Here is a 56,951-nt window from a genome sequence, read left to right as displayed (position 1 = left end):
GGGATGTCGACGGGCACCGTGCGACGTGCGCGCACGCGGCCCTGGCCCTGGCACGTGACGCACGGAGTGGCGATGATCGTGCCGTAGCCGCGGCAGGTGCCGCAGGGGCTCGACGTCATGACGTTGCCGAGCAGCGAGCGCACCGAGCGCTGGATCGAGCCGGTGCCGTGGCAGATGTCGCACGTGACCGGGGCCGTGCCGGGCTGGCAGCACGAGCCGTGGCACGTCTCGCACGTGACGGCCGTGTCGACCTCGATGTCGCGGTGCGTGCCGAAGATCACCTCGTCGAGGCCGACCTCGACGCGGATAAGGGCGTCCTGGCCGCGTTCGCGCCGCGAGCGGGGTCCGCGGCTCTGCTGCCCGGCACCGAAGAACGTCTCGAAGATGTCGCCGAATCCGCCGAAGCCCTGGTCGCCGCCGAAGCCGCCCCGGCCGCCCAGGTCGTACTGCTGGCGCTGCTTCGGGTCGGAGAGCACGTCGTACGCGTGCGTGACCTGCTTGAAGCGCTCGGATGCCTCGGCGCCGGGATTGACGTCGGGGTGGAGTTCGCGCGCGAGTCGACGGTAGGCCTTCTTGATCTCGTCGGGGGTGGCGTCGCGTGAGACGCCGAGGACCTCGTAGTGGTCTGCCACGGAGGGCGTGTCCTTTCGATTGCCGGATGCCGAGCGGGTGGGTCGGCAGCGGGAGTCAGCTCTCGCCGAGGGTGCGGGAGAGATAGCGGGCGACGGCTCGCACGGCCGCCATGCTGGTGGTGTAGTCCATGCGCGTGGGACCCACGACGCCGAGGCGCGACACGTCGCGGCCCGGGATCTCGAACGCGCTGGAGACGATCGAGGTCTCGCCGAGGCCGAACGAGGCGTTCTCACGGCCGATGCGCACGGCGACCGCGTGCTCGTCGCCCGACATCTCGCCGAAGAGCTTCAGCAGCACGACCTGTTCCTCGATCGCCTCGATGACGTCGAGGATCGACCCGGCGAAGTCCTGCTCGGTGCGCACGAGGTTGGCGGCGCCGGCGACGACGAGCCGGTCGCTGCGCTGCACTCGGGCCTGCTCGGCGAGGGTCGCGGCGAGGGTGTGCAGCACGAGCGTGTGACGCCGGTCGGCATCGGGGATCGCGCCCGAGAGCGCCACCGCGGCATCCGCCATCGTGTGCCCGCCGGCGATCTCGTTGAGCCGCACTCGCAGCCCTGCGAGGGTCTCCTCGTCGACGGGCTGCTCGAGCTCGACGAGCCGCTGCTCGACCTGGCCGGAATCGGCGATGAGGATGCACAGCACGCGTGCGGGCGCCAGCGAGACGAGCTCGACGTGCCGCACGCGGGCGCTGCCGAAGCTCGGGTACTGCACGACGGCGAGCTGCTTGGTGAGCGACGCGATCAGCCGCACCGTTCGGGCGAGGAGCTCGTCGAGGTCGCTCGACTCGCCGAGGAAGGTCTCGATCGCCTGGCGCTGCGCCCGGGTGAGCGGCCGAACATCGCTGAGCTGGTCGACGAAGACGCGGTAACCCTTGTCGGTCGGGATGCGACCCGACGAGGTGTGGGGTGCCGCGATGAGCTCCTCCTCCTCGAGGAGGGCCATGTCGTTGCGGATCGTCGCCGCGGAGACGCCGAACGCGTGTCGCTCCACGATGGTCTTCGAACCCACCGGCTCACGCGACGCGACGTAGTCCTGCACGATGGCGCGGAGCACCTCGAGACCGCGTTCGGAGACCATGTTCCTCGCTTCCCTCACCGCTTAGCACTCGTTCTTCCTGAGTGCCAATCCTATCGCGACATGCTGCGACCCGGCCGTTGCCGACCGTCGGGCGCGGCGATACCGTATGGGTACTCCGCGAGTCACCCCGGCTGCGATCCTCCCTGCTCGCAGCCCGCGGTTCACCCCTGAACCCCCGAAAGGCACGCAATGACGGACCCCAACGCGCAGTCTCCTGATCCGAACGTCCCGCCGCCTCCGCCCCAGCAGCCGGCTTCGGCCCCGTCGGGCGCCGCACCGCTCACCCCCGAGCAGGACGTCCAGTGGGGCTCGTTCGCCCACCTCGGCGGCGTCCTCGGCATCCTGCCGTCGCTCATCATCTGGCTGGTCTTCAAGGACCGCGGCTCCTTCACGAACACCGAGGCGAAGGAGGCGCTGAACTTCCAGATCACGCTCATCTTCGGCTACCTGATCTCGTGGATCCTCGTGATCGTGTTCATCGGCGCGATCCTCGTCTGGGCGGTGTGGATCGTGGGCGTCGTGTTCTCGATCATCGCCTTCCTGCAGGCGAAGGACGGCAAGCACTACCGCTACCCCTTCGCGATCCGCCTCATCAAGTAGCGCGCAGGCGTCGCAACGTTACGCCCGCCGCGGGAGTGCCTACTCCCGCGGCGGGCGTCGCTGTGCCAGCATGAGAATCGACAGAGTCTCGCTCAGAGGCCCCGAAGAAGGAGTCAGCGCATGTCCGACACGCCCCCGCCTCCCCCGCCGCCCCAGAGCCCACCGCCGCCGCCCCCGCCCTCGCAGGGGCCCCCGCCGCCGCCTCCCGGGCAGCCGCCGCAGGGTCCGCCTCCGCCGCAGGAGCCGTACGGGGGTCAGACTCCACAGCAGCTCAGCCCGGCAGACGAGAAGCTGTGGGCGACGCTCATCAACGTGGGCGGCATCTTCTTCTACTTCGTGCCCGCGCTCATCGGCTACCTCGTCCTCAAGGACAAGGGCCCGTTCGTGCGCCACCACACCGCGACCGCGCTCAACTTCCAGATCACGATCGCGATCGCGCTCGTGGTGAGCTACATCCTGATCTTCCTCTTCATCGGCATCCTGCTCGTGATCGCCATCGAGATCGTGAAGATCGTCTTCAGCATCATCGCGGCCATCAAGGCCAACCAGGGCCAGCTCTACACCTACCCGCTCTCGATCAAGTTCGTGAGCTGACGGCCGCCGGCGTCGGTCGCCGGTCTCCACCGCACGAAAGCCCGCCCACGGTGCGCACGCACCGTCGGGGCGGGCTTTCGCGTTGTCCGCGCGCGCCGTCGCCAGAGCGAGCGGATGCCGCGTGGCGGACGGGGTTCCCCAGTTCAATCCGATCCGCCGCGGTTCAATTCGATCCCGCCGCGGCGGCCGCCGTCGCTCCCATCACATCCGAATGCAGGAAGAACCCGTCCGTACGCGGCGCGGCGAGACTCGACACGCCGGCGGACTTCCGATTCTTCCTGCATGCGCCGCGAACGATGTCGGCTCCGGCCAGCAACGGGAGACCGCAGCATCCCGAACACTTGCACGTCAAGTACTGTGTCAGATACAGTACTCGTCATGACCAAGCAACCCGCCATGGGCGCCGACGACGCGTTCGCCGCCGACCTGCTGCGCGGGCACACCGACACGATCGTGCTCGGCGTGCTCCGCGGGCGCGACCGCTACGGCCTCGAGATCTACAAGACCATCCGCGACCAGACGGGCGGCCGCTACGAGATCAAGGAGGCCACGCTCTACGCCGTGTACCGGCGGCTCCTCAAGGAGGGGCTCGCCGAGGCGTACTGGGGCGACGAGAGCCAGGGCGGGCGCCGCAAGTACTACCGCATCACCGACGCTGGTCGCGCCGTCTACGACCGCAACCTCGCCGCGTGGGTCGCGACCCGCGACATCATCGACTCCCTCCTCGACCTGCGCGCCGATGCGCGCGGCACCTCCGAAAGGCACCCCTCATGACCACCGAACCGTTCCACCGAGCCGCCGGCGGCTCCGTCCACCGCCTCCTCGACGAGGCGTTCGCGGGCGTCAAGATGACGCCCGACCTGCAGGACCTCAAGGAGGAGATCCGCGCCAACCTCGCCGTCCGGGCCGACGAGCTCATGGTCGACGGCCGCTCCCCCGAACAGGCCGCGCGACAGGCGTTCGACGAGCTCGGCGACCTCGGCGCACTCATCGCCGAGACGCAGGGGGTCGACGCTCCCGAGACCGGCGCCCGCTCGCGCCTCGCGGAGCACCTCGCCCGCCGGGTCCGGCCGCGGCCCGCCTTCGTCGTGCGCACGGTGCTGCTCTGCCTCGTCGCACTCGCCGGCCTCGTCGTGCTCGTGCTCGACGGCTTCGGGGTGCTCACCGCCTCCCTCGGCCTGCTGGTCGCGGCCGTAGCCGCCGTGGCGCTGCCGCTCGGCTGGGTCACCGCCGACGCGCTGCGCCAGGAGACGACGTCGAGCTTCCCGCTGCCGGTGCGACGCGCGGTCGGGTTCGGCGTCGGGGTCGGCCTCATCCTCGCGGGCCTCGGCGTCGGCTGGCTCGTCGTGCAGGGCGTCGCCGTCGCCTGGCTGGTGCTTGCGGCGGCCGCGGTCGTCGGCGGCATCGCGCTGCTCTCCTACCTCGGCGCGACGAAGACGAACCGGCACAAGCCGTGGGTCCTGGCGCAATCCGCCGACTTCGAGGACCGGTTCAGCAGCGATCCCGCGGCCGCGGCCCGCTTCGGCATCTACACGGCCGTGCTCTGGACGGCCGCGTTCGCCCTCTTCATCGTGCTGAGCTTCACCGTCGGCTGGGCGTGGTCGTGGCTCGCGCTCGTCGTCGGGTTCCTCGTCATGCTCGTGATCCTCGCGCGCATGCTGTTCCCGCTGAAGGGCTGAGCTACGGCCTGTCGGTCGGCTTCGGCCGGCCTCAGGCGTCGAGCAGCCTCCGGACCACCGCGTCCGCCAGCAGCCGTCCTCGACGGGTGAGCGTCAGCCGCCCGCCGAGGGCGGCTCTCGCGTCGACGAGGTCGTCGGCGATGAGCCCGGCGACCGCGTGGCGCCCGCCGGCGTGCAGCGACGGGAGGTCGATGCCCTCGCGGATCCGCGTGAGCAGCAGCACCCGCTCGGTCTCGCGGGTCGGCTCGTCGAGCACCTCGCGCCCCACCGCCGGCGAGAGCCCGGCCGTCACGCGCTCCGCGTACGCGGCCGGATGCTTCGCGTTCCACCAGCGCACGCCGCCGACGTGGCTGTGCGCGCCGGGACCGACGCCCCACCAGTCGTCGCCGCGCCAGTACCCGAGGTTGTGGCGCGAGCGATGCTCGGGCGTCGTCGCCCAGTTGCTCACCTCGTACCACTCGTAGCCGGCCGCGCCGAGCACGTCGTCGACGAGCTCGTACATGTCGGCCTCGAGGTCGTCGTCGGGCTGGGCGAGCTCGCCGCGGCGGATCTGCCGCGCCAGCTTCGTGCCCTGCTCCACGATGAGGGCGTAGGCGCTGACATGGTCGGGCCGCTCGGCCACGACCGCCTCGACGCTCCGTCGCCAGTCCGCGAGCGACTCCCCCGGCGTGCCGTAGATGAGGTCGAGGCTCACGTCGAGCCCGGCGCCGCGGGCCCAGCCGACCACGAGGGGAATCCGCTCGGGATCGTGCGTGCGGTCGAGTGCCGCCAGCACGTGGGGCACCGCGGACTGCATGCCGAACGACACGCGGGTGAAGCCTCCGTCGGCGAGCCGGCGGAGGTCCTCGGGCCCCACCGAGTCGGGGTTCGCCTCGGTCGTGACCTCCGCATCCGCCTCGAGGCCGAACTCGTCACGGACCGCGTCCAGCATGCGCACGAGGTCGTCGGCCGGCAGCAGCGTGGGGGTGCCTCCGCCGAAGAAGACGGTCGAGGCGGCACGGGCAGGCACGCCGGATGCCTCGAGCACACGTCGTGACATCCGGACCTCGGCGATGGCGTGGTCGGCGTAGTCCGCCTGGCGCGCACCGCGCAGCTCGTCGGACGTGTACGTGTTGAAGTCGCAGTACCCGCAGCGGACCCGGCAGAACGGGACGTGCAGGTACACGCCGAACGCCCGGTCGGCGGCGCCGACGGCGGCCGACGCGGGCAGCAGCCCGTCGAGCGGGGCCGGCTCGCCGAGCGGAAGGGCCGAGCCCACGATCAGCTCGGGAACGCGGGATGCAGCGCGCGCAGTTCGCGCGTCGTGAGCTCGCGGCGCTTGCGCCGCTGGCGACCTGCGCCGAGCCGTCGCACGCCGCCGCGACCACCGAGGATCGATCGGATCGTGAGCCATACGCCGTCATCCTCGCGGTGCTCGAGGATGAACGACTCCTCGCCGCTCTCGGGGCCGTCGGCCGTCGTGCCGTAGGCGAAGCCGATGCGCTGCGGCTCGTCGATCACGTAGACCACGAGCACGGGAGTGTCGCGGTGCCCGATGCGGCCGCGGCGGCGCAGCGTGGCGGTCATGCCCGCCGTGATGTACGGCGTGCCGTCGGCGCCGAAGCGGTCCTCGGTGCGCGGCGCGGGCTGGTCGGCGAGCGGGGCGCCCTCGGCGTCGTACACGATGCCGGGGTACTGCGCGCCCGTGCCCTCGGAGATGTCGACCACCTCGAAGCCGGCACCGCGCTGGATGCCCCACGTCATGAGCGCCTCGGCGGCCCGCTCGAAGCGATCGGCGCCGCTGCCGAGCCGCACGGAGTCCTCAGCGGGACGGTAGCCGGTCGGCGGATACCGCAGGAGATCGGGCGCCAGGGTCGCGCCGATCGCGCCGTACGTGACCGACTGGTCGGTGAAGGTGCTGCGTCGGGTCATCCGTCGATTCTACGGAACTCGCCTGCGCTACTTCTTCTTGGCGTCCTTGGACTCGGTCTCGCCCGAGAGCGCGGCGATGAACGCCTCCTGGGGCACCTCGACGCGGCCGACCATCTTCATGCGCTTCTTGCCCTCCTTCTGCTTCTCGAGGAGCTTGCGCTTACGCGTGATGTCGCCGCCGTAGCACTTCGCGAGCACGTCCTTGCGCATCGCGCGGATGGACTCGCGGGCGATGATGCGCGCGCCGATCGCGGCCTGGATCGGGACCTCGAACTGCTGGCGCGGGATGAGCTCGCGAAGGCGACCGGTCATGAGCACGCCGTAGGCGTAGGCCTTGTCGCGGTGCACGATGGCGCTGAACGCGTCGACCTGCTCGCCCTGGAGCAGGATGTCGACCTTCACGAGGTCGGCGGCCTGCTCGCCCGAGGGCTCGTAGTCGAGGCTCGCGTAGCCGGCGGTCTTCGACTTCAGCTGGTCGAAGAAGTCGAACACGATCTCGCCGAGCGGCATGTTGTAGCGGATCTCGACGCGGTCCTCGCCGAGGTACTCCATGCCGAGCAGCGTGCCGCGGCGCGACTGGCAGAGCTCCATGATCGTGCCGACGTAGTCCTTCGGAGCGAGGATGGCCGCCTTCACCATGGGCTCGCGGACCTCGGCGATCTTGCCGCCCGTCGGGAACTCGCTCGGGTTGGTCACCGTGACGCTCTTCTTGTCCTCCGTCGTCACCTCGTAGACCACCGAGGGCGCCGTGTTGATGATGTCGAGCCCGAACTCGCGCCGCAGGCGCTCGGTCACGATCTCGAGGTGCAGGAGGCCGAGGAAGCCGGCGCGGAACCCGAAGCCGAGGGCGACCGAGGTCTCGGGCTCGTAGACGAGCGCGGCATCCGACAGCTTGAGCTTGTCGAGCGCCTCGCGGAGCTCGGGGTAGTCGCTGCCGTCGATCGGGTAGAGCCCCGAGAACACCATCGGCAGCGGCTCGGTGTAGCCGGAGAGCGGCTCGGTGGCGGACTTGACCGCCGTCGTCACGGTGTCGCCGACCTTCGACTGGCGCACGTCCTTCACGCCGGTGATGAGGTAGCCGACCTCGCCGACGCCGAGGCCCTTCGTGGGCGTGGGCTCGGGCGCGCTCACGCCGATCTCGAGGATCTCGTGGGTCGCCTTCGTCGACATCATCTGGATGCGCTCGCGCGGGTTGAGCTTGCCGTCGACCATGCGCACGTACGTGACGACGCCGCGGTAGCTGTCGTAGACGGAGTCGAAGATCATCGCGCGGGCCGGGGCGTCCGCGTTGCCGACCGGAGCCGGGATGCGCTCGACGACGCGGTCGAGCAGGTCCTCGACGCCCATGCCGGTCTTGCCCGAGACGCGCAGCACGTCGTCGGGCGACCCGCCGATGAGGTCGGCGAGCTCCCTCGCGTACTTCTCGGGCTCGGCGGCCGGGAGGTCGATCTTGTTGAGCACGGGGATGATCTCGAGGTCGTTCTCGAGCGCGAGGTAGAGGTTCGCGAGCGTCTGCGCCTCGATGCCCTGCGCCGCGTCGACGAGCAGGATCGCGCCCTCGCACGCCGCGAGCGACCGCGAGACCTCGTAGCTGAAGTCGACGTGCCCTGGGGTGTCGATCATGTTGAGCGCGTACGAGACGTCGGGTCCCTCAGCCTGTCGAAGGGCCCAGGGCATGCGCACGGCCTGGCTCTTGATGGTGATGCCGCGCTCGCGCTCGATGTCCATGCGGTCGAGGTACTGCGCGCGCATGTCGCGGTCGGACACGATGCCCGTGATCTGCAGCATGCGGTCCGCGAGCGTCGACTTGCCGTGGTCGATGTGCGCGATGATGCAGAAGTTGCGGATCAGCGCGGGATCGGTGGCGGCGGGCACCGGCGGGTCAGAGGCTCTCGGAGACATCCTGACGATTCTCCCATGACTCGCGGCACCGCTCTCCCGCACGGATGCCGCGGGGCTCCGTTCGCTCGCAGCGCGCGTTCACCCATGGCTTGCGGTCCCACTTTCGACGGATGCCGCCCGCAGGCGGCGGGATTACGCTCGAAGCACCATGACCGTGATCGACGTGCCCGACGCGCGCGTGGCGCCATCCGCCCTGCGCCCGGTGTTCCTGACGCTCCGGCTCGGCCTCCACGTGCTCGTCGCGGGCCTCACGCTGTTCGTGGTGGTCCGGGCGCTGCTCGACGACGCGCCCGCCGAGGTCCCCGTCACGGTCCTCGCGATCGCCTTCCTCGCCTGGTACGCCGCGGGCGTCGCCGCCGCCCACCGGCACTTCCCGATGTGGGCGCGCATCGCCTGGCTCATCGCCCTGCTCGGACTGTGGGTCGCCCTGTCGGCCCTGACCCCGGATGCCGCGTTCCTCGCGTTCCCCCTCTTCTTCATCGAGCTGCACGTGCTGCCGGCCGTCGTCGCCGTGCCGCTCGTCGTCGTCACGTTCGGCATCTCCGTCTGGGGCGCGGCGACCCACCTCGGACTCGCGGTCGGCACGATCCTCGGCCCCCTCATCAGCGCGGGGGTCGCGATCGTGATCGGCTTGGGCTACCGCGCCATGTCCCAGGAGACCCGCGACCGGCAGGCGCTCATCCTCGACCTGCTCGCCACCCGCGAGGAGCTCGCGGCCGCGAGCCGCGAGGCCGGCACGCTCGCCGAGCGCGAGCGCATCGCCCGCGAGATCCACGACACCGTCGCGCAGGGGCTCTCGAGCATCCAGATGCTGCTGCACGCCGCCGAGCGCGACGTCGACGACGAGCCGACGCGCGAGAAGCTGCGGCTCGCCCGCGAGACGGCGGCCGAGAACCTCGGCGAGACGCGCCGGTTCATCCGCGAGCTCACCCCGCCCTCGCTCGATGAGCAGACCCTGCCCGCCGCGCTCGGACGACTCACCGAGGCCGTGAACGAGCAGGCCGAGCAGTCGGGGTCGGCGACGCGCGTGAGCTTCCGCACGAGCGGCGAGCCCACGATGCTGCCCATGGCGGTGGACGCGACGCTGCTGCGCATCGCGCAGGGCGCGCTCGCCAACGTGCTCCGCCACGCGGACGCGACGCGCGCCGAGCTCACGCTGAGCTACCTCGGCGACGAAGTCGCGCTCGACGTCGTCGACGACGGCGTGGGCTTCGACGCCGCGGCCGCCCAGCGCGAGGAAGTCGACGGCGTCGCGTTCGGCCTGCGGGCGATGCGCCAGCGCGCCGAGCGCCAGGGCGGGTCGATCGAGCTCGAGTCGGCGCCAGGCGAAGGCACCGCGGTGTCCGTGCGCATCCCGGCAGGGCCGGCATGATCCGGCTGCTGCTGGGCGACGACCACCCCGTGGTCCGGGCGGGCATCCGGGCGATGCTCGAGTCCGAACCCGACCTCGAGGTGGTCGGCGAGGCGGCGACCGCTGAGGACGCGGTGCGGCTCGCCGCGGCATCCGACGTCGACCTCGTGCTCATGGACCTGCAGTTCCCCGGCGCGATGCAGGGCGCGGAGGCGACCCGGCGCATCCGCTCGCACGACGCCGCGCCCCGCGTGCTCGTGCTGACGAACTACGACACCGACGCCGACATCCTCGGCGCCATCGAGGCGGGCGCGAGCGGGTACCTGCTCAAGGATGCCCCGCCCGGCGAGCTCGTCGCGGCCGTCCGCGCGGCGGCGACCGGCGAGTCCGCGCTCGCGCCCGCCGTCTCGTCGCGACTGCGCGCCTCGCGCGAAGCCGCCGACAGCCTCACCGCACGCGAGGCGGAGGTGCTCACGCTCGTCGCGGAGGGCCGCTCCAACCGCGACATCGGCCGCACGCTCTTCCTCAGCGAGGCGACCGTGAAGTCGCACCTCGTGCACATCTTCACGAAGCTCGGCGTCGGCTCGCGCACGGCCGCGGTGGCCCGGGCCCGCGAGCTCGGGGCGATCAGGGCGGGCTGACGGATGCCGCGCGCCCACGTCGTGCTCGTGCACGGACTCCGCACCTCGGCGACGATGTGGCGCCGCCAGCTGGCGGCCCTCGAGCACCGCGGCATCGACGCGGTCGCGGTGGACCTGCCCGGGCACGGTACGCGGATGGACGAGCCGTTCTCGATCGAGGCCGCGATGCGGGTGATCGACGACGCGTTCCCCGCGGATGCCTCGGGCGAGGCCGACGCCGGCGACGGCGCGGGCCCTGGCGGGTCCGGCCGCACCCCGCGGCTCCTCGTGGGGCTCAGCCTCGGCGGCTACCTCGGCATCGAGTACGCGGCGACGCATCCGGGCCGGATCGACGGCCTCGTCGCCGCCTCGTGCGGCACAAGGCCGCGCGGTGCGGGGCTCGCGGGATACCGGCGGCTCGCGGACGCGATCGGCCGCCTGCCCGACCGCGGGCGGGCGCTCAACGACCTGATGGTGCGCGTCTTCCTGCCCCGCGAGAGCGTCGACGACGTGCTCGCGGGCGGCGTCGCGCTCGACGTGATGGCGCCCGCACTCGGCGCGGTCGGCACGCTCGACCCCGAGGACGCACTCGCCCGTATCGACGTTCCCGTGTGGCTCGTGAACGGCCGCTTCGACCACTTCCGCATCGAGGAGCGGCGGATGCTGCGCGCCACCCGCGACGGGCGCCTCGTCGTGGTGCCCGGTGCGACCCACCTCGTGAGCCTCGCCCGGCCCGAGGACTTCACCGCCGCGGTGCTCGGGGCCGTCGCCGAGCTCGAACGGCGCGCGTCGGTGGCGCGCCGGCGCACCGCGACGGCCGGGTAGGCCCTCCGCGACGCCCGCCAACCCCTTGCGGTCGGGCATCAGTTCGACGAGGGTCGTGCACGACGAGGTGATCCGATGCACGAGACGAGGACGTATCCCGAGGGCGTACCCTCATGGATCGATATCGAGCAACCCGATCTCCCGGCGGCCATGGCGTTCTACGGGGGCCTCTTCGGCTGGAGCTTCGAGTCCGCCGAGGGTCCGCATGGCGACGCGGCCTACGTGGTGGCGCGGCACGACGGCCGGGAGGCTGCGGGGCTCGCGGCGCACGACGCGTCGCCTGATGCGCCGCCGACGTGGAACACGTACGTCGCCGTCACCGACGCCGAGGCCGCCGCGCAGCGGATCGTCGACGCCGGCGGGACGGTCCGGACGGGGCCGGTCGAGGCGGGCCGGGCCGGTCGCGCCGTCATGGCGATCGATCCCGCCGGCGCGGCCTTCCGGCTCTGGGAGGCCGGGACCCTCGCCGGCGTCCAGGCCGTGAACGAGCCCGGAGCGTGGAACTTCGCGTACCTGCAGACGACGGATGCCGCCGAGCCCGCGTTCTACACGCGGGTGTTCGGCTGGGAGTTCGCCGACCTCGGCTTCTCGACGCTCATCCGGGCGCCCGGCTACGGCGACCACCTCGCGGCGACCGTCGACCCGCACATCCGCGAACGCCAGGCTGGTGTTGCGACGCCGCAGGGGTTCGAGGACGCGATGGCGTGGCTCGCTCCCCCGCCGGCCGACGAGCCGTCGCAGTGGCACATCAGCTTCACCGTGGCCGACCGGGACGACACCGCGGCCGCCGCCGAACGACTGGGCGGACGCGTGCTGTCGTCCATCGACACGGACTGGACGCGCGACGCCGTCATCCGGGACCCGCAGGGCGGCCGGTTCACCGCCAGCCAGTTCGTCCCGCCCGGGCGCTGAGGGGTCCGAGTCACCCGGCATCGCTCGCTTTGGTGCCGTCGTGGACGAACTGGTATCGTTGTCTGTTGGCTTGCGTGTGGGTCCCACCCCGCACGAGACGCCGCGTCGGCCCCTCTACCGCGCGCGGCACATCCGGTACCCGCACACGAACGAAAGAACGAACCACGTGGCAAACATCAAGTCGCAGATCAAGCGCATCCGCACCAACCGCAAGGCCGAGGAGCGCAACAAGGCCGTCAAGAGCGAGCTGAAGACCGTCGTCCGCGCCGCCCGCGAGGCGATCGCCGCCGGCGACAAGGACAAGGCGACCGCCGCCGTGCGCGTCGCGTCGCGCAAGCTCGACAAGGCCGTCTCCAAGGGCGTCATCCACCAGAACCAGGCCGCGAACCGCAAGTCGGCGATCGCGAAGCAGGCTGCCGCGCTCTGACGCACCACGCACCTGATGAAGGCCCCGCACCTCGTGCGGGGCCTTCGTCGTTCCCGGGCGCACTCGTTCCCCGGGACATCGCCGGCGGAACGCCGCGACGGTCAGGCGAGGTCGCGACCGCGCGCGGAGATGACGCCGATGAGGCGTTCGAGCGCGAACACCGGATCGCGCTCGGCGCCCTTCACCGCGGCATCCGCGGCGGCCAATGAGCTGATGGCGCGCTGGAGGCCCTCATCGGTCCAGCCGGCGAGGTCGCGACGGGCGCGATCGACCTGCCACGGCGCCAGGCCGAGCGAGGATGCGACCTGGGGTCCGCCGCCGCGCACGCCCGAGACGCGCGCCAACGTGCGCACCTTCATCGCGAACGCGGCAACGATCGGCACCGGGTCGGCGCCGCTGTCGAGCGCGTGCCGGAGTGCGATCAGCGCCTCGCCGTGACGTCCGGCGATCGCCGCGTCGGCGACCGCGAACGCGTTCGTCTCGACGCGCCCGCCGTAGTAGCGCGCGACCACCTGCTCGGTGATCTCGCCCGGGGCATCCGCGATCAGCTGCCGGCACGCCGCGGACAGCTCGCCGAGGTCGTCGCTGAACGCCGCGACGAGCGACCGGAGCGCCCGCGCGTTGATGCTGCGCCCGGCCGCGCGGAACTCGGCCACCACGAAGTCCTGCTTCTCGGTCTCGCGCTTCAGCTCGGCGCACACGATCTCGATGCCGCCGCCCGTGCCCGCGCGGATGGCGTCGAGGAGCTTCTTGCCGCGCTGCCCGCCCGCGTGCCGGAGCACGAGCGTCGTGGACTCCGCGGTCTGCTCGAGGTAGTCGAGGGCGTCGAGGAGGAAGTCGTCGCTCGCCCGCTCGACGGCACCGACGCGGATGAGGCGCGGCTCGCCGAAGAGCGACGGACTCGCGAGCGTGAGGAGCTCGCCGCGGCGGTAGCCGTCGGCCTCGAGGTCGCTCACCTCGAGCGACGGGTCCTCGGAGCGGAGGAAGTCGCGCAGCATGCCGCTCGCGCGCTCGGCGAGCACGCTCTCGGGGCCGGAGATGAGCACGATCGGGGCGGGTCGCACCTCGTTCCATGCCAACTGCGGGATCGCGACCTTGGCACGCGACGGCGCCCCGGATCGTGCCGAGCCTGCCCTCGACGTGCCTGTACGTGCCGCCACCGCACCTCCCGTTCCGCTCAAGTCTACGAGCGGGCACCGACGGCCCCGCTCTCGGACCAGAGGCGGAAGCCGCCGTCCCCGTCGGCCGTCAGGGTCGAGGTGCCCGAGCGGTCGGTGCGCACGACGGTCGTGCGGGATGCCCCGAGGAGCTCGAGCAGGTGCGCGGTCGGGTGCCCGTAGCCGTTGTCCGCGCCCACGCCGATGAGCCCGACCGTGGCGCCGAGCTCCTCGTAGAGCCGCGCGCTCTGGTCGGCGGAGCCGTGATGGGCGACCTTCACGACGTCGACCCGGCCGAGTTCGGTCGACCGCAGGAGTCGTGCCTGCGCCTCCTCGCCGAGGTCGCCCAGGAAGACCGCGCGATAGCCGGATGCCTCGAGCTCGAGCACGACGCTGGCGTCGTTGCCCGGCGCGGCATCCGGCCTCGGCCATTCGATCCGCCACGACGCGTCGCCCAGCGTGCCGTGATCGCCGGCGACGACCTCGATCGATTCGGCACCGGCGTCGCCGAGCGGCTCGAGCACGCGGTCGGAGCGGTCGCCGTCGAGCGGCCCGTGCAGCACGGTGTCGACCCGGCCGGCCACGGCCGCCGCGCCACCGGCATGGTCGGCGTCCCAGTGCGTGATGACGAGGAGGTCGATCCGGCCGATGCCGAGCAGGGCGAGGCAACGGTCGAGGGCGGCGGGATCGGGGCCGGTGTCGATGAGGGCGATCGCCGCGTCGACGCGCACGAGCATCGCGTCGCCCTGTCCCACGTCGCACGCCGCGAGGTCCCAGTCGCCCGGACGCGTCGCGCCGACGACGAGCGGGCCGCCGACGGAGATCCCGACGGGCACGGCGACGCCGACCGCGAGCACCGCGGCCGCCCACGCCCGCGTGCGTGATCGCGTGGCGAAGACCAGCACCAGCGCGAGGGCGGTGCAGACCGCGAGCAGCAGGGCGCCCGGCGCATCGGGCAGCCACGACAGCCGTCCGCCGGGGAGCGACGACGCCCCGTGGGCCACGAGCGCGATCCAGGAGGCCGGCAGCCACGCCAGCTGCACGAGGGCGGCGCCGACCGCGGGGAGCACCGGGAGGATCAGGCAGGCGATGAGGCCCACGACCGTGCCGACGGGCGCCGCAGGTGCCGCGAGCAGGTTCGCGGGTACCCCGTAGAGCGCGATCGCCGGGTCGAGCAGCACGAGGATCGGCTGGCAGGCGAGCTGCGCTGCGAGCGGCACGGCGAGTCCGATGGCGAGCGGCACCGGCATCACGCGCGCGAGGCGTGCGGCCAGCGGCCCGGCCAGCAGGATCAGACCGGCGGTCGCGGCCGCGGAGAGCGCGAACCCGTAGTCGCGGGCGAGCCACGGATCGAAGGCCAAGAGGCCGATGACGGCGACCGAGAGGGCGGCCACTCCCCCGCCCGGACGCCCGGATGCGATCGCGATGAGCACCGCCACGGCCATCGCGCCGGCGCGGACGACGCTCGGCTGCGGCGTCACGAGCACGATGAAGCCCGCCAGCGCGACGAGCGCCGCCACCACGCGGATGGACCGTCGAGCGCCGCAGAGCGCCGCGAGCCCGAACGCCGCCGCCGTGACGATCGCGCAGTTGGCGCCCGACACGGCCGTCAGGTGGCTCAACGAGCTCGCGCGCATGGCCGTGTCGAGGTCGGCACCGACCGCGGTCGTGTCGCCGATCGCGAGGCCGGGCACAAGGGCGGCGCCGTCGCCGTCGAGGCGGGTCGCGGCATCCGCGAGGTCGCTGCGCGGGACGACGGCCCACGCGAGCCAGGCCGGCGGCGCGCCCTGGATCGTGGGCTCGCTCTCGGGCCGGAGCCGGAAGGCGCTCTGCTCGGCGCCGGGAAGCGCCGCCACCCGGGCGGCGAATGCGACCCGGACGCCCAGGGAGAGGTCGCGAGCCGGGAGGTCGAGCGTCGTCGTGACGGGGACGGGCACCACCGCCCGTCCGTCGACGGCGACGACCCGCGCGTCGACCCGCAGGGTCGGCGCTTCGCCCGCCTCGGCCCACATCGCCCGCATCGGCCGGGGCGCCGCCACGACCTCGATCACCACGTCCGCGCTGATGTGCGACGCTGCGATCGCGGCGAGGGGCGACTCGGCTCGCCGATCGAGCTGGACCGCCGCCGACGTCGCCGCGAGCCCCGCGGCGGCGCACACGACCAACCCGATCGCCGCGAACGCCGCGAGTCGCCGCCGTCGCCGCGCGACGAACACCGTGGCGAGCAGTGCGACCGCGGCCGACCAGATCGACCCGGCGACGATCACCGGATCGAGACCGGCATCGGATGCCGCGACGGCGCACCACGCGACGATCCACGTGCCGACGGCGGGAAGCAGCAGGCGGACGTCGCCCACTCAGAGCGCGACCCGGTCGGCGAGCCCCGAGAAGACCGCGTCGCCGATGCCCGCCACGTCGAGCAGCTGGTCGACGCTCGTGAACGGCCCGTTCGCCTCCCGCCAGTCGATGATCCGCTGGGCGAGCGCCGGACCGATGCGCGGCAGCGTGTCGAGCGCGGCCACGTCGGCGGTGTTGAGGTGCACTTTCCCGTCGCCCACGGCTGCGCCGGACCCGCCGGCAGCGCCGACGGCCCCGGTGGAGCTCCCGGCCGGCGGCGCCTCCCCGACGGCGAGCACCACGAGCTGCTCGCCGTCGACCACCGGGCGTGCGAGGTTCACGGCCGCGGGATCGGCCTCGGGCGTGAAGCCGCCGGCCGCGGCGACGGCGTCCACCACACGGGCACCGGGCGCGAGCTCGACGAGCCCCGGCGCGGCGACGGCGCCCAGCACGTGCACCAGCAGCGGCGCGGCCGCCGCTCCCGTCGCGACCTCGACGCCACCGGCCGATGAGGCGGGATCGGCCTCGGCCGGGACGATCGAGCCCTGCGCACCGCCGCCGCCGGACGCGACCGACAGCACGGCGGCGATCGCGACGGCGCCCACGAACAGCACCACCGCGGCCCCGACCGCAATGCGGACGCGCGGCGCCGCCCGCCGCGCACGAGGGTCGAGCGCGCCGAGCGGATCGTCATCACGGGTCGCGGGCATGCCCGCAGGCTAGGCGGCAGCGAAGCCTGGCATCGTGGCGAGAGCGCCGGCGATCAGCCGATCAGCCGCTCACACGACCTGTCGAGGACGGGTCGGCGACGCGTCAGCGACAGGTCAGCGCCGCGTCGCGATGTTCACGAGTCGCGGAGCGCGCACGATGACGTTCGCGATCTCCTTCTCGCCGATCGCACGCGCCACGCCGACGGATCCGCGAGCGAGCGCCTCGAGCTCCTCGCCCGAGATCTTCGGCGAGACCTCGAGCCGGTCGCGCACCTTGCCGTCGACCTGCACGATCGCGGTGACCGATTCCTCGACGAGCAGCGCGGGGTCGGCCTTGCGCCACGTCACGAGCGCGACGCTCGGCTCGTACCCGAGGCGCTCCCACATGTCCTCGGCCGTGTACGGCGCGAAGAGGTCGAGGATCATCGCCGTGACCTCCGCGGCCTCCCGCACCGCGGCATCCGCGGCACCGGGACCCGAGTCGATCGCCTTGCGGGTCGCGTTGACGAGCTCCATGAGGCGCGCCACGACGACGTTGAACTTGAACGCCTCGACGAGGGCCGGGGCATCCGCCAGCAGTCGGTGCGTCAGGCGGCGCAGGCTCGCGTCGCCCGACTTCCACTCGACGTCGGGGCTCGAGGTGACCTCGCCCGAGATGCGCCAGGCACGGGCGAGGAACTTCGCCGCGCCGACGGGCGAGACGTCCGCCCAGTCGATGTCGTCTTCGGGCGGTCCGGCGAACGCGAGCGTCACGCGGAGCGCATCGGCGCCGTGCTGGCCGAGCTCGCTCGCGAACTCGACGAGGTTGCCCTTGGACTTCGACATCTTCGCGCCGTCCATGATCACCATGCCCTGGTTGAGCAGGGAGGTGAACGGCTCCGTGAAGCTCAGGTAGCCGAGGTCGAACAGCACCTTGGTGATGAAGCGCGAGTAGAGCAGGTGCAGGATCGCGTGCTCGACGCCGCCCACGTACTGGTCGACCGGGAGCCACTTCTCGGCCTCGGCGACGTCGAACGCCTGGCCGTCGTCGTTCGGGCTGAGGTAGCGCAGGTAGTACCAGGAGCTGTCGACGAACGTGTCCATGGTGTCGGAGTCGCGCCGAGCCGCGCCCCCGCAGTTCGGGCACGCGACGTTCGCCCAGTCGTCGGCCGCACCGAGCGGGCTCGCGCCCTTCGGCTTGAGGTCGAGGCCCGCGGCATCGGGCAGCCGCACCGGCAGCTCGTGCTCGGGCACGGGCACCTCGCCGCACTCGTCGCAGTGGATGATCGGAATGGGCGTGCCCCAGTAGCGCTGCCGCGAGATCAGCCAGTCGCGCAGGCGGAAGTTCTTCGCGGCGCGGCCGGTGCCGCGCTGCTCGAGCACCTCGATGATGCGGCGGATCGCGTTCGACTTCGAGAGCCCGTCGAGCGGCCCCGAGTTGATGAGGCGTCCCTCGCCGGGCAGGGCGACGCCGGTCGCGGCGGGGTCGAGCTCGGGCAGGTCCTCGGGCAGGATCGGCTCACCCTCGTCGTCGAGCTGGATCACCGGGATCACCCCCGTGACCGGCTGGTTCGTGTCGACGACGACGCGCACGGGCAGGTCGAACGCGCGGGCGAAGTCGAGGTCGCGCTGGTCGTGCGCGGGCACGGCCATGATCGCGCCGTGGCCGTAGTCGGCCAGCACGTAGTCGGCGGCCCAGATCGGGAGCCGCTCGCCGTTCACGGGGTTCTCGGCGTAGCGCTCGAGGAACACGCCCGTCTTCGGCCGCTCCGTCGAGAGGCGGTCGATGTCACTCTCGGCGCGCACCGAGTCGAGGTAGTCCTGGAATCGGGTCTGCACCTCGGCGGATGCCCCCGCCGCGAGCTCGGCCGCGATCTCCGAGTCGGGCGCGACGACCATGAAGGTCGCGCCGTAGAGCGTGTCGGGGCGCGTGGTGAACACCGAGACGGGCTCGTCACGGCCCTCGATGCGGAACTCGACGTCGGCGCCTGCGGACCGGCCGATCCAGTTGCGCTGCATCGTGACGACCTTCGACGGCCACGAGCCCTCGAGCTGGTTGAGGTCGTCGAGCAGGCGGTCGGCGTAGTCGGTGACGCGGAAGTACCACTGGGTCAGGGCCTTCTTCGTCACCACGGCGCCGCAGCGCTCGCAGTGGCCGTCGACGACCTGCTCGTTCGCGAGCACGGTCTGGTCGACCGGGCACCAGTTCACGAGGCCCGCCTTGCGGTAGGCGATGCCCTTCTCGTAGAGCTTCAGGAACAGCCACTGGTTCCAGCGGTAGTACTCGGGGTCGCTCGTGTGCAGCTCACGGGACCAGTCGAACGACGGCGCATACTGGCGGAACGAGCGCTTCTGCTGCTCGATGTTGTCGTACGTCCAGCCGCGCGGGTCGATGCCGCGCTTGATCGCGGCGTTCTCGGCGGGCAGGCCGAACGAGTCCCAGCCGACCGGGTGCAGCACGTCGAAGCCCTGGTGGCGCCAGTAGCGGGCCACGGTGTCGCCGTAGCCGAACGCCTCGGCGTGGCCCATGTGCAGGTCGCCCGACGGGTACGGGAACATGTCGAGGATGTACTTGCGCGGCTTCGTCTCGCCCGGCCGGCCGGCGACGAAGGGGGCGAGCTCGTCCCACACGGGAAGCCACTTCGCCTGGAGGGCTGCGAAGTCGTACGCGCCGGCGTCGGCGTGGGCCTGGTCCTGATCGTGTGCCACGTGACTCTCAATCGTGTGTCGCTGCGGTGGGGGCATCCGCGCATCTCTGGGCGCGCCGGAACGCGGCACGCACTCGGGAATCCAGCCTACCTACTCGAGGGCCGCCGCCGCCCGCGTTCGCGGTGGGCCGACAGGCTGCGGCTCCGCCGGGTCGTCAGCCTGCGACGGATGCCGCGCCGAGCACGGCGAGGAGGGCACGCGCCTTGACTCTCGTCTCCTCGATCTCCTCCGCCGCCACCGACAGCGCGGTGATCCCGCCGCCCGTGCCGACGCTCGCCCCCGCCGGGGTGAGCACGACCGACCGGATGACCATCGCGAGGTCGGCGCTGCCGTCGACGCCGAGGTAGCCGAAGGCGCCCGAATAGACGCCGCGCGGTCCCGCCTCGAGCTCGTGCAGGATCGTCATCGCGCTGCGCTTGGGCGCCCCGGTCATCGACCCGGCGGGGAACGCGGACTGCACCACGTCGAGCACGGTGAGCGGATGCCGGATGCGGGCGCGCACGGTCGAGACGAGCTGGTGCACGTGCGCGTACTCCTCCACCTCGAGGAGGCTCGGCACGGTGACGGTGCCGAGCTCGGCGATGCGCCCGAGGTCGTTGCGCATGAGGTCCACGATCATGAGGTTCTCGGCGCGCTCCTTGTCGCTCTCGAGGAGCTCGCGGCGCAGCCGCTCGTCGACGGCGGGGTCGGCTCCGCGCGGGCGCGTGCCCTTCATCGGCTTGGTCGACACGATGCCGTCGCGGTCGACGTGCAGGAACTGCTCGGGCGACGCGCTGAGCAGCGCGACGTCGCCGAAGCGCACGTACCCGCCGTGATGCGTGGGGCTGGAGGCGCGGAGCGCGAGGTAGGCGTGGGCCGGATCGGGCCGCACGTCGACGTCGACGCGGTTCGTGAGGCAGAGCTGGTAGGCGTCGCCGCGCACGATCGCGGCCTGGCACTCGCCGATGAGGTGGGCATAGTGCGCGGGGTCGTGACGCCAGCGGATGGCCGGGGCTTCGCCAGCCGCGGGCATCGGCGATCGCGCCGCGGTCGAGCCGTCGAGCCCGTCGAGCCCGTCGAGCGCGTCGAGGGCCGCCGCGATCTCGTCGGCCCACGCTTCCGCTTCGCCGGCTGCATCTCCCGCGGCGGCGTCGTCCTCGAGCCACACGAGCCGCACCGCGCGGGCCGCGTGGTCGAACACCACCGCGCGATCGACGAACAGGAAGGCGGCATCCGGCGTCTCGGCCGGCGCGATCGGCACGTCGTTCAGGCTCGCGCCGAGCTCGTAGCCGAACCAGCCGAACCAGCCGAGCGGGCCGTCATCGCCGGGTTCGTCGACCGGGTCCGTCAACTCCTCGGCGAGTACGTCGAACACGGATGCCTCGCGCGTCTCCCGCGCATCGTCGGGGCCGGCTGGCGTGCTCGTCGTGACCGTGCCCTGCACGATGTCGGCCGTGACGAACCGACTGCCGGGGTGCGCGGCGGCGAGGACGCTCACGCCGGTCGCGGCATCCGTGCCCCCGTCGAGCCAGACGACGTGCGTCGCGTCGGCGAACCGGTCCCGGAAGACGAGCTCGGGGTCGCGCCACGCCTCGACCGGGCGGGTGCGGATGCGACGCGGCATCCTCCCAGCCTACGGCCGGGCGGCATACGGAAGGGGCGGTGCGGTCGCCCGCACCGCCCCTCCGAGCGCCGGATCGATCGGGCTAGCGGAGTGCCTGATGACCCTTGAACGCCGGGTCGAACTGCCCGACGGCCTTGCCCTTGCCGGTGCCGTTGACCGCCGACGTCGTCTTGGCGAAGACGAGGGTCGAGTGGGCCACGGCGTCGGACATCAGGCCGAGCGTGTCGTCGTCGAGGTTCGCGTACGTGTCGCACGCCGAGTGATAGCAGGGGTCGTAGGCCTCCCCTGCGGTCCCGCCGAAGATCGCCGCCTGCTCGGCCGACTTGATGCCCTCGGCGCCCGTGAACAGGCCGCCCGCCGGGATGCCCGCCTCGATGAAGCCGAAGTAGTCACTGCGGCCGTCGAAGTCGGTCGGCTCCGTCGGCTGGCCCTGCGAGGCGAAGAAGTCGTTGAAGACCCCCTCGATCGTGCCCGAGCCGTTCGGGCCCGAGACGCCGAGCGCGTTCCCGTCGCCGTCGTAGACGAAGTTGACGGGGTTCGGCGAGCCGATCATGTCGAAGTTGAGGTTGAGGGCCGTGCCCTTGACCTCCTTCGCCGACAGCTGCGAGACGTAGTAGCTCGACCCGATGAGGCCGTCCTCCTCGCCGCTCCAGAACGCGAAGCGCACGCGGTTCTCGGGCCTGACGCCGAGCTTCGCCATCTGGATCGCGGTCTCGAGGATGGCGGCGGTGCCGGAGCCGTTGTCGTTGATGCCGGGTCCCTCCGCCACCGAGTCGAGGTGGCCGCCGACGACGACCGTGCGGTCGGTGCGACCCGCCGTATCGGCCCAGATGTTCTGCGTCGTGACCGGAACGACGGTGATCTGCACGCTCAGGCTGAGGTGCAGGTTCGACGTGTTCACCCACTCCGCGCCGAGCTCGAACGGCGCACTGACGACGGGGAGGTTCTCGTCGATGATCGAGCCGAGCGTCCCGCCGAAGAGGCCGAAGCGGTCGTCGCCCGGCACATCGTTGCCCTGGTTGAACACGATCACGCCGACGGCCCCTGCGTCGAGGGCGTTCTGGGCCTTCACCGCGAAGTCGCACGACCCGCGCTGGATGAGTGCGATATCGCCTGCGGGGAAGGCGCCGAAGTCGCCCGGCTCGCAGCCGCTGGTCGAAGCCCGGTCGCCGCCGAGGTTGACGTCGACCGCAGTCACGTGCACGTTCGTCAGGTTCCCGCCGCCGGTGTAGTCCATCGGGAAGTAGTCGACGCCGAGCGCATAGGTGTCCGGGTTGGGCGAGACCTGCGACATCGAGGTCCCGGTGAAGTCCGTGCGTTCGTAGGTGAACGGCTGGACGGTCGTCGTGTAACCGGCCGCCTCCAGCTTCTGCTTGACGTACGCCAGCGAGGCCGCGTGTCCCGGCGTGCCGGCCGCGCGGTTGCCACCATTGGCCGACGCGATCGACTGGAACGCCGCGAGGTGCGACTTCACGCCGTCGAGCGTGACCGCGGCGCGCAACGCCGACGTGTCGGTGACGACAGCGGCCTGGGCGGGGCCGGCGATCGCGAGCGTCGCACAGACGGCTGCCGACGCCGCGACGGCGGCGACACGCAGTGTGTTTCGGGTTGGGTGATTCACAGGTGCTCCTTCGGGTTGAGGGAGGTGCTCGGCACACGTCGAACGGCGCGTGCCGTTGACGGCGACCGTAGCGCACGGCTCGCGGCCGCGGGAAGGCTTCGGCGGGCGATGCGCACGACGCGTGCGCGACACGCGTGATTCCGCGCGTCGTGAGCGATGCGGAGATCAGGTTCCGCTTCGCAGGGCGCCGATCACCGCGCCCGCGTCGAGCGTGACGGTGCGGTCGACGAGCCCGTCGGGGGCTCCCGTATGGGAGATGAGCACGACGGTGCGGCCGGTGCGGCCCGCGGCATCCGCGAGGTCACGAAGCAGAGCGTCGGCGCGCGCCGGGTCGACGCTCGCGGTGGGCTCGTCGAGCACGAGCACCGGGAAGTCGGCGAGCATGGCCCGCGCGAGCGCGATGCGCTGGGCCTGGCCGCCCGAGACGAGCGCCCCGCGCTCCCCCACCCGTGCGTCGAGTCCGCCGCGCTCCTCGACCCACTCGCGCAGGCCGACGCGGGCGAGTACGTCGAGGAGGTCGGCGTCGGTCGCGGTGTCGCGGGCGAACAGCAGGTTCTGCCGCACGTCCTCGTCGAACAGCCACGGCCGCTGCTCGACGAGGCCCACGATGCGGCGCACCGCCGCCGGTTCGAGGTCGGATGCCTCGACGCCGCCGAGCCGGTAGGAGCCCTCGTACGCCAGGAACCGCACCAGCACGTGCGCGAGCGTCGTCTTGCCCGCACCCGAGCCCCCGCGAACGAGGACGCGTTCGCCGGGCGCGATCGTCAGGTCGAGGTCGTCGAGCGCGGCCGGTCGCGGGTCGGATGCCGCGGCACCGGCACTGTCGGACGTGGGACGGTGTCGGGCACCGTCGCCCGCCGCGTGGTCTCCGGTCGCCTCCGGCCACCACGCGCGGATGCCGCGGAGTTCGATCGCAGGAGACGGCTCGACGGCGGGCGGCACGGCCGGCTCGGCTGGCGGCACCGGGATCTCCGCGGGCACGGCGGCCGGCACGGCGTTCGCGACCCTCGCGGCGCTCGCGCGGGCGAGGCGGAGCGCGCTCGTGGCCAGCGGGATCGCCCCGGCGACCTCGGCGATCGCGAGCGGCAGGAGGCAGAGCACCGCGAACGTGGGCCCGTCGATGCGGCCGCCTTCGAGCAGCGGCGCCGCGGCCATGAGGCTCGCGGCCACCGCGAACCCGCCGATCGCCGCCGTGAGCGCGGAGGCCGCGCCCGTCGCCGCGGCGCGGGCCCGCGTCGCCCGGGCGAGGCGCGCGCCGATCGCGTCGATCCGGCGCCGTCCGGCCTCGGCGGCGTCGAACGCGACGAGGACGTCGAGTGCCTGCACGTGCTCGACCACGGCGGCCTGCAGCTCGCCGCGGAGCGGGGCGAGCGTGCGTTCCGCGCGCACCGCGGCGGCGCGCTGCACGAGCAGCGTCAGGCCGATGCCGGCCGCGAGGCACGCGAGCACGGCGAGTGCGGACCCGGGTGCGAGCAGGGCGACGCCCGCGATCGCGAGTGCCAGCACGAGCACGGCGCTCACGAGCGGCTGCACCGCGCGCAGGGCGACGTTCTGCAGCTCGTCGACGTCGTCGACGAATCGGGTGAGCAGGTCCCCACGCCGACTGGAGGCCAGCCCGTCGGGCGCGAGCGGCAGCATCCGTCCGTAGACGCCCGCTCGGATCGCGGCGAGCTGCCGGAACGAGGCATCGTGCCCGACGAGCCGCTCGAGGTAGCGGAAGACGGCACGACCGAGCGCGAACGCGCGCACGCCGACCACGGCGAGCGAGAGGTACAGCACGGGCGGCTGCTCGGCGGCCCGCGCGATGAGCCACGCCGAGCACGCGAGGAGCGCGACGCTCGACGCCGCCGACGCCACGCCGAGGAGCACCGCGAGGGCGAGCCGCCGCGCGGGCGGCACGGCGCTGCGAAGCACGGCGCGGGTGGGATCAGGCATGCACCACCGCCAGGTCGATCACGCGGTCGGCGGCGTCGGCGAGGCCCGAGCGATGCGTCGTCACGAGCACGACGCGTCCCTCGTCCGCGAGGATGCGCAGCTGCGCCGCCAGGCGCGCCTCGCGCTCGGGATCCTGCGCCGAGCCCGGCTCGTCGAGGAGCAGGAGGCGCGCGTCCCGTGCGAGCATGCGGTGGATCGCGCGCGCCGTGGCGACGCGCTGCGCCTGCCCGCCGGACAGCCCGCCACCGCTCGGTCCGAGCCGGAGGCCCGGCGCGAGGTCGACCCCGGCGAGATCCAGGGCGCGGGCGAGCAGCGCCGGATCGGCGTGCTCGTCGCCGAGCCGCACGTTGTCGGCCACCGTGCCCGCCACGAGCGACGGCGCCTGGCCCGACCACGCGATCGACGAGCGGTCGCCGCGCACGAGCCGACGTCCGTCCAGCCGGACGCCGCCGTCCGCCTCGGCGAACCCGAGCAGCGCCGCGAACAGGCTCGACTTGCCCGAGCCGCTCTCCCCCGTGATCGCCACGACGTCGCCGGGGCGCGCCTCGAGGTCGAATCCGTCGAGGACGACGCGGTCGCCGCGGCGTACGCGCAGTCCGCGGATGACGAGGCCGCCCGGGGCATCCGTCGGCCCCTCGTCGACGACCGCGCCGCCCGCGCCCCCGGCACCCGGCGACCCCTCGGCCGCCGCGAGCAGGTCGAACGCGTCGGCCGAGGCCGTCACGCCCGCCGCCGACGAGTGGAACGCCGCGCCCACGTTGCGCAGCGGCAGGAACACCTCGGGCGCGAGCACGAGCACGAAGAGCCCCGGCAGCAGCGTCATATCGCCCGCCACGAGCCGCAGGCCGATCGACACCGCCACGAGCGCGACCGAGAGGCTCGCCGCGAGCTCGAGCGCGAACCCCGACAGGAACGTGACCCGGAGCACCTTCATCGTTCCGCGCCGGTACTCGTCGGTGATGCGGCGGATGCGGACGGTCTGCCGTTCGGCGCGGCCGAACACGACCAGCGTGGACAGCCCGCCGACGACCTCGAGGAACCCCCGCGAGAGCGCGCTGAGACTGTCCCACTGGCGACGCTGCACCGCCGCCGTCGCCATGCCGATGAGGGCCATGAAGATCGGGATGAGCGGCAGCACGATCACGAGGATCAGGCCCGAGAGCGGGTCGGCGATCCAGGCCGCGACGATGACCGCCGGCGTCGCGATGACGGTGAGCACGAGCTGCGGCAGGTATCGGCCGAAGTACTCGTCGAGCGCGTCCAGCCCGGGGCCGAGCAGCGTCGCGATGCGGGCGGTCGGGAAGCCCGGCACGCCGCCGGGGCGCCCCTCGACGGCGCGCAGCAGTTCGCTGCGCAGCTCCGCCTTCACGCGCGTGGCGCCGGTGGAGCCGACGACGTCCCAGAGCCAGGCGGCGCCGGCGCGAGCGGATGCCGCGACGAGCAGCACGCCGAGGAGCGGCCACGCCTGCGGCATCCGCATGCCGTCGATGAACCCCGCGACGAGCGACGCGAGCGACCACGCGAACGCGATGATCGCCGCCGCCTGCACGACCGCGAGGGCCGCGCCGGCGAGGAGGAACCATCGCGCCGCGTGCGAGCGGCGGACGAGCCGGGGATCGAGGGGCTTCACGGGATCAGTGCGCGGCGGCCTCGATGGAGGCGCGCGTCACGCGCTTGCGGAACACCCAGTACGTCCACGCCTGGTACGCGAGCACGAGCGGCAGGAAGACGACCGCCACCCAGCTCATGACCGTGAGCGTGTACTCCGAGCTTGACGCGTTCTCGATCGTCAGGCTGTTCGCCGGGTCGTTCGAGGCGGGCATCACGTCGGGGAACAGCGCGGCGAAGAGCGCGAACACGGCCGCCGCGACCGTGACCGCGAGGAGCGTGAACGAGACGCCCTCGGCGCCGCGGAGGTTCGCGAGCCAGCCGCCGATGAGCGCGACCGCTGCGACGCCCGCGAGGATCCAGAACCACGTGGTGCCGAACGCGAGCCCGGTCCAGAGCAGGAACAGCGCGGCGACGACGATCGTGACGACGCCCGCACGGCTCGCGAGCCGGCGCGCCCGCTCGCGGATCTCGCCCTCGGTCTTCAGGGAGACGAACACGACGCCGTGCGTGAAGAACAACAGGAGTGTCGTGAGCCCGCCGAGCAGCGCGTACGGGTTGAGCAGATCGAACAGCGTGCCCGTGTAGTTGTGGTCGGCGTCGAGCGGGACGCCCTGCACGATGTTGGCGAACGCGACGCCCCAGAGCAGCGCGGGCACCGCGGAGCCGACGACGATCATGCCGTCGAACCATCGCTTCCACCGCGACTCGGGCCGCTGGTGCCGGTACTCGAACGAGACGCCGCGGGCGATGAGCGCGAGGAGGATGAGGAGCAGCGCGAGGTAGAACCCCGAGAACAGGGTCGCGTACCACTCGGGGAACGCCGCGAACAGTGATGCGCCCGCCACGATGACCCAGGTCTCGTTGAGGTCCCAGACCGGGCCGATCGTGTTGATGAGTACACGGCGGTCGGTGTCGTCCCTGCCGAGGAACGGCAGCGACATCCCGACGCCGAAGTCGAACCCGTCGAGCACGAAGTAGCCCACGAAGAGGAATGCGACGACCCAGAACCAGACGATCGAGAGATCCATGTCGGCTTCCTCCTAGTACACCGTGGTCGCGGGCTCGACCCGGCCGGTCTCGGGATGGGGCTCGCCCACCTCGGGCGGCCCCTTCTTGATCGCGCGGACGACGAGGCGCACCTCGACCACCGCGAGGGCGCCGTAGATCAGCGTGAAGGCGACGAGCGAGATGAGCACGTCGAGCCCGGTGACGTTCGGCGAGACCGCGGACTCGGTCCAGAGCAGGCTGAACACGATCCAGGGCTGCCGGCCCATCTCCGTGAAGATCCAGCCGACGATCATGGCGGCGAGCGAGAGCGGGAAGCTCCAGATCGCGACCTTCCAGATCCATGCCTGCTTCGGCATGCGACCCTTTCGCGTGAGCCAGAGGCCGACGACCGCGATGATCACGTGGAGCAGGCCGAGGCCGATCATCCAGCGGAAGGCCCAATAGGTGACCCAGATGATCGGGGCGTAGTCGCCGGGACCGTACAGGGCGGTGTACTGGGCCTGCAGGTCGTTGATGCCCTCCACGCAGCCGTCGAAGCTGTGCGTCGACAGGAGCGAGAGCAGGTAGGGCACCCGGATCGAGAACAGCTCGGACGTGCCGTCGGGCGTGCCCAGCGTGAAGAGCGAGAACGAGGCATCCGCCCCGCAGACCGTGTCGTACGTCGCCTCGGCGGCGGCCATCTTCATGGGCTGCGTGGCCACCATCGCGAGGCTCAGCTGGTCGCCGAAGAACGTCGTGAGGATGCCGGCGGCGACCATCGTCCAGAGTCCGAACTTCAGCGCAGGACGCATGGTGTCGAGGTGCTGGTTGCGGGCGAGGTGCCAGGCGGCGGCGGTGATCACGAGGCCCGACGACACCATGAAGGACGCCGCGATGGTGTGCGGGAAGGCGGCCAGCGCGACCGGGTTGGTGAGCAGCGCCCCGATGTCGACGAGCTCCGCGCGCCCCTTCTCGGCGTTCATCTCGTAGCCGACCGGGTTCTGCATGAACGCGTTCGCAGCGATGATGAAGTACGCCGAGAGGATGCTCCCGATCGCGGTCGCCCAGATCGTGGCGAGGTGGAGGCCGCGCGGGAGCTTGTCCCAGCCGAAGATCCAGAGCCCGATGAACGTCGCCTCGAAGAAGAAGGCCAACAGTCCCTCGAGGGCGAGCGGGGCGCCGAACACGTCGCCCACGAAGCGGGAGTACTCCGACCAGTTCATCCCGAACTGGAACTCCTGCACGATGCCCGTGACCACGCCCATCGCGAAGTTGATGAGGAAGATCGAGCCGAAGAACCGCGTGATGCGGAGGTACTCGGCCTTGCCGGTGCGGTACCACGCGGTCTGGAACACCGCCGTGGTGGTGGCGAGTCCGATCGTGAGCGGGACGAAGAGGAAGTGGTAGACGGTAGTGAGGCCGAACTGCCACCTGGCGAGCAGCAACGGGTCGAGCAGTTCGTTCACGGATGCCCCTTTCGGAAGCGCCGAGGTCCCAGGAGGAGATTTCTACACGTCGTAGATGTTTCTTCTACGAAGCGTAGAACATTCGGGCCGCCGACGGTAGTCTGGAGGCATGGCGAGTCTTGGCGAGTTGGAGCGCTCCGTGATGGAGGTGCTCTGGACGACCGACGCCGCGCTCACCGCGAACGAGCTGCGCGACACGCTCGCCGTGCGCGACGAGCCCGGTCGCACGGTGGCCACGACCACCATGCTCACGGTGCTCTCGCGCCTCGAGCGCAAGGGCTTCGTCGCACGCACCCGCGATGTGCGCCCGCACCGCTACCACGCGCTGCTCAGCCGCGAGGAGCACACCGCCGAGCTCATGCACGAGGTGCTCGACAGGTCCGCCGACCGCGACGCCGCACTCGCCCGGTTCGTGAGCACCGCCACGGCCGGCGAAGCCGCCACGCTGCGCCGCCTGCTCGACGAGCTCGCACACCGCTGACCATGCTCGCCGTCTCGGCGGTGCTCGGGATCCTCGCCCTCGCGCTCGCCTGGCCCGTGCCCGTGGCGCTCTCACGCGCCGACTGGCCGGCGCGCACCCCCGCCGCGGCCCTCGCGCTCTGGCAGGCGATCGCGCTCGCCGGCGGCCTGTCGATGATCGGATGCCTCCTGGCCTACGGCTCGTCGCCCGAGGGCTCGCTGCCCGCCACCGTGGTCGCGCTCGCGCCGCACCTGTTCGACGGCCCGCTCCCACCCGGATTCGGCGCCGCCGAGATCGCCGCGCTGACGCTCGCGGTCGCCGTCACGCTGCTCCTGCTCCTCAACCTCGCGCTCGTCGCCGTGCGCGCGGAACGAGAGCGCCGCCGGCAGCACCAGCTCATCGACCTCCTCAGCGACCCGCTGCCCGGGGAGCCACGCACGCGCGTCATCGCCACGCCCGTGCCGCTCGCCTACTGCGTGCCGGGCATCCGCACCGCGACGGTGCTCACCGACGGCCTCATCGACGCCCTCTCCCCCGACGAGCTCGGCGCCGTGATCGTGCACGAGCGCACGCACCTCGACCAGCTGCACCACCTCGTGCGCCTCGCGTTCCGGGCCTGGCACAGCGCCATCCCGTGGTTCCCCATCGCGAACCGCGCCGAGCGCTCGGTCGTGACCCTCACCGAGATGCTGGCCGACGACGGCGCGCGTCGCGCGAAGGGCGACGAGGCGCTCCGGAGCGCGCTCGAGCGGGTGGGCAACGCGGGCGAGTCCGCGTCGTTCGCGGATGCCGCCTCGGGCGCCGATCCCGACGCCGCGATGCTCGCCGCCCGCCTCGATCGGCTCGGCTCCGGGTCGAACGCGTCGCGCGGCGCCCGCGGACCCCGCATCGCCGCCCTCGCGGCATCCGTCGTGCTGGTCGCCGTGCCCCTCGCGGGGTATGCCGCGATCCTCGGAATCGTCCCCTAGGGTGACGCGCCGCGGGCTCGCCGTGGATACGCTCGAACGGTGAACGAGCTCCTCGACTGGATCCTCGACACGGTGCAGGCCGTGGATCCGGTCGTGCGCACGCTGCTCGCGGGGCTCGGCATCATGCTCGAGACGTCGGTGCTCATCGGGCTCGTCGTGCCGGGCGACACCATCGTCCTCGTCGCGTCGACCGCGGTCGACGGCGCCGGCGAGTACCTCGCGCTCGCGTTCGCGGTCATCGTGGGCGCGCTCGTCGGCGAGAGCATCGGCTTCGCCCTCGGCAGGTGGTTCGGACCCCACATCCACGCCTCCCGACTCGGACGGCGCATCGGCGACGAGAACTGGGCGCGCGCGCAGCGCTACCTCGACCGACGGGGTGGCCCGGCGGTCTTCCTCTCGCGCTTCCTGCCCGTGCTGCACTCGCTCGTCCCGCTCACCGTCGGCATGAGCACGATGACCTACCGCCGGTTCATGACGTGGACGGTGCCGGCGTGCATCCTGTGGGCGTTCGCGTACGTCACGGTCGGCTGGCTCGCCGCGGGCAGCTACCGCGAGCTGAGCCGCGACCTGCACTGGGCGGGCTACATCTTCGTCGCCGTCATCGCGGTGTTCCTGATCGCGGTGTGGGCGGCGAAGAAGCTCATCCTCCGCGTGGAGTCGCGCCACATGGAGGCGCCGGCCGCGGGCGCAGCCGACGGCGCCGGTGACGGCGCGGCGGCACCGACGGCCGCCGTCGCCGAGGCCCCGGGAGCGCCGGCGCCCGCCGCGACCCCCAACGGGCCCGCGCTCCGTACGACCGAGGGGCCGGACGCCGAAGCATCCGACCCCTCGAGCCGCGACGGGAGCCGCTAGGACGCGGCCGCGCCGGAGCGATCACGTCAGAACAGGTTCTGCTCCGAGAGCCAGTCCTTCGCGATCTGCTCGGCGGACTCCTGGTCGTTGACGCTCAACGAGTTGAGCTTCACGAGATCCTCGGCCGTGAGCGCCGCGCTGACCGTGTTGATGACGTCGGCGGCCTCATCGGTGACCTTCTCGCTCACGACGGGCACGACGTTCGAGGCGAGGAAGAGGCCCTCGGGGTCCTCGAGCGTCACGAGGTCGTTCGCCGCGATGTTCGGGTCGGCGCTGTAGATGTTCACCATCTGCACCTGGTTGTCGACGAGCGCCTTCAGCGTGAGCGGGCCGCCGCTGTCCTCGATCGGGGTGAACCCGACGTCGACGCCGTAGACCTTCTTCAGGCCCTCGGGCCCGTAGGGTCGGGTCGCCAGCTCGGAGTTGCCGCCGAGCGTGATCGGCGTGGTCACGTTCTTCAGGTCCGCGAGGCTCGTGACGTCGTTCTCGTCGGAGAACTTCTTCGTCACGTTGTAGGAGTCCTGGTCGGTCGCGGGCGACTGGTCGAGCACGCGCAGCCCCTCGGGCAGCGACGTCTCGAGCTCGGCGTAGACGGCGTCGCTCGTGGTGGCCGTCGTGTCGGGCACGTAGTACTGCAGCAGGTTGCCCGTGTACTCGGGGAAGACGTCGATCGCGCCGCTCTCGATCTCGGGGATGTACACCTCACGCTGGCCGATGCGGAACTGCCGGTCGACCGTGAAGCCGTTCTCCTCGAGTGCCTGGGCGTAGATCTCGGCGATGATCTCGTTCGAGTAGTAGTCCTGCGAGCCGATGACGAGCGTCTCCGACGTCGCCTCTCCTGTCGACCCGTTGTCGAGCGGGTTGCCCGACGCGCACCCTGCCAGGGCCACTGTCGCCCCGACCGCGACCGCTGCAAGCGCAACGAGCCGGCCTTTTCCTGCGGTGATCATGATCGATTCCCTTCATTGATGGGTTGCCCCAGTGCCGCTCGGGACCGGGTCGGTCGCGAACGGAGCTCGGTGGACCTCGCGGCCCGCACGCCGGCGGGCACCACGAGGCGCTGGGTGAGGGCGAAGCATCCGTCGACGACCAGCGCGAGGATGATCACGAGGATGGAGCCGCCGAGCATCTCGGCGTAGTTCCTGGTCTTCAGCCCCTCGAAGATGAAGCGGCCGAGGCCCTCGTCGGCGATGTACGCCGCGAGGGTGGCGGTCGCGATGATCTGCAGTGTGGCCGAGCGGATGCCGCCCACGACGATCGGCATGCCGAGCGGCAGCTCGACCTTGCCCACGATCTGGCCCTCGCGCATGCCCATCGCGCGCGCCGCGTCGATGGTGCGCCGGTCGACGGACTCGAAGCCGGCGTAGGCGCCGGCGAGGAGCGGCGGGATCGCGAGGATCACGAGCGCGATGATCGGTGCGGCGAGGCCGATGCCCAACCAGAGGCCGAAGAGCGTCAGCGCGCCGAGCGTGGGCAGCGCGCGCAAGCCGCCCGAGAGGCTCACGGCGAGGTTCTTGCCCCGGCCGGTGTGGCCGACGACCCCGCCGAGCGGCAGGGCGATGACGGCGGCGATGACGAGCACGACGGCCGAGATGGCGAGGTGCTGGGCGATGCGGATGGGGATGCTGCCGGGCCCGGTCCAGTTCACGGGGTCGAGGATCCACGCGATGCCCTCGAGGAACAGGTTCATGCGTCGACCTGCCTCGCCACGGGCACCACCGCCGACGAGCGGCGGACCACGGCGCCGACCCGGGTCCACGGCATGAGCATGCGGCCGATGAGCACCGCGGCGCCGTCGAGCGCAAGTGCGAGGACGATCGTCATCACGATGCCGGTGGCGATCTCGACCTGGATGCCGCGCTGGAACCCGTCGGTGAACAGGCTGCCGAGGCTCGGCACGCCGATCACCGCGCCGACGGTGACGAGGCTCACCGTGCTCACGATCACGACGCGCAGGCCCGACAGCAGCACGGGGCCGGCCAACGGCAGCTCGACGCCCCAGAACCGGCCCCTCGCGGAGTAGCCCACGGCGGTGGCCGACTGGCGCACGTCGGGCGCGACCGCGTCGAACGCGTCGGCGGCGGTGCGGACGAGCACGGCGATGCCGTAGAGCGTCAGGGCGATCACGAGGTTCAGCGGCGACCGGAGGCTGAGTCCGGTGATCGGCGGCAGCGCGATGAAGAGCGCGAGCGACGGGATGGCGTAGAGCAGGCCGCACAGCGACAGCAGCACGCCCCTCGACCACCGGTAGCGGTACGCGAGCCACCCGATCGGGACGGAGATCACGAAACTCAGTATGACCGCGGGCACCGACAACGCCAGATGCACCAGGGTGAGCTGTGCGACGAGGTCGAGGTTCGACCAGAGCCAGTTCACGAGGTCAGGACCCCCGCCGGCCGGCCGTCGGCGTCGACCACGACGCGGCGACCGTCGACCTCGGTCACGTGCAGCGCCCGCTTGCCGCGGTCCGCGCCCACGAAGTCGGCGACGAACGCGTCGGCCGGCTGGGCGAGGATCTCCGCGGGCGAGGCCGCCTGCGAGATCCGGCCCCCCTGCTGCATGATCACGACCTGATCGCCGAGGAGGAAGGCCTCGTCGATGTCGTGGGTCACGAAGACGACCGTCTTGCCGAGCTCGCCCTGCAGCCGGAGCAGCTCCTGCTGGAGCTCGGCGCGCACGATGGGGTCGACCGCGCCGAACGGCTCGTCCATGAGGAGGATGTTGGGGTCGACCGCGAGCCCGCGCGCCACGCCGACGCGCTGCTGCTGGCCGCCCGAGAGCTGGCTCGGGTAGCGGTCGGCGAGCGAGCGGTCGAGGCCGACCGTGTCGAGGAGCTCGAGCGCGCGGGCGTACGCCTCGCGCTTGCGGGTGCCGCGCAGCAGCGGCACGGTCGCGACGTTGTCGATCACCTTCCGGTGCGGCAGCAGGCCCGAGTTCTGCATCACGTAGCCGATGCCACGGCGCAGCTGCACGGGGTCGACCGTCGCGACGTCCGTGCCGTCGATGAGCACCTCGCCCGACGTGGGGTCGACCATGCGGTTGATCATGCGCAGCAGCGTCGTCTTGCCCGAGCCCGACGAGCCGACCAGCACCGTCGTCTTGTGCGGCGGGATGATGATATCGACGTCCTCCACTGCGAGGGTGCCGTCGGGATACTGCTTCGTGACACGGCGGAACTCGATCATGGCTGCCTCACTCCGGCTCGGGGCGATCGCCCGCACGCCGGAATGCAAGCCAAACACCATTCATGTCTCTAGACAACGCAGGTGACACGGCGGGTCTTCCCGCTACGATGCGCGTCGTTCCGCGACGTCGCGCGTCGATCGAGCATGCCGAATCGCGCCCCGACGAGCGGATGCCGCGAAGGCTCGTCAGGCGGCCGAGCCGGCGACGTGCACCGAGCCGAGATGCTCGGCGAGGTAGTCGTGCACGACGCGCTTGGCCTCGGCGAGGTAGCGCTGGTCGCCGCCGACCTCGCGCTCGTACGCCCGGTTGATGAGCGCGTCGCCGAGCTCGATGGCGACGCCGAGTCGGAACCGGAGCTCGGGGTCGGACGACTCGTGGTCGAACTCCGCCTCGATGAGCATCGCCATGCGGTGCGCGAACTCGGGCTCGGTGCCGTCGTCGGCGGTCTCGCGCTGGGCGGCGTGCACCACGCTGAAGCCGGGCTCGTCGCGGTAGAGCGCGATCGAGGCGTCGAGCGCGACGTCGACGACATCCCACCAGGTGCGCAGCTCGGTGTTCGCCATGTCGACGGCGACCCGCTCGCGGTAGCGGCGGACCGAACGCTCGCGGAGCGCGTGCAGCACCGCCACGCGGTCGGGGAAGTACCGGTAGACCGTGCCGATCGACGCGCCGGCGCGCTCGGCCACCATCTGCGTCGTGAGTCGTTCGAATCCGATCTCGTCGACGATCTCAGCCGCGGCATCCAGCAGCGCATCGAGTCGCTGTGTGCTGCGTCGCTGCGTCGGCTCGGTGCGAACCACGCGCTTCCGGCTTGGATCGGCCCCGAGGAGCAGGTCGATATTCGGCACGGATCCTCCCTCTTGTGCGGCTCCACTCTACCGGTCGCGGCACCCGATCCCCGACACGACGGGCGGGACCCCGTTTTCCGACCCGCCGGGAGCGCATGACAGACTGAGTGGATGCCGGCGAGCCCCCCGACCCCGGCCGGATCCAAGGAACGCGAGGTCCGGCACCGCGCCGCGCGCCTCGAGGACTGGATCCACGACGTGCGCGAGCGCTGGGCGCGCCGTCGCGGCCACGTCCCGACGGTGGTCCCGTACACGGGCTACGGGTCGTCGGAATGGGTCCGCGTGCTCTGCCGCGTGCTGCTCTCGAAGCCCATCGCCCCCGACGAGCCCTCGAAGCGGCGCCGGCGGCGTCGCGAGCAGGGCATCCGCGGATGGCGCAGCTTCACGAGCGTGCCGGTTGGCGACGTGCCCGTCGTCATCGAGATCGGGGGCGAGCGGATCGAGGTGCTCGCCGACCGCGGCGGCGTCGTCGACACGCGGGTGCCCGTGGCCCTGTCGCCCGGGTGGCACCAGGCGACGCTGCGCACCGAGGGCGCGGAACCGGTCGAGGCGCCGATCTGGATCGTCGGCACCGACGTGGAGTTCGGCCTCATCTCCGACGTCGACGACACGGTCATGGTCACGGCGCTCCCCCGCCCGCTCGTCGCGGCGTGGAACACGTTCGTGCTCGACGAGCACGCCCGCATCCCGACCCCGGGCATGGCCGTGCTGTACGAGCGCATCGTGCGGGCCCACCCCGGCGCGCCCGTCATCTACCTCTCCACGGGGGCCTGGAACGTCGCGCCCACGCTCACCCGCTTCCTCTCCCGCAACCTCTACCCCGCGGGTCCCCTGCTCCTCACCGACTGGGGGCCCACGCACGATCGCCTGTTCCGCAGCGGGCGGGCCCACAAGGAGGAGAACCTCCGACGGCTCGCCGAGGAGTTCCCGCACGTCAGGTGGCTCCTCATCGGCGATGACGGGCAGCACGACGAGGAGCTCTACGCCCGCTTCGCGGCCGAGCATCCCGAGCGCGTCGCCGCGGTCGCGATCCGTCGCCTGTCGACCGGCGAGGCCGTGCTCGCCGGCGGCCGCACCAAGGCCGAGCAGCACGGCGTCGACGTGCCGTGGGTGTCGGCGAGCGACGGAGCGACGCTGGCCGACCAGCTCGCCGACCTCGGCATCCTCTGACCCGAGACGCCCCGGCCCGGCGACTCCGGCGGATGCCGCGTCAGCTCACGCCGACGCGGCGACGGCCGTGGCGTGCCGGGCGCGCGACCTCCGGATACGCACGAGACCCCGGTTGACCTGGCGCGCCCAGAGCGGCCCGCGGTAGATGAAGGCCGAGTAGCCCTGCACGAGCGTGGCGCCGGCGTCGAGCCGGTCCTGCACGTCGGCGGCGGTCTCGACGCCCCCGACGGACACGACGCAGAGCCCGGCGGGCACGTTCGCGCGCACCAGCCGCAGCACCTCGAGCGACCTGGCGGCCAGCGGTGCGCCCGACAGGCCGCCGGCGCCGATGGCCTCGACGACGGATGCCGCGGCGCGCAGCCCCTCACGCGAGATCGTGGTGTTCGTGGCGATGATCCCGTCGAGGCCCAGGCGCGTCGCGAGTTCGCAGATGCGCACCACCTCGGCGTCGTCGAGGTCGGGCGCGATCTTCACGAGCAGCGGGGTGTCGCCCGACGTCGCACGCACGGCCTCGAGCAGCGGCGCGAGCGCGTCGAGCTCCTGCAGTCCCCGGAGGCCCGGAGTGTTCGGCGAGCTCACGTTGACCACGAGGTAGTCGGCGTACGGGGCGAGCACGCGCGCGCTCCGCTCGTAGTCGCCGATCGCGTCCTCGACGGGGGTCACGCGGCTCTTGCCGATGTTGACGCCGAGCACCGGACGGTGCTTCCGGCGTGCGAGCCGCGAGACGCGGCCCACCGCGGCATCCGCCCCGCCGTTGTTGAAGCCCATGCGGTTCACGAGCGCGCGGTCGTCGATGAGCCGGAACAGGCGCGGGCGCTCGTTGCCGGGCTGCGCCACCGCGGTGATCGTGCCGATCTCGACGTGGCCGAACCCGAGCTGGCCGAGGCCGCGCACGGCGAGGCCGTCCTTGTCGAAGCCCGCCGCGACGCCGAACGGCGACGGGAACGTGCGACCGAGCGCCTGCACCTCGAGCGAGCGGTCGGGCCGGGTGAACAGCTCGACGAGCCGGCCGAATCCGAGGGTGGGCAGTGCCCGGATGACGCGGAACGCGAGGTGATGGGCGTCCTCGGGGTCCATGCGGGAGAAGACGAGGGAGAAGAGGAGTCGGTACATGCCGGGACTCAGGCTATCGGAGAAGCCGCGGCGGCCGACGCGCGCTTCACTCGACGGGACGGGCGGGCAGGCGGCCGTGCTCCTCGCGCAGCAGGTCGATGGCCGACTCGAAGTCGTCGAGCGACTCGAACGCCTGGTACACGCTCGCGAAGCGCAGGTAGGCGACCTCGTCGAGCTCGCGCAAGGGCGGCAGGATCGCGAGGCCGATGTCGTTCGCCTCGATCTGCGACGCGCCCGTCGAGCGGATGGTCTCCTCGACCTTCTGGGCGAGCACCGCGAGGTCGGAGTCGGTGACCGGGCGCCCCTGGCAGGCCTTCTTCACGCCGAGCACGACCTTCTCGCGGCTGAACGGCTCGATGACGCCGCTGCGCTTGATCACGGAGAGGCTCGCGGTCTCGGTCGTCGAGAAGCGGCGGCCGCACTCGGGGCACTGCCGACGGCGCCGGATCGAGAGTCCGTCGTCGCTCGTGCGGGAGTCGATGACACGGGAATCCGGGTGGCGGCAGAACGGACAGTACATGGTGCTCCCAGCCTAGCGGCGCCGTCAGGGACGCTCGCCGAACCGGGCGGTCACGGCCTCGCCGTGCGCCGGGAGCCCCTCCTCGTCGGAGAGCGTCGCGATCACCGGCGCGACCTCGCGCAGGGCCGCCTCGTCGTATCGCACGACCTGCTGCGGGCGCAGGAAGGTCGCGGCCGACAGGCCCGAGGCGTAGCGCGCCATGCCGCCCGTGGGCAGCACGTGGTTCGAGCCGGCGGCGTAGTCGCCCAGGCTCACGGGCGAGTACGGCCCGATGAAGATCGCGCCGGCGTTCTCGATGCGTGCGAGCGTGGCGTCGGCGTCGCGCACCTGGATCTCGAGGTGCTCGGCGCCGAACGCGTTCGCGAACGCCGCGGCCTGCTCGAGGTCGTCCACGAGCACGACGGCGGACTGGGCGCCCGTCAGGGCGGTGCGTACGCGGTCGGCGTGCCGGGTCGCATCGGCGCGGACCGCGACGCGCTCCCGCACGCGCTCGGCGAACGCGGCGTCGTCGGTCACGAGCACGGCCGCGGCGAGCTCGTCGTGCTCGGCCTGGCTCACGAGGTCGGAGGCCACGAAATCGGCGTCGGCCGAGTCGTCGGCGATGACGAGGATGTCGGTCGGTCCGGCCTCGGCGTCGATGCCCGTGACGCCCGCGACGGCGCGCTTGGCGGCGGCGACGAAGACGTTGCCCGGACCGGTCACCCGCTGCACGGGCACGAGCCCGAGGTCGGGCACGCCGTAGGCGAACGCGCCGATCGCGCCGGCACCGCCCATCGCGTAGACCTCGTCGATGCCGAGCAGGGCCGCCACGCCCGCGATCGTCGGGTGGATGCGACCCCCGAACGCGGCCTGGGGCGGCGACGCGAGTGCGATCGAGCGCACGCCGGCGATCTGGGCGGGCACGACGTTCATGATGACGCTCGACGGGTAGACGAGCTTGCCGCCCGGGACGTAGAGCCCGACGCGCTCGACGGGTTGCCAGCGCTGCTCGACCACGGCGCCGTCTCCCAAGCGGGTGACGACGGGCGCGGGCACCTGCGCCGCGCTCGCGGCGCGGACGCGCTCGATGGTCGACTCGACCGCGCGGCGCACCTCGGGCGAGAGCGCGTCGCGCGCGGCTGCGAGCTCGTCGGCCGGCACGCGCACCGACGGCGGGCGTCCGCCGTCGAACCGGTCGGCCTGGTCGTCGAGGGCCGCGGACCCGTCGCGACGTACGTCGTCGATGAGCCCCCGCGCGATGTCGTACGCGGCCGACACGTCCATCGCGGCGCGCGGCACGAGCCCGAGCAGTTCGGAGACGGACGGGCGGGTTCCGCGGAGGTCGATGGTGCGCAGCATGATCATCCAGCGTACCGACGTGGGCGACCCCGGCCCGCGGTCGACGTCACACCAGGCAGTTCGGGCCGAGCAGGCTCTTGATCTCGCCGTAGAAGTCGGCGGTGACCTTCACCGGGTACGGCAGCTCGAAGACCCGCGCCGTGCGGCCCTTCACGAGCTTCAGCCGCACCTCGGTGTCGCCCGCGTGCCGGATGAGCACGTCGCCGAGCGCCGTGATCGTGTCGGTCGTGGCGCGCACGTCGGGCAGCGAGATGACGACCGGACCGGACTCGTCGCCCTGGCCGAGCTCGGGCGAGAACACGCTGTAGGCGTGCAGGTTCATGCCGTCGTCGCGGAGGCTCACGCGACCGCGCACGACGACGATCGAGTCGCCCCGCAGCCCGGGCGCGAACTCCTGGTACGCCTTGCCCATGAACATGACCGTGATCTCGCCCGAGAAGTCCTCGACCTGGATCATGCCGTACTGGTTGCCGCTCTGGCGGGCCACGCGGTGCTGCACGCTCGTGACGAGGCCGGCGATCGTGACGGTCTCGCCGTCCTGCGTGGCATCCGACGACACCAGCTCGGTGATGGTGGTCGACGCGTGCTTCGCGAGCGGCGCCTCGAGCCCGGCGAGCGGGTGATCGGAGACGTAGAGCCCGAGCATCTCGCGCTCGAACGCCAGCTTGTCGCGCTTGGCCCACTCGGGCCGGTCGGGCACGAGCGACGGCGCCGCCTCGCGCTCGTGGTCCTCGAAGAGGCTGTCGAAGTCGAAGCCGACGTCGCCGACCTCCTCGGCCCGCTTCTCCTTCACGGCCGACTCGACCGCGCCCTCGTGGATCTCGACGAGCGCCCGGCGCGTGTGCCCGAGCGAGTCGAACGCGCCCGCCTTGACCAGCGACTCGACGGTGCGCTTGTTCGCGACCTGGATCGGCACCTTCTTCAGGAAGTCGTGGAACGACTCGAACCGACCCTTCGCCTCGCGCGCGGCCCGGATGGCGTCGACCACGTTGAAGCCCACGTTGCGCACCGCGCCGAGCCCGAACCGGATGTCGTCGCCGACGGCCGCGAAGAACCCGATGGACTCGTTCACGTCGGGCGGCAGCACCTTGATGCCCATGCGGCGGCACTCGTTGAGGTAGAGCGCGAGCTTGTCGCGCGCGTCTCCGACGCTCGTGAGCAGGGCCGCCATGTACTCGGCCGGGTAGTGCGCCTTGAGGTACGCGGTCCAGTAGCTGAGCACGCCGTAGGCGGCCGAGTGCGCCTTGTTGAACGCGTAGTCGGAGAAGGGCAGCAGGATGTCCCACAGGGTCTTCACCGCGGCATCCGAGTAGCCGTTGTCGTGCATGCCCTTCGAGAAGCCCTCGTACTGCTTGTCGAGCTCGGACTTCTTCTTCTTGCCCATCGCGCGGCGCAGGATGTCGGCCTGTCCGAGCGAGAACCCGGCGACGCGCTGGGCGATCGCCATCACCTGCTCCTGGTAGATGATGAGGCCGTAGCTCGTGTCGAGGATGTCCTTCAACGGCTCCTCGAGCTGCGCGTGGATGGGCGTGATGGGCTGGAGCGCGTTCTTGCGGAGCGCGTAGTTGATGTGCGAGTTCGCGCCCATCGGGCCCGGACGGTACAGCGCGATGACGGCGGAGATGTCCTCGAAGTTGTCGGGCTTCATCTGCCGCAGCAGCGAGCGCATCGGGCCGCCGTCGAGCTGGAACACGCCGAGGGTGTCGCCGCGCGAGAGCAGCGCGTACGCCTCGGGGTCGTCGAGCTCGAGGTCTTCGAGCACCGGGCGGAAGCCGCGGTTCGCCTCGATGTTGTCGAGGGCGTCGTCGATGATCGTGAGGTTGCGCAGCCCCAGGAAGTCCATCTTGATGAGGCCGAGCGACTCGCACGCCGGGTAGTCGAACTGCGTGACGATCTGGCCGTCCTGCTCCCGCTTCATGATCGGGATGATGTCGATGAGCGGGTCGCTCGACATGATGACGCCCGCGGCGTGCACGCCCCACTGGCGCTTGAGGTTCTCGAGGCCGAGCGCCGTGTCGAAGACCGTCTTCGCCTCGGCATCCGTCTCGATGAGCGCGCGGATGTCGCCCGCCTCCTTGTAGCGCGGGTGGGCGGAGTCGACGATGCCCGACAGCGGGATGTCCTTGCCCATGATCGCGGGCGGCATCGCCTTGGTGAGCTTCTCCCCCATGCCGAACGGGAAGCCGAGCACGCGGCTCGAGTCCTTGAGGGCCTGCTTCGCCTTGATCGTGCCGTACGTCACGATCTGCGCGACGCGCTCGTCGCCGTACTTCTCGGTGACGTAGCGGATCACCTCGCCGCGCCGGCGCTCGTCGAAGTCCACGTCGAAGTCGGGCATCGACACGCGATCGGGGTTGAGGAAGCGCTCGAAGATGAGCCCGTGCCGCAGCGGGTCGAGGTCGGTGATGCGCATGGCGTAGGCCGCCATGGAGCCGGCGCCCGAGCCGCGGCCCGGGCCGACGCGGATGCCGTTGCGCTTCGACCAGTTGATGAAGTCGGCGACCACGAGGAAGTACCCGGGGAAGCCCATCTGCGAGATGACGCCGACCTCGTAGTCGGCCTGCGCGCGGACGTCGTCGGGGATGCCGTTCGGGTAGCGCACGTGGAGGCCGCGCTCGACCTCCTTCACGAACCAGCTCTCCTCGCTCTCGCCCTCGGGCACGGGGAACCGCGGCATGTAGTTGGCGCTCGTGTTGAACTGCACGTTCGCCCGCTCGGCGATGAGCAGGGTGTTGTCGCACGCCTCGGGGTGGTCCCGGAACAGGTGCCGCATCTCGGCCGCGGTCTTGAGGTAGAACTCGTCGGCATCGAACTTGAAGCGGTTGGGGTCGTCGAGCGTCGAGCCCGACTGCACGCAGAGCAGCGCCGCGTGGCTCTTCGCGTCGTGCGCGTGCGTGTAGTGCAGGTCGTTGGTGGCGACGAGCGGCAGGTCGAGCTGCTTCGCCAGGCGCAGCAGGTCGTCCATGATGCGCTTCTCGATGCCGAGCCCGTGGTCCATGATCTCGGCGAAGTAGTTCTCGCGGCCGAAGAGGTCGCGATACTCGGATGCCGCCTTCACCGCCTCGTCGTACTGGCCGAGCCGCAGGCGCGTCTGCACCTCGCCGCTGGGGCATCCGGTCGTGGCGATGAGCCCGGTGGAGTACTGCGAGAGCAGCTCGCGGTCCATGCGCGGCTTGAAGTAGTAGCCCTCGATCGAGGCGCGGCTCGAGAGCCGGAACAGGTTGTGCATGCCCTCGGTCGTTTCGGACAGCAGGGTCATGTGCGTGTACGCACCGGAGCCGGACACGTCGTCTTCACCGCCGTTGCCCCAGCGCACGCGGGTGCGGTCGCCGCGCGCCGTGCCCGGCGTGATGTACGCCTCGGTGCCGATGATCGGCTTGATGCCGGCGTCGGTCGCCTGCTTCCAGAAGTCGTAGGCGCCGAACACGTTGCCGTGGTCGGTGATCGCGACCGCGGGCATCTCCTGCTCCTGCGCGGCCTTGATGAGCTCCCCCACCCGAGCGGCGCCGTCGAGCATCGAGTACTCGGAATGGACGTGCAGGTGGACGAAGGAATCGGCGGCCACGGGGCTCCTCATCAGGTACTGCGGGTGGATCTCGGGGGTGCTCCGAGTCTACGGCGACCCTGCGACGCGGAGGGCAGGACGCGCCCTCGCCCGTGGTCGCCTCAGTCGCCGCGCAGCACGTCGAGCGCGTGCGCGAGGTCGGCCGGGTACTCCGACTCGAAGGTGGTCCAGTGGCCGGTCCCCGGATGCGTCAGCGAGAGCTCCTTCGCGTGCAGCCATTGCCGGGTCAGGCCGAGCCTCGCCGAGAGCGTCGGGTCGGCGCCGTACATGGCGTCGCCGGCGCACGGATGCCGCTGGGCCGCCATGTGCACGCGGATCTGGTGCGTGCGGCCGGTCTCGAGGTGCACCTCGAGCAGCGACGCGAACGGGAACGCCTCGATGGTCTCGTAGTGCGTGACCGCGTGCTTGCCGTCGGCCGTGACGGCGAACTTCCACTCCGACCTCGGGTGGCGGCCGACCGGCGCGTCGATCGTGCCGGCCAGCGGATCGGGGTGCCCCTGCACGACCGTGTGGTAGATCTTCTCGACCTCGCGGTCGTGGAACTGGCGCTTCAGCTCGGTGTAGGCGCGCTCGGACTTCGCGACGACCATGAGCCCGCTCGTGCCGGCGTCGAGCCGGTGCACCACGCCCTGCCGTTCGGGCGCGCCCGACGTCGAGATGCGGAAGCCGGCCGCGGCGAGGGCGCCGACGACCGTGGGCCCGTCCCAGCCGAGCGACGGATGCGCCGCGACGCCCGCAGGCTTGTCGACGACCACGAGGTCGTCGTCGTCGTGCACGATGCCGAGGTCGGGCACGGCGACCGGCACCACCTCGAGGGTGCGCGGCGGCTCCCAGCTGACCTCGAGCCACGCACCGGCGCGGAGCCGATCGGACTTGTCGACCGTGGCGCCGTCGAGCGCGGCTCCCCCGGCGGCCGCGATGTCCGCGGCCTGGGTGCGCGAGAACCCGAGGAGCTTCGCGAGCCCCTGGTCGACGCGCACGCCGTCGAGCCCGTCGGGCACGGGGAACGAGCGATGCTCCATGCTCAGGACTCGGCGGCGAGCTGCGTGCCCGCGAGCGGGGTCCTGCCGTCGCCCGTGGCCGGAGCGCCGTCGACGCCGTCGGCCGTCGCCGCACCGGGTGCCGCCGCGTCGGGACCGGAGCCCGCCTCGGCGTCGACCTCGGCCTCCGCGTCGCGCGCGGCATCCGATCGCTTCGACTCACGAGTGCCGTCGAGGCCGACGCCGCGGATCGTGAGGATCATGAAGAGCACCATGCTCGACACGATGGAGATGTCGGCGACGTTGTAGATCGCCGGCAGCATCCACGGGGTCGAGATGAAGTCGATCACGTGGCCGAGTCCGAAGCTCGGCTCGCGCAGGAGCCGGTCGGTGAGGTTGCCCAGCACGCCGCCGAGCAGGAGCCCGAAGACGAGCGCCCACGCGACGGAGTGGATGCGGCGGGCGAACCACACGATGAACGTGATGACGCCGGCCGCGAGGATCGTGAAGATCCACGTCATGCCGCTCGCGAGCGAGAAGGCCGCACCGGGGTTGCGCACGAACTGCCACTGCAGCACCGGTCCGAGCACCTGCACGACCTCACCCTCGGTGAGGTTCGTGACGACGAGGTACTTGCTCAGTTGGTCGAGCCCGTAGACCGCGAGGGCGGCGCCGAGCAGGATGAGGAGCGCAGCGGTGGTGCCGACCTTCGCGGCCCGCTCAGCCGCCAAAGCCCTGGAAGGTCGGAGCGGGGGTCTGCTCGGCGGGGATGCCCGAGGAGAAGCCCTGGTTGCCCGAGACCTGCACCGGCGCGGCGGTGTCGAGGTCGCGCAGCTGGCCCTCGATATAGCTCTTCAGCTTGGCGCGGTAGTCGCGCTCGAACACGCGGAGCTCGTCGACGCGCTTCTCGAGCGCGATGCGCTCCTGGTCGAGGATGCCCATCTGCTGGCGCTGCTTGGCCTCGGCCTCGGCGACGACGCGCGCGGCGGTGGCGTGGCCCTCGGCGATCAGCGCGTCGCGCTTCTCGATGCCCTCGCGCACGTGCTCCTCGTGGAGGCGGCGGGCGAGCTGCAGGAGGTTCGTGGTCGAGGTCTGCTCGTCGAGCTCGGACTGCGGCGCGGCGGGCGCCTGCGTCGGCACGGCGACGGTGGGCGGCGGGGCGGCCGGCTCGGTGTAGACCGCGGCGGGGGCCGGCGCGGCGGGAGCGCTCTTCGACGCGTCCGCGGCACGGGCCTCGGCCGCGGCCAGGCGCTGGCGCAGCTCCTCGTTCTCGCCGTTCAGCCGGCGGAGCTCGACGACGACCTCGTCGAGGAAGTCATCGACCTCGTCCTGGTCGTAGCCCTCCCGGAACTTCGTCGCCTGGAAGCGCTTGTTGACCACATCTTCCGGAGTTAGCGCCATGGCTTCCCATCCCTCGAATCTGTCGGACCGTTTCGATCACGTTCTGCTAACGGTAGCAAAGACCTCATGAGGGCCGCAGTGCCGAACGTCACGGCGTGCCACCCTCGCAGGAGATCGTCAGCCGGATGCCGCGGCTCCGGCCGCCAGCCAGGACACCACGGTCATGGCGACGATGACGAGCAGCATGGCCAGGCTCCACCCGAGGTCGAGTGCGACCTGCCCGATGCGTATCGGCGGCACGAGCCGCCGGAAGAAGCGCACGGGCGGATCCGTGACGCTGTAGATGACCTCCACGAGCACGAGCCAGAATCCGCGTGGACGCCAGGTGCGATTGAACGTGCGCACCAGGTCGAGCACGAACCGCGCCCACATCACGAAGAAGTAGATGAGCAGGAGCGTGTAGAGGATGTTCCAGACGACGGCCAGTGCGCCCACAAGCGGCTACGCGTGGGTGAAGAAGGACGCGTCGACGTCTCCGTCGGCCTCGCCCGCCTCGCCCGACACCACGACGTGGGCCGGCGAGAGCAGGAACACCTTGCTCGTCACCCGTTCGATCTTGCCGTAGAGGCCCTGCGAAAGTCCACTCGCGAAGTCGATCAGGCGACGCGCGTCGCCGTCCGACATCTGCGAGAGGTTGATGATGACCGGTACTCCCTCTCGGAAGGACTCGGCGATGACCTGCGCGTCACGGTATTGACGCGGGTGCACGGTGAGGATCTCGTTCATCTCCGCCTGCGGTGTGCTCGGGGGTACCTGGTGCTTGCGCAGCGGCGTCACGGCCGCTCCGGTCTTGGGTGCGGGGGCTGGTGCCGCCGCGTGCACGATCGGTGCAGCGGGCGCCGGCGCGGCCTGGGCTGCCTCGTGCTCGAGCTCCTCATCGGCGAGTCCGAGGTAGACCATGGTCTTCTTGAGCGGGTTCGACATCGCTGCCTCCGTCTTCGATCCGTCTCTTCGAGGCTAACCGGCATCCGGCCGATTGCCGGTGATTGCAGTGCCGATCCTCAGGTGTGTCGCGCCCTCCAAGATGGCGTCCCGGAAATCGTGGGACATCCCCATGGACAGCGAGCCCGCCTCGGGAGCGATCCGCTGCACGCGCTCCGACAGCAGGCGCACCCGGGCGAACGCCGGACGCGGCGGCTCGCCGAGCGGCGCGACCGCCATGAGCCCGCGCAGCCGGAGGCCCGGCGTGGCGAGCACGTGCTCCACGAGCGCGTCGAGGTCGTCGGGCTGCACGCCGCCGCGCTTCGGGTCGTCCGTCAGGTTCACCTGCACGAAGCAGTCGACGGATGCCTCGTCGGACCGCAGCGCGTCGACGAGCGACGTCCGGTCCACCGAGTGGATCGCCGACGCGTACGCACGCACCTGCCGCGCCTTCTTGCCCTGCAGCTGCCCGACGAAGTGCCAGCGCACGTCGTCGTCGGCGAGCTCGGCGGCCTTCTGCTGCGCCTCCTGGTGCCGGTTCTCGCCGATGTCGCGCACGCCGAGCTCCACGAGGTCGCGGATGAGCGACACCGGCTGGAACTTCGTCACGACGATGGTGGTCACCTCGTGCGGGTTCCGGCCGGCGTCCCGCGCGGCATCCGCGATGCTGCCCTGCACCGAGGCGAGCCGTTCGGCGAGGTCGCTCATCGACCTCTCCGCACGACCCGCCGCTCGGGCATCACTTGAGGAAGTCGGGGATGTCGAGGTCGTCGCCGTCGTCTTCGAACGCGGGATCCGAGACGATCTGGTCGGCGGCCGCCGTCGGCGCCTCGCCCCAGTTGGCGGTCTCGACGAGCTCGTCGATGTCGATCTCGCCGATCACGTCGGCGGCCTCGCCGCCGAGTGACGAGCCACCGAGCGACGACCCGCCGACGGCGGCTCCGCCGACCGCCGCCCCGACCGCCGCGCCGACCGCGGCCGGCACGAAGTTCGTCCGCCTCGCCTCGACCGGCTGCTTCGCGTTCGGCTCGCCACCGTCGAAGCCCGCCGCGATGACCGTGACGCGCACCTCGTCGCCGAGGGTGTCGTCGATGACGGCGCCGAAGATGATGTTCGCCTCGGGGTGCACGGCCTCCTGGACGAGGCGCGCCGCGTCGTTGATCTCGAAGATGCCGAGGTTCGAGCCGCCCTGGATCGAGAGCAGCACGCCGTGGGCGCCGTCGATCGATGCCTCGAGCAGCGGGCTCGCGACGGCGAGCTCCGCAGCCTTGATCGCCCGGTCGGCGCCGCGCGAGGACCCGATGCCCATGAGGGCGGAGCCCGCCCCCTGCATGACGGACTTCACGTCGGCGAAGTCGAGGTTGATCAGGCCGGGGGTCGTGATGAGGTCGGTGATGCCCTGGACACCGGCGAGGAGCACCTGGTCGGCCGTGGCGAACGCCTCGAGCATCGAGATCCCACGATCGCTGATCTCGAGCAGGCGGTCGTTGGGCACGACGATGAGGGTGTCGACCTCCTCCTTCAGGCGGGCCACGCCCTGCTCGGCCTGCGTCTGGCGCCGCTTGCCCTCGAAGCCGAACGGCTTCGTCACGACGCCGATGGTGAGGGCTCCGATCGACTTCGCGATGCGCGCGACGACGGGAGCGCCGCCCGTGCCGGTGCCGCCGCCCTCGCCCGCGGTGACGAAGACCATGTCGGCGCCCGCGAGCGCCTCCTCGATCTCCTCCGCGTGGTCCTCGGCGGCGCGCCGTCCGACCTCGGGGTCGGCACCCGCGCCGAGGCCACGGGTCAGGTCGCGGCCGACGTCGAGCTTGACGTCCGCGTCCGACATGAGCAGGGCCTGCGCGTCGGTGTTGATCGCGATGAACTCGACGCCCCGCAGGCCGAGCTCGATCATGCGGTTGACGGCGTTGACACCGCCGCCGCCGATGCCGACGACCTTGATCACTGCGAGGTAGTTCTGGTTAGTCGACATGTCCGGCCCTCCGTGCGAACTCTGAACCTTGAACCTCTAGTCGAAGGTTAAAGTCTTGCTGAGTATGCAATTCCTGATTCGAAGGTAGGTGCCTGTCGCGCACGGCTCGGCAATGACGCCCCGCGTGTCGCGAACCGTCGGCGAAGGACGCTGCGATCAGCCCGCCTCGAGCACGATCCGGCTCCCGTTCGACCCCGATCGGCGATCAGGAGTCGTCGGCGCTCAGGACGTCACGGGGCTCGTCGGCGCCGACACGTCGTACTGCGCGACCGTGTCGGGCGGCGCCGCGCGCATGAGCGCGGCGAGCACCGTGGCCTTCAGCGCGGAGTCCTCCGCGCTCCCCCACACGACGTTCGCGCCGCCTTCGAGCTCGAGGCGCACGTCGTCGGCGGTGTCCGCGGTGGCGCGCGCGAGCTGCGCCCGCACGTCGGCCGGAAGGCTCCGCACGACTCCCGCGACGGCGCGGAAGCCCGCACCGGCCACGCCGCCCTCGACCTCGATGAGCGGCTGTCCTGGCGGGCGCTCGTCGGGGCGTTCGATCACGACGCCCGCGCCGTCGACGAGCTCGAGCCCCGACCCGGTGTCGATCACGCCCACGGGCGTGCGCTCGACGATGCGCACCACCAGGGTGCCGGGCGGGATCGTCTCGGTCGCGTACGTCTCGATGAGCGGGAAGCGCTCGAGCGCCGCCTGCACCTCGGCGCCGTCGATGAGCGGGAGCGGCGTGCCGAGCAACGTCGCGAACGCGCCCTGCACCTGATCGGCCGGGATGCGCTGCGCGCCCTCGACGCGCACCTCGCGCAGGGCCATGAGCGGGGAGTACGCGCCGATGCCGACCACCGCGACGACGGCGAGCACGGCGCCGACGGCCACGGCCCAGGTGATCCGGCGGCGACGCGAACGCTTGGTGAAGCGGCGCACCTCCTGGCGCTCGTAGCGGCGTCGCTCGCGTGCCGCGGCGGCCAGGGCGCGCTTCGCGGCGCGGGGACTGCGAGGTTCGTCGGCGGCTCCCCCGACGCCGTCGCCGGCGAGGTCGCGCAGGTCGGTCGCCCCCGGCGATCCGGCCGACCCCCGCGGGTCGCCGAGATCGCGCAGGTCGGGCAGCACCTCGGTCGCGCTCGTCGCCGACGACGGTCGCGACACCGCGGGCGCCGGCGAGGTCACGACGGGGTTCGAGGCGGTGGGGCGAACCGGGGCGCCGACGACCACGGGGATCGGCTCGGTGGAGGTGCGGTCGGCGGCGGGCGGCGCAGCACCCGACGACGACGTCGCGTCGGACGACGACGTGCCCTGGCCCCGCACCGCCCCGCGGTCGGCCGCCCGCGGCGCGGGAGCCCGGTCGAAGCCCTGGGGGCGCTTCACGCGCGGGGCATCCTCACTCGCGCTCCCGCTCGAGCGAGCCGAGCAGCTGCGGCACGATGCGGTAGACGTCGCCGCAGCCGAGCGTGATCACGAAGTCGCCGTCGCGCGCGATCTTCGCCGTGTGGTCGGCGGCCTCCTGCCAGTCGACGATGAACGCGACCTTCGAGGCGTCCGCGAACCGCTCGCTGACGAGCGCGCCGGTCACGCCGGGCACGGGGTCCTCGCGCGCGCCGTACACGTCGAGCACCACGGTCTCGTCGGCGTACTGCTCGAGCACGTCGGCGAACTCCTGCGCGAAGGCCTGGGTGCGGCTGTAGGTATGCGGCTGGTGCACGGCGATGATCCGACCGTCGCCCACGACGGTGCGCGCCGCGGCCAGGGCGGCGGCGACCTCGGTCGGGTGGTGCGCGTAGTCGTCGTAGACGCTCACGCCGCCGACGGTGCCGTGCAGCTCGAAGCGCCGGCCCGTGCCGCCGAAGCGCTCGATGCCCGCGAGCGCCGCGGCCGGGTCGTGGCCGAGGCCGACGAGCACGGCGAACGCGCCCGCCGCGTTGATCGCGTTGTGGCGTCCGGGGATGCGCAGGCGCGCGGTGTAGGTCGCGCCGTCGTAGTCGATCGCGAAGGCCACGGGACCGTCGGTCTCGACGGAGTGCACGCGCACCGTGGCATCCGCCGCCTCGCCGAACGTCACGACGCTGCCGTGCGAGAGCCGCTCGCGCACGCGCGTGGCGCCCGGGTCGTCGGACGAGATGACGACGAGCTCGCGCGCGCGGTCGGCGAAGTCGACGAACGCCTGCTCGAAGGCGTCGCGTGAGCCGTAGTGGTCGAGGTGGTCGGGGTCGACGTTCGTGATGAGCGCGATCGAGGTGTCGTAGAGCAGGAACGAGCCGTCGGACTCGTCGGCCTCGACGACGAACAGCTCGGCGTCGCCCGCGGCCGAGCTCACGCCGAGGTCGGCGATCACGCCGCCGTTCACGAAGCTCGGGTCCTCGCCGAGCTCGAGCAGCCCCGTCACGATCATGCCGGTGGAGGTGGTCTTGCCGTGCGCGCCCGCGACCGAGACGAGACGACGGCCGCCGATGAGCGCCGCGAGCGCCTGCGACCGGTGCAGCACGGGCAGGCCGCGCTGCAGCGCGAGCTGGTACTCGGGGTTGTCCTGCCAGAGCGCGCCCGTCACGACGACCGTGTCGACGTCGTCGGGCAGGTTCGCGGCGTCGTGCCCGATGGCGACCACGGCGCCGAGCTCGCGCAGCGCCGCGATGTTCGCGGAGTCGCGCACGTCGGATCCGGTGACCCGGTGCCCGTCGCCGAGCACGAGTCGGGCGATGCCGCTCATGCCCGAGCCGCCGATGCCGACGAAGTGCACGGCGCCGAGGTCGGCGGGGATCTGGGCGGTGGGGTCGGGCTTGATGGTCACTGCGGCGGTTCTTCCTCGGGGCGATGGGTGCGAAGCGATGCGTGCGTTGCGTTCGATGCGGTCCGGTCGGCGGGTGGCGGATGCCGCGGCATCCGCTCACTCAACGTTACGCGCTGCCGGCCGAGTCGCCGGCACCCCCGCCGAGTGCCGCGTCGACGAGCGCCACCATCCGGTCGGTGCCGTCGCGATGGCCGACGGATGCCGCGGCCGCGGCCATGGCGTCGACCCGGCCGCGATCGCCGAGCAGCGGCACGAGCTCGGCCGCGACCCACTCGGGCGTGAAGTCGGCGTCGTCGACGAGGATGCCGCCGCCCGCGCCGACCACGTCGGCCGCATTGAACCGCTGTTCGCCGTTGCCGACCGGGTACGGCACGTACACCGCCGGGATGCCGAGCGCGGCGAGCTCGCTCACGGTCGCGGCGCCCGCGCGGGACACGGCGAAGTCGGCCAGGGCGAGCGCGAGGTCCATGCGGTCGGCGTACTCGGCCATGCGGTAGTCGGGCAGGCCGGGGTCCTCCACATCGGAGGACGCGCCCGTGATGTGCAGCACCTGCCAGCCGGTGGCCGCGAGGGCCGCGGCGCTCGCCACCATGGTGCGGTTGATGCGCCGCGCTCCGAGCGAGCCGCCCGTCGCGAGCAGGACCGGACGCGCCGGGTCGAGCCCGTACAGCGCGGCGGCCTCCTCGCGGAGCCTCGCACGGTCGAGCCCCTCGATCTCGCGGCGCAGCGGCATGCCGACGACCTCCGCGTGCTTCAGGGGCGTGCCCCCGAACGCGACGCCGACGCCCGCGGCCCACCGCGAGCCGAGCCGGTTCGCGAGCCCGGGCTTCGCGTTGGCCTCGTGGATGGCGACCGGCACGTCGGCGCGGCGCGCCGCGAGGTAGGCGGGCGTGGCGACGTAGCCGCCGAAGCCGACGACGACGTCGACGCCGCGCTCCTCGATGATCGTCCGCACGTCGTCGATCGACCGGCGGAAGCGCGAGGGGAACGCGACGGCCGCGCGGTTCGGACGGCGTGGGAACGGGACCTTCGCGATCGTGAGCAGCTCGTAGCCGCGCTGGGGCACGAGCCGGGACTCGAGCCCCTCCGCGGTGCCGAGCACGAGCACCTCGTCGTCGGGGTTCCGCTCGCGGAGCCGGTCGGCGACGGCGAGCAGCGGGTTCACGTGGCCGGCGGTCCCTCCGCCGGCCAGCAGGTACGTGGTCATCGCGCCGGCCGCCCGGTCGATCGGGCCGTGGCGCGGGCCTGCGCGCGAGCGGCCGCACGCACGGATGCCTCGGGGTCGCGCGCGACCGACAGCACCACGCCGATCGCGAAGAGCGTCGTGAGCAGGGCGGTGCCGCCCGCAGACACGAGTGGAAGGGGGACGCCGAGGACGGGGAAGACTCCGAGCACGACACCGATATTGACACAGGCCTGGCCGACGACCCACACGAGGACGGCTGCGGTGACGGCCTTCGCGAACGGCGTGCGGGCGGCGCGCAGCACGCGCGCGAATGCGATCGCGAGCAGCACGAACAGGCCGATCACGACGACCGCGCCGATGAGGCCGAGCTCCTCGCCGATGATCGCGAAGATGAAGTCGTTGTCGGCCGCGGGCAGCCACGACCACTTCGCGGTCGAGTTGCCGAGCCCGACGCCGAAGATCCCGCCGTTGGCGAGCGCGAACCGGCCGTGCTGGATCTGCCAGCAGTCGTCGTTGTCGAACTGCGTGCAGTTCTCCTGCAGGAACGCGGTGATGCGACGCATCCGGCTGTCGCTCGACACCGCGACGATCACGAAGACGGTGGCGCCGAGGAGGACGACGGGCAGCAGGAGCCGGAGGCGCACCCCGATGAGGAAGAGCGCGCCGATGAGCATCGCGCCCATGATCATGACCGTGCCGAGGTCGCCGCCGATGAGCACGAGTCCGATCGCGCCGCCACCGACGAGGAGGATCGGCAGGATGCCCCGACCGAAGTCGTCGAGCAGTCCCTGTTTCTTCGTCACGATGAAGCCCAGCCAGATCACGAGCGCGACCTTGATGAGCTCCGACGGCTGGAACTGCACCGAGCCGATGGCGAGCCAGTTGGTGTTGCCGCCCACCGTGATGCCGAGCGGCGTCGCGACGACGAGCAGCTGCAGCACGCACGACACGAGCAGCAGCGGCCAGGCGGCCACCATCCACGCACGTTCGGGCATCCGACTCGCGATGAGCATGATCGGCACGCCGAACAGCGCGTACAGGCCCTGCCGCTGGGCCTGCACGAAGAACCCGCCGTCCTCGAGGTTCGACTCGACCGACGACGACGACAGCACCATCACGAGGCCGAACACCACGAGGAAGATCGTCGTGCCGAGCAGCAGGAAGTAGTCCTTCGACTCGACGCGGAAGACGCGCCCGAGCCGGATGCGGGCGGCGGAGACGCCCGCGGCCTCAGCCTTCGGGGGTCGGGCCGTGCGGGGCGGAGTCGCCATCCGCCTCACCTCCCAGCCTCGCCCTGACCGCCTCGTGGAACCGCCGGCCTCGGTCGGCGTAGTCGGCGAACTGATCCATGGACGCCGCGGCGGGCGCGAGGAGGACCGTGTCCCCCTCTTCCGCCACGGCGGCGGCCAGCGCGACCGCCTCGGGCATCACCGTCTCAGTGTCGTCGGTGGCCACCTCGAACAGGGGCAGCTCGGGCGCGTGTCGCCGGAACGCCGCGACGAGCGCGGCCCGGTCGACGCCGATCACGATCGCGGCGCGCAGCCGGCTGGCGTGCGCGGCGACGAGCGCGTCCGCATCGACGCCCTTGAGCAGGCCGCCCACGATCCAGACGACGCGGCCGAACGCGCGCAGCGACGCCTCGGCGGCATGCGGATTGGTGGCCTTCGAGTCGTCGATCCAGCGGATGCCGCCGGCCACCGCGACCGTCTCGATGCGGTGCGCGTCGAGCCGGAACTCCCCCAGCGCGTCGTGGATCACGCCCACGGGCACGCCGTACGAGCGCGCGAGGGCGGACGCCGCGAGGATGTTCTGCACGACGTGCGGCGCGGACAGCCCGTGCGGCTCGAGCTCGGACACCGTGACGATCTCGAGCGCGGCCGTGCGTCGCTCTTCGAGGAACGCCCGGTCGCAGAGGATCCCCTCGACGACGCCGAAGTCGCTCGGCCCCGGCACGTCGAGCCCGAACCCGATGGCGCGGGCGCCCTCCTCGACGTCGGCCTCCTCGACCATGTGCATGGTCGCCTCGTCGGCCCGGTTGTAGACGCAGGCGACCTTCGTGTTCTCGTAGACGGTCGCCTTCGCCGCGCGGTAGGCCTCGGCCGAGCCGTGCCAGTCGAGGTGGTCGTCGGCGATGTTGAGGCACACGCTGGCCCACGGATGCAGCGCACCCGGCCCCGTCTTCGGGAGGTGGTGCAGCTGGTAGCTCGACAGCTCGACCACGAGCACGTCGAACCCGCCCGGGTCGCGGACGGCGTCGAGCACGGGCACGCCGATGTTGCCGCACGGCGCGGCGCGCAGGCCGTTGGCCGCGAGGAACGTGGCGGCGAGCTGCACGGTCGTGGTCTTGCCGTTCGTGCCGGTCACGAGGATCCACTCGGCGGCGTTCACCTTGTCGCGCACGCGCCAGGCGAGCTCGATGTCGCCCCAGACGGCGACGTCGTTCGCGGACGCCCACTCGAGCACGGGGTGATCGGGGTGGAAGCCGGGCGACGCGACGACGAGCTCGGGCTCGAACGCGACGAGCTCGTCGGGTACCGCGTCGAGCGGATGCCGCACCAGCCGAGCCCCGATGACCTCGAGGATGCGGGCTCGGTCGTCGTCGACGGCCGGTGCGAGCACCAGCACCTCCGCGCCGAGCTCGGTCAGCGTGTCCGCGACGGCGAACCCGGTGACGCCGAGTCCGAGCACCGCGACGCGGAGCCCGCGCCAGTCGGCGTTCCAGCTCGTGAGGGTCTCGAGGCGGGCGGCGACGCGCGCGGCATCCGGGTCGGTCAACTCTGCAGCCATTCGAAGTAGAAGCTCCCGACGCCGGCCGCCACGAACAGGCCCGCGATGATCCAGAACCGCACGACGATCGTGACCTCGGCCCAGCCCTTGAGCTCGAAGTGGTGGTGGATCGGACTCATGAGGAACACGCGCTTGCCGCCCGAGAGCTTGAAGTACGCCCGCTGCACGATGACCGAGCCGGTCTCGATGACGAAGAGGCCGCCGATGAGGAGCAGAAGCAGCTCGGTGTGGCTCACGATCGCGAGCGCCGCGAGGGCGCCGCCGAGCGCGAGCGAACCGGTGTCGCCCATGTAGATGTGCGCCGGGTTCGTGTTCCACCAGAGGAAGCCGATGAGGCCGCCGACGATGGCCGTCGCCACGATCGCGATGTCGAGCGGGTCGCGCACCTCGTAGCAGCGGTACGCGTCGCTCGGGTTGAGGTTCTCGCTGAAGCACGACTGGTTGAACTGCCAGAAGCCGATGATGACGAACGAGCCGATGGCCAGGATCGACGCGCCGCCCGCCAGGCCGTCGAGGCCGTCGGTGACGTTCACGCCGTTCGACGCCGCGACCGTGAGGAGGCAGATCCAGATGACGTAGAGGATCACGCCGACGATCGTGCCGAACACCATGAAGTCGAGCGGCAGGTCGCGGATGAACGAGATGCTCGTGTTCGCCGGCGTGACCGCATGGTCGTTCGGGAACTGCAGCGCGAGCAGCGCGAACGCCGTCGCCACCACGACCTGGCCGAGGATCTTCGCCCATCCGCCGAGGCCGAGGCTCTGCTTCTTGCGGGTCTTCAGGAAGTCGTCGATGAACCCGACGATGCCGAGCCCGACCATCATGAACAGGATGAGCATGGCCGACGCGGTCGGCGGCTCGCCGCTCACGAGGAACGTCGCCCCGAAGTAGCCGAACAGGCTGCCGAGGATGAAGATGATGCCGCCCATCGTGGGCGTGCCGCGCTTGACGTGGTGGCTCTTCGGCCCGTCGTCGCGGATGAACTGGCCCCATCCGATGCGCGTGAACAGCCGGATGAACAGCGGCGTGAGGAACAGCGTGAAGGCGAGCGACAACGCTCCGGCGGTCAGCAGAGCTCTCACGCGAACCATTCTCCAAATCGGTCGCCGAGCAGGCGGATCGTCAGTGCTGCGCCGCCGCTCATGCGAACCATTCTCCCAGTCGGTCGCCGAGCAGGCGGAGACCCGCCGAGTTCGACGATTTCACCAGCACGGTGTCGCCCGGCCGGGCGATCGAGGTCACGAGGTCGAACGCCTCGTCGGCGGTCTCGACGTAGGCGGACTCGCCGTCCCACGACCCCTCGTTGATGGCCGTGATGTGGAGGCGACGCGCGCCGGGACCCACCACGACGAGCTGCGAGATGCCGAGCCGCACGGCGAGCAGGCCGATGCGGTCGTGCTCCTCGCCCGAGAACTCGCCGAGCTCGCTCATCTCGCCGAGCACCGCGATGGTGCGCGTGCCCGGCTCCTGGACCTGGGCGAGCGTCTTGAGCGCGGCCGACATCGAGTCGGGGCTCGCGTTGTAGGCGTCGTTGATGATCGTGACGTCGTCGCGCCCGCCCATGACCTCCATGCGCCAGCGCTCGGCGAGGGTCACGGACTCGAGCGCCTCGACGATCGCCGGCAGCGGCACGCCGAGCTCGAGCGCCGCGGCGGTGGCCGCGAGGGCGTTCATGATGTGGTGCTCGCCGAGCACGCCGAAGCGCACGCGGACGGATGCCCCGCCGGGAGCCGTGACCGTGAACTCCGTGCCGCGCGCGTGCACCACCAGGTCGGTCGCCCGCACGTCGGCGCGCTCGCCGAGGCCGAACCACACGACGCGGGCCGCGGTGACGTCGGCCATCGAGGCGACGCGCGGGTCGTCGGCGTTCAGCACGGCGACCTCGTCGGCCGTGAGCTCGGTCACCATCTCGGACTTGGCGCGCACGGTCTGCTCGATGCCGCCGAACTCGCCGGCATGGGCGAGGCCGACCTTCAGCACGATGCCGATGTCGGGGTGCGCCATGCGCACGAGCCGGGCGATCTCGCCGACGGCCGACGCGCCCATCTCGGCGACGAGGAACTCCGTGTCGTCGGTGAGCTCGAGCGCCGTGATCGGGCCGCCGACCTCGTTGTTGAACGACTTCCGTGAGGCGACGGTGTCGCCCTGCGCGGTGAGGATCTCGCGGAGGAGGTTCTTCGTCGTGGTCTTGCCGTTCGAGCCGGTGACGCCGACGATCCGCAGGCGCCCGCGGGCCCGCACCCGACGCACGACCTC

General features: G+C 71.8%; 50 protein-coding genes and 1 pseudogene (2 of these 51 only partly in view). 13 read left to right on the top strand and 38 right to left on the bottom strand.

Annotation, left to right across the window (positions count from 1 at the left end):
- Both dnaJ and hrcA read right to left on the bottom strand, forming a co-directional pair.
- A protein-coding gene (dnaJ, locus tag ACFVN5_RS08410) for a molecular chaperone DnaJ (RefSeq protein WP_376954536.1) crosses the window boundary here: on the bottom strand, positions 1–632 show its 5' portion. It extends 469 nt beyond the left edge of the window; 632 of the gene's 1,101 nt are visible here — the first part of the coding sequence; it begins with the start codon at positions 630–632; the stop codon falls past the left edge of the window.
- 55 nt (positions 633–687) lie between these two features.
- Positions 688–1,710, bottom strand: a complete 1,023-nt coding sequence (hrcA, locus tag ACFVN5_RS08405) for a heat-inducible transcriptional repressor HrcA (RefSeq protein WP_376954535.1) — start codon at positions 1,708–1,710, stop codon at positions 688–690.
- 189 nt (positions 1,711–1,899) lie between these two features.
- On the opposite strand from hrcA, the gene ACFVN5_RS08400 reads away from it, so the two are divergent.
- From ACFVN5_RS08400 to ACFVN5_RS08385, 4 genes are all read left to right on the top strand, one after another.
- A complete protein-coding gene (locus ACFVN5_RS08400) occupies positions 1,900–2,310 on the top strand; it encodes a DUF4870 domain-containing protein (RefSeq protein ID WP_376954534.1) in 411 nt (136 codons plus the stop codon).
- A gap of 120 nt (positions 2,311–2,430) precedes the next feature.
- Entirely contained in the window at positions 2,431–2,904 is a 474-nt protein-coding gene (locus tag ACFVN5_RS08395) for a DUF4870 domain-containing protein (RefSeq protein ID WP_376954533.1), read from the top strand.
- A 378-nt stretch (positions 2,905–3,282) separates the two neighbouring features.
- The gene (locus tag ACFVN5_RS08390) at positions 3,283–3,678 is read left to right on the top strand and encodes a PadR family transcriptional regulator (protein WP_376954531.1); all 396 of its coding nucleotides are present in this window, start codon (positions 3,283–3,285) and stop codon (positions 3,676–3,678) included.
- Positions 3,675–4,583, top strand: a complete 909-nt coding sequence (locus tag ACFVN5_RS08385) for a permease prefix domain 1-containing protein (protein WP_376954530.1) — start codon at positions 3,675–3,677, stop codon at positions 4,581–4,583. The genes ACFVN5_RS08390 and ACFVN5_RS08385 overlap by 4 nt, the downstream gene beginning before the upstream one ends.
- 31 nt (positions 4,584–4,614) lie before the next feature.
- Here ACFVN5_RS08385 and hemW read toward each other — a convergent pair whose 3' ends face one another.
- Genes hemW through lepA form a run of 3 tightly spaced genes read right to left on the bottom strand, consistent with a single transcriptional unit; the run spans position 4,615 to position 8,396 of the window.
- Complete coding sequence (hemW, locus tag ACFVN5_RS08380; RefSeq protein WP_376954528.1) at positions 4,615–5,841, bottom strand: radical SAM family heme chaperone HemW; 1,227 nt, start codon at positions 5,839–5,841, stop codon at positions 4,615–4,617.
- A 2-nt stretch (positions 5,842–5,843) separates the two neighbouring features.
- Complete coding sequence (locus ACFVN5_RS08375) at positions 5,844–6,494, bottom strand: DUF1990 family protein (RefSeq protein WP_376954526.1); 651 nt, start codon at positions 6,492–6,494, stop codon at positions 5,844–5,846.
- 27 nt (positions 6,495–6,521) lie between these two features.
- On the bottom strand, positions 6,522–8,396 hold the full coding sequence (gene lepA, locus ACFVN5_RS08370) for a translation elongation factor 4 (protein WP_376954524.1): 1,875 nt from the start codon (positions 8,394–8,396) through the stop codon (positions 6,522–6,524).
- Between the two features lie 148 nt (positions 8,397–8,544).
- Here lepA and ACFVN5_RS08365 point away from each other — a divergent pair, with 148 nt between their 5' ends.
- The 5 genes from ACFVN5_RS08365 (at position 8,545) to rpsT (ending at position 12,531) form a co-directional block, all read left to right on the top strand.
- Complete coding sequence (locus ACFVN5_RS08365) at positions 8,545–9,768, top strand: sensor histidine kinase (protein WP_376954523.1); 1,224 nt, start codon at positions 8,545–8,547, stop codon at positions 9,766–9,768.
- Positions 9,765–10,388: a response regulator gene (locus tag ACFVN5_RS08360; RefSeq protein WP_376954521.1), complete on the top strand. Its 624-nt coding sequence runs from the start codon at positions 9,765–9,767 to the stop codon at positions 10,386–10,388. The genes ACFVN5_RS08365 and ACFVN5_RS08360 overlap by 4 nt, the downstream gene beginning before the upstream one ends.
- Positions 10,389–10,391: 3 nt before the next feature.
- Positions 10,392–11,192, top strand: coding sequence for an alpha/beta fold hydrolase (locus ACFVN5_RS08355; RefSeq protein WP_376954519.1), 801 nt, complete (start codon positions 10,392–10,394; stop codon positions 11,190–11,192).
- Between the two features lie 75 nt (positions 11,193–11,267).
- The gene (locus ACFVN5_RS08350) at positions 11,268–12,104 is read left to right on the top strand and encodes a VOC family protein (RefSeq protein ID WP_376954518.1); all 837 of its coding nucleotides are present in this window, start codon (positions 11,268–11,270) and stop codon (positions 12,102–12,104) included.
- 166 nt (positions 12,105–12,270) lie between these two features.
- Positions 12,271–12,531, top strand: coding sequence for a 30S ribosomal protein S20 (gene rpsT / locus ACFVN5_RS08345; RefSeq protein ID WP_310517966.1), 261 nt, complete (start codon positions 12,271–12,273; stop codon positions 12,529–12,531).
- A 101-nt stretch (positions 12,532–12,632) separates the two neighbouring features.
- Here the strand turns inward: rpsT and holA are convergent, their stop codons facing one another.
- From holA to ACFVN5_RS08295, 10 genes are all read right to left on the bottom strand, one after another.
- Positions 12,633–13,691, bottom strand: coding sequence for a DNA polymerase III subunit delta (gene holA, locus ACFVN5_RS08340; RefSeq protein ID WP_376954516.1), 1,059 nt, complete (start codon positions 13,689–13,691; stop codon positions 12,633–12,635).
- A gap of 23 nt (positions 13,692–13,714) precedes the next feature.
- Entirely contained in the window at positions 13,715–16,045 is a 2,331-nt protein-coding gene (locus ACFVN5_RS08335; protein WP_376954515.1) for a ComEC/Rec2 family competence protein, read from the bottom strand.
- Complete coding sequence (locus ACFVN5_RS08330; protein WP_376954514.1) at positions 16,046–16,735, bottom strand: ComEA family DNA-binding protein; 690 nt, start codon at positions 16,733–16,735, stop codon at positions 16,046–16,048.
- 114 nt (positions 16,736–16,849) lie between these two features.
- A complete protein-coding gene (gene leuS / locus ACFVN5_RS08325) occupies positions 16,850–19,423 on the bottom strand; it encodes a leucine--tRNA ligase (protein ID WP_376954513.1) in 2,574 nt (857 codons plus the stop codon).
- A gap of 154 nt (positions 19,424–19,577) precedes the next feature.
- The gene (gene pabB, locus ACFVN5_RS08320) at positions 19,578–21,026 is read right to left on the bottom strand and encodes an aminodeoxychorismate synthase component I (RefSeq protein WP_376954512.1); all 1,449 of its coding nucleotides are present in this window, start codon (positions 21,024–21,026) and stop codon (positions 19,578–19,580) included.
- Between the two features lie 82 nt (positions 21,027–21,108).
- The gene (locus ACFVN5_RS08315) at positions 21,109–22,647 is read right to left on the bottom strand and encodes a M20/M25/M40 family metallo-hydrolase (protein WP_376954511.1); all 1,539 of its coding nucleotides are present in this window, start codon (positions 22,645–22,647) and stop codon (positions 21,109–21,111) included.
- Positions 22,648–22,812: 165 nt separating this feature from the next.
- A complete protein-coding gene (locus ACFVN5_RS08310) occupies positions 22,813–24,582 on the bottom strand; it encodes an amino acid ABC transporter ATP-binding/permease protein (protein WP_376954510.1) in 1,770 nt (589 codons plus the stop codon).
- Positions 24,575–26,212: a thiol reductant ABC exporter subunit CydD gene (gene cydD, locus ACFVN5_RS08305; protein WP_376954509.1), complete on the bottom strand. Its 1,638-nt coding sequence runs from the start codon at positions 26,210–26,212 to the stop codon at positions 24,575–24,577. The genes ACFVN5_RS08310 and cydD overlap by 8 nt, the downstream gene beginning before the upstream one ends.
- A gap of 4 nt (positions 26,213–26,216) precedes the next feature.
- Entirely contained in the window at positions 26,217–27,221 is a 1,005-nt protein-coding gene (cydB, locus tag ACFVN5_RS08300) for a cytochrome d ubiquinol oxidase subunit II (RefSeq protein ID WP_376954508.1), read from the bottom strand.
- 12 nt (positions 27,222–27,233) lie between these two features.
- Positions 27,234–28,646: a cytochrome ubiquinol oxidase subunit I gene (locus tag ACFVN5_RS08295; protein WP_376954507.1), complete on the bottom strand. Its 1,413-nt coding sequence runs from the start codon at positions 28,644–28,646 to the stop codon at positions 27,234–27,236.
- A gap of 109 nt (positions 28,647–28,755) precedes the next feature.
- Between ACFVN5_RS08295 and ACFVN5_RS08290 the strand changes: the two genes are divergently transcribed.
- From ACFVN5_RS08290 to ACFVN5_RS08280, 3 genes and pseudogenes are all read left to right on the top strand, one after another.
- Positions 28,756–29,127 carry a BlaI/MecI/CopY family transcriptional regulator gene (locus ACFVN5_RS08290; RefSeq protein WP_376954506.1) on the top strand — a complete coding sequence of 124 codons (372 nt, stop codon included), beginning with the start codon at positions 28,756–28,758 and terminating at the stop codon, positions 29,125–29,127.
- Between the two features lie 2 nt (positions 29,128–29,129).
- Positions 29,130–30,074 (top strand): M56 family metallopeptidase, encoded by a 945-nt coding sequence (locus ACFVN5_RS08285; RefSeq protein ID WP_376954505.1) that lies wholly within the window; start codon positions 29,130–29,132, stop codon positions 30,072–30,074.
- A 39-nt stretch (positions 30,075–30,113) separates the two neighbouring features.
- Positions 30,114–30,770: pseudogene (locus tag ACFVN5_RS08280) on the top strand (DedA family protein); the annotation flags it as partial.
- Positions 30,771–30,952: 182 nt separating this feature from the next.
- On the opposite strand, the gene ACFVN5_RS08275 reads toward ACFVN5_RS08280, so the two are convergent.
- From ACFVN5_RS08275 to ACFVN5_RS08255, 5 genes are all read right to left on the bottom strand, one after another.
- Positions 30,953–31,876, bottom strand: a complete 924-nt coding sequence (locus ACFVN5_RS08275; protein ID WP_376954504.1) for an ABC transporter substrate-binding protein — start codon at positions 31,874–31,876, stop codon at positions 30,953–30,955.
- Positions 31,873–32,616 (bottom strand): ABC transporter permease, encoded by a 744-nt coding sequence (locus tag ACFVN5_RS08270; protein ID WP_376954503.1) that lies wholly within the window; start codon positions 32,614–32,616, stop codon positions 31,873–31,875. The genes ACFVN5_RS08275 and ACFVN5_RS08270 overlap by 4 nt, the downstream gene beginning before the upstream one ends.
- Positions 32,613–33,302, bottom strand: coding sequence for an ABC transporter permease (locus ACFVN5_RS08265; protein ID WP_376954502.1), 690 nt, complete (start codon positions 33,300–33,302; stop codon positions 32,613–32,615). The genes ACFVN5_RS08270 and ACFVN5_RS08265 overlap by 4 nt, the downstream gene beginning before the upstream one ends.
- The gene (locus tag ACFVN5_RS08260) at positions 33,299–34,111 is read right to left on the bottom strand and encodes an ABC transporter ATP-binding protein (RefSeq protein WP_376954501.1); all 813 of its coding nucleotides are present in this window, start codon (positions 34,109–34,111) and stop codon (positions 33,299–33,301) included. The genes ACFVN5_RS08265 and ACFVN5_RS08260 overlap by 4 nt, the downstream gene beginning before the upstream one ends.
- Positions 34,112–34,297: 186 nt before the next feature.
- Positions 34,298–34,960 carry a TetR family transcriptional regulator gene (locus ACFVN5_RS08255; protein ID WP_376954500.1) on the bottom strand — a complete coding sequence of 221 codons (663 nt, stop codon included), beginning with the start codon at positions 34,958–34,960 and terminating at the stop codon, positions 34,298–34,300.
- Between the two features lie 111 nt (positions 34,961–35,071).
- Here ACFVN5_RS08255 and ACFVN5_RS08250 point away from each other — a divergent pair, with 111 nt between their 5' ends.
- Positions 35,072–36,130 carry an App1 family protein gene (locus ACFVN5_RS08250; RefSeq protein ID WP_376954499.1) on the top strand — a complete coding sequence of 353 codons (1,059 nt, stop codon included), beginning with the start codon at positions 35,072–35,074 and terminating at the stop codon, positions 36,128–36,130.
- A 45-nt stretch (positions 36,131–36,175) separates the two neighbouring features.
- Here the strand turns inward: ACFVN5_RS08250 and ACFVN5_RS08245 are convergent, their stop codons facing one another.
- The 18 genes from ACFVN5_RS08245 to murF form a co-directional block, all read right to left on the bottom strand.
- Entirely contained in the window at positions 36,176–37,243 is a 1,068-nt protein-coding gene (locus ACFVN5_RS08245; protein WP_376954498.1) for a quinone-dependent dihydroorotate dehydrogenase, read from the bottom strand.
- A 46-nt stretch (positions 37,244–37,289) separates the two neighbouring features.
- Positions 37,290–37,763 carry a transcriptional regulator NrdR gene (nrdR, locus tag ACFVN5_RS08240; protein ID WP_376954497.1) on the bottom strand — a complete coding sequence of 158 codons (474 nt, stop codon included), beginning with the start codon at positions 37,761–37,763 and terminating at the stop codon, positions 37,290–37,292.
- Positions 37,764–37,787: 24 nt separating this feature from the next.
- Entirely contained in the window at positions 37,788–39,101 is a 1,314-nt protein-coding gene (gene hisD, locus ACFVN5_RS08235; protein ID WP_376954495.1) for a histidinol dehydrogenase, read from the bottom strand.
- Between the two features lie 46 nt (positions 39,102–39,147).
- On the bottom strand, positions 39,148–42,618 hold the full coding sequence (gene dnaE / locus ACFVN5_RS08230) for a DNA polymerase III subunit alpha (RefSeq protein ID WP_376955628.1): 3,471 nt from the start codon (positions 42,616–42,618) through the stop codon (positions 39,148–39,150).
- Positions 42,619–42,767: 149 nt separating this feature from the next.
- Complete coding sequence (locus ACFVN5_RS08225; RefSeq protein ID WP_376954493.1) at positions 42,768–43,688, bottom strand: RluA family pseudouridine synthase; 921 nt, start codon at positions 43,686–43,688, stop codon at positions 42,768–42,770.
- Between the two features lie 2 nt (positions 43,689–43,690).
- A complete protein-coding gene (lspA, locus tag ACFVN5_RS08220; protein ID WP_376954492.1) occupies positions 43,691–44,377 on the bottom strand; it encodes a signal peptidase II in 687 nt (228 codons plus the stop codon).
- The gene (locus ACFVN5_RS08215) at positions 44,367–45,047 is read right to left on the bottom strand and encodes a DivIVA domain-containing protein (protein WP_376954491.1); all 681 of its coding nucleotides are present in this window, start codon (positions 45,045–45,047) and stop codon (positions 44,367–44,369) included. The genes lspA and ACFVN5_RS08215 overlap by 11 nt, the downstream gene beginning before the upstream one ends.
- Before the next feature lie 117 nt (positions 45,048–45,164).
- The gene (locus ACFVN5_RS08210; RefSeq protein ID WP_376954490.1) at positions 45,165–45,482 is read right to left on the bottom strand and encodes a YggT family protein; all 318 of its coding nucleotides are present in this window, start codon (positions 45,480–45,482) and stop codon (positions 45,165–45,167) included.
- 6 nt (positions 45,483–45,488) lie between these two features.
- Positions 45,489–45,971 (bottom strand): cell division protein SepF, encoded by a 483-nt coding sequence (locus tag ACFVN5_RS08205; RefSeq protein WP_376954489.1) that lies wholly within the window; start codon positions 45,969–45,971, stop codon positions 45,489–45,491.
- Between the two features lie 33 nt (positions 45,972–46,004).
- Positions 46,005–46,676, bottom strand: coding sequence for a YggS family pyridoxal phosphate-dependent enzyme (locus ACFVN5_RS08200; RefSeq protein WP_376954487.1), 672 nt, complete (start codon positions 46,674–46,676; stop codon positions 46,005–46,007).
- Positions 46,677–46,707: 31 nt separating this feature from the next.
- Positions 46,708–47,943 carry a cell division protein FtsZ gene (ftsZ, locus tag ACFVN5_RS08195; RefSeq protein WP_376954486.1) on the bottom strand — a complete coding sequence of 412 codons (1,236 nt, stop codon included), beginning with the start codon at positions 47,941–47,943 and terminating at the stop codon, positions 46,708–46,710.
- Positions 47,944–48,165: 222 nt separating this feature from the next.
- Positions 48,166–49,305: an FtsQ-type POTRA domain-containing protein gene (locus ACFVN5_RS08190; protein ID WP_376954484.1), complete on the bottom strand. Its 1,140-nt coding sequence runs from the start codon at positions 49,303–49,305 to the stop codon at positions 48,166–48,168.
- A 13-nt stretch (positions 49,306–49,318) separates the two neighbouring features.
- Positions 49,319–50,722 (bottom strand): UDP-N-acetylmuramate--L-alanine ligase, encoded by a 1,404-nt coding sequence (gene murC / locus ACFVN5_RS08185; protein WP_376954483.1) that lies wholly within the window; start codon positions 50,720–50,722, stop codon positions 49,319–49,321.
- Between the two features lie 106 nt (positions 50,723–50,828).
- Positions 50,829–51,929 carry a glycosyltransferase gene (locus ACFVN5_RS08180; protein ID WP_376954482.1) on the bottom strand — a complete coding sequence of 367 codons (1,101 nt, stop codon included), beginning with the start codon at positions 51,927–51,929 and terminating at the stop codon, positions 50,829–50,831.
- A complete protein-coding gene (gene ftsW / locus ACFVN5_RS08175) occupies positions 51,926–53,179 on the bottom strand; it encodes a putative lipid II flippase FtsW (protein ID WP_376954481.1) in 1,254 nt (417 codons plus the stop codon). The genes ACFVN5_RS08180 and ftsW overlap by 4 nt, the downstream gene beginning before the upstream one ends.
- Positions 53,139–54,695, bottom strand: a complete 1,557-nt coding sequence (gene murD, locus ACFVN5_RS08170) for a UDP-N-acetylmuramoyl-L-alanine--D-glutamate ligase (protein WP_376954480.1) — start codon at positions 54,693–54,695, stop codon at positions 53,139–53,141. The genes ftsW and murD overlap by 41 nt, the downstream gene beginning before the upstream one ends.
- Positions 54,680–55,777 carry a phospho-N-acetylmuramoyl-pentapeptide-transferase gene (gene mraY / locus ACFVN5_RS08165; protein ID WP_376954479.1) on the bottom strand — a complete coding sequence of 366 codons (1,098 nt, stop codon included), beginning with the start codon at positions 55,775–55,777 and terminating at the stop codon, positions 54,680–54,682. The genes murD and mraY overlap by 16 nt, the downstream gene beginning before the upstream one ends.
- 58 nt (positions 55,778–55,835) lie before the next feature.
- On the bottom strand, positions 55,836–56,951 hold the 3' portion of the coding sequence (gene murF, locus ACFVN5_RS08160; protein ID WP_376954478.1) for a UDP-N-acetylmuramoyl-tripeptide--D-alanyl-D-alanine ligase. Its footprint extends 297 nt past the window's final position; the window shows 1,116 of its 1,413 coding nt (coding positions 298–1,413); its start codon lies off the right edge, out of view — the gene reads right to left on this strand; it ends in the stop codon at positions 55,836–55,838.

This window comes from Agromyces sp. NPDC057865 (assembly GCF_042796995.1).
Lineage (GTDB): Bacteria > Actinomycetota > Actinomycetes > Actinomycetales > Microbacteriaceae > Agromyces.
Note: the sequence above shows the minus strand (reverse complement) of the source record. Positions and strands in the feature narration are given on the sequence as shown.

Excerpts from the sequence above, each read along its gene's own strand:
- ACFVN5_RS08350 (WP_376954518.1), top strand. The coding sequence starts at position 11,268 with ATGCACGAGACGAGGACGTATCCCGAGGGCGTACCCTCATGGATCGAT.
- ACFVN5_RS08285 (WP_376954505.1), top strand. The coding sequence starts at position 29,130 with ATGCTCGCCGTCTCGGCGGTGCTCGGGATCCTCGCCCTCGCGCTCGCC.
- lepA (WP_376954524.1), bottom strand. The coding sequence starts at position 8,396 with ATGTCTCCGAGAGCCTCTGACCCGCCGGTGCCCGCCGCCACCGATCCC.
- hisD (WP_376954495.1), bottom strand. The coding sequence starts at position 39,101 with ATGCTGCGCACCATCGACCTCCGCGGAACCCGCCCGTCCGTCTCCGAA.
- ftsZ (WP_376954486.1), bottom strand. The coding sequence starts at position 47,943 with ATGTCGACTAACCAGAACTACCTCGCAGTGATCAAGGTCGTCGGCATC.
- pabB (WP_376954512.1), bottom strand. The coding sequence starts at position 21,026 with ATGCCGCGTCGCATCCGCACCCGCCCGGTCGAGGCGTGGCGCGACCCC.
- ACFVN5_RS08180 (WP_376954482.1), bottom strand. The coding sequence starts at position 51,929 with ATGACCACGTACCTGCTGGCCGGCGGAGGGACCGCCGGCCACGTGAAC.
- ACFVN5_RS08310 (WP_376954510.1), bottom strand. The coding sequence starts at position 24,582 with ATGCCTGATCCCACCCGCGCCGTGCTTCGCAGCGCCGTGCCGCCCGCG.
- ACFVN5_RS08205 (WP_376954489.1), bottom strand. The coding sequence starts at position 45,971 with ATGTCGAACCCGCTCAAGAAGACCATGGTCTACCTCGGACTCGCCGAT.
- ACFVN5_RS08355 (WP_376954519.1), top strand. The coding sequence starts at position 10,392 with ATGCCGCGCGCCCACGTCGTGCTCGTGCACGGACTCCGCACCTCGGCG.
- ACFVN5_RS08390 (WP_376954531.1), top strand. The coding sequence starts at position 3,283 with ATGACCAAGCAACCCGCCATGGGCGCCGACGACGCGTTCGCCGCCGAC.
- ACFVN5_RS08225 (WP_376954493.1), bottom strand. The coding sequence starts at position 43,688 with ATGGAGCATCGCTCGTTCCCCGTGCCCGACGGGCTCGACGGCGTGCGC.
- ACFVN5_RS08200 (WP_376954487.1), bottom strand. The coding sequence starts at position 46,676 with ATGAGCGACCTCGCCGAACGGCTCGCCTCGGTGCAGGGCAGCATCGCG.
- ACFVN5_RS08250 (WP_376954499.1), top strand. The coding sequence starts at position 35,072 with ATGCCGGCGAGCCCCCCGACCCCGGCCGGATCCAAGGAACGCGAGGTC.
- ftsW (WP_376954481.1), bottom strand. The coding sequence starts at position 53,179 with ATGGCGACTCCGCCCCGCACGGCCCGACCCCCGAAGGCTGAGGCCGCG.
- ACFVN5_RS08385 (WP_376954530.1), top strand. The coding sequence starts at position 3,675 with ATGACCACCGAACCGTTCCACCGAGCCGCCGGCGGCTCCGTCCACCGC.
- ACFVN5_RS08360 (WP_376954521.1), top strand. The coding sequence starts at position 9,765 with ATGATCCGGCTGCTGCTGGGCGACGACCACCCCGTGGTCCGGGCGGGC.
- dnaE (WP_376955628.1), bottom strand. The coding sequence starts at position 42,618 with ATGCTCGACGGCGCCGCTCGGGTGGGGGAGCTCATCAAGGCCGCGCAG.
- ACFVN5_RS08400 (WP_376954534.1), top strand. The coding sequence starts at position 1,900 with ATGACGGACCCCAACGCGCAGTCTCCTGATCCGAACGTCCCGCCGCCT.
- ACFVN5_RS08245 (WP_376954498.1), bottom strand. The coding sequence starts at position 37,243 with ATGTACCGACTCCTCTTCTCCCTCGTCTTCTCCCGCATGGACCCCGAG.
- ACFVN5_RS08395 (WP_376954533.1), top strand. The coding sequence starts at position 2,431 with ATGTCCGACACGCCCCCGCCTCCCCCGCCGCCCCAGAGCCCACCGCCG.
- ACFVN5_RS08365 (WP_376954523.1), top strand. The coding sequence starts at position 8,545 with ATGACCGTGATCGACGTGCCCGACGCGCGCGTGGCGCCATCCGCCCTG.
- ACFVN5_RS08330 (WP_376954514.1), bottom strand. The coding sequence starts at position 16,735 with ATGCCCGCGACCCGTGATGACGATCCGCTCGGCGCGCTCGACCCTCGT.
- ACFVN5_RS08290 (WP_376954506.1), top strand. The coding sequence starts at position 28,756 with ATGGCGAGTCTTGGCGAGTTGGAGCGCTCCGTGATGGAGGTGCTCTGG.
- cydB (WP_376954508.1), bottom strand. The coding sequence starts at position 27,221 with ATGGATCTCTCGATCGTCTGGTTCTGGGTCGTCGCATTCCTCTTCGTG.
- ACFVN5_RS08215 (WP_376954491.1), bottom strand. The coding sequence starts at position 45,047 with ATGGCGCTAACTCCGGAAGATGTGGTCAACAAGCGCTTCCAGGCGACG.
- nrdR (WP_376954497.1), bottom strand. The coding sequence starts at position 37,763 with ATGTACTGTCCGTTCTGCCGCCACCCGGATTCCCGTGTCATCGACTCC.
- ACFVN5_RS08270 (WP_376954503.1), bottom strand. The coding sequence starts at position 32,616 with ATGAACCTGTTCCTCGAGGGCATCGCGTGGATCCTCGACCCCGTGAAC.
- ACFVN5_RS08375 (WP_376954526.1), bottom strand. The coding sequence starts at position 6,494 with ATGACCCGACGCAGCACCTTCACCGACCAGTCGGTCACGTACGGCGCG.
- murD (WP_376954480.1), bottom strand. The coding sequence starts at position 54,695 with ATGGCTGCAGAGTTGACCGACCCGGATGCCGCGCGCGTCGCCGCCCGC.
- ACFVN5_RS08260 (WP_376954501.1), bottom strand. The coding sequence starts at position 34,111 with ATGATCGAGTTCCGCCGTGTCACGAAGCAGTATCCCGACGGCACCCTC.
- ACFVN5_RS08275 (WP_376954504.1), bottom strand. The coding sequence starts at position 31,876 with ATGATCACCGCAGGAAAAGGCCGGCTCGTTGCGCTTGCAGCGGTCGCG.
- hrcA (WP_376954535.1), bottom strand. The coding sequence starts at position 1,710 with ATGGTCTCCGAACGCGGTCTCGAGGTGCTCCGCGCCATCGTGCAGGAC.